Annotated in this window: 56 protein-coding genes, 1 other RNA gene and 3 pseudogenes (1 of these 60 cut by a window edge); 16 read left to right on the top strand and 44 right to left on the bottom strand. The window is 58.6% G+C overall.

Translation table 11 applies throughout. The features are described 5' to 3' along the window. From PLD_RS29205 to hmpA, 5 genes and pseudogenes are all read right to left on the bottom strand, one after another. A pseudogene (locus tag PLD_RS29205) lies at positions 1–328 on the bottom strand (cytochrome o ubiquinol oxidase subunit III); the annotation flags it as partial. Positions 329–331: 3 nt separating this feature from the next. Continuing rightward, a complete protein-coding gene (cyoB, locus tag PLD_RS29210) occupies positions 332–2350 on the bottom strand; it encodes a cytochrome o ubiquinol oxidase subunit I (RefSeq protein WP_159898240.1) in 2019 nt (672 codons plus the stop codon). A 3-nt stretch (positions 2351–2353) separates the two neighbouring features. Continuing rightward, positions 2354–3298, bottom strand: a complete 945-nt coding sequence (cyoA, locus tag PLD_RS29215) for a ubiquinol oxidase subunit II (RefSeq protein WP_159898435.1) — start codon at positions 3296–3298, stop codon at positions 2354–2356. 790 nt (positions 3299–4088) lie between these two features. After that, a complete protein-coding gene (locus PLD_RS29220) occupies positions 4089–4598 on the bottom strand; it encodes a disulfide bond formation protein B (protein WP_159898241.1) in 510 nt (169 codons plus the stop codon). Positions 4599–4894: 296 nt separating this feature from the next. Continuing rightward, the gene (hmpA, locus tag PLD_RS29225; RefSeq protein WP_159898242.1) at positions 4895–6076 is read right to left on the bottom strand and encodes an NO-inducible flavohemoprotein; all 1182 of its coding nucleotides are present in this window, start codon (positions 6074–6076) and stop codon (positions 4895–4897) included. Positions 6077–6231: 155 nt separating this feature from the next. On the opposite strand from hmpA, the gene norR reads away from it, so the two are divergent. The 5 genes from norR (at position 6232) to PLD_RS29250 (ending at position 10507) form a co-directional block, all read left to right on the top strand. Further along, positions 6232–7782, top strand: a complete 1551-nt coding sequence (gene norR, locus PLD_RS29230) for a nitric oxide reductase transcriptional regulator NorR (RefSeq protein WP_159898243.1) — start codon at positions 6232–6234, stop codon at positions 7780–7782. A gap of 121 nt (positions 7783–7903) precedes the next feature. Continuing rightward, complete coding sequence (locus PLD_RS29235) at positions 7904–8806, top strand: chemotaxis protein CheV (RefSeq protein ID WP_159898244.1); 903 nt, start codon at positions 7904–7906, stop codon at positions 8804–8806. A gap of 3 nt (positions 8807–8809) precedes the next feature. Continuing rightward, the gene (locus PLD_RS29240; protein WP_159898245.1) at positions 8810–9298 is read left to right on the top strand and encodes a GNAT family N-acetyltransferase; all 489 of its coding nucleotides are present in this window, start codon (positions 8810–8812) and stop codon (positions 9296–9298) included. A 41-nt stretch (positions 9299–9339) separates the two neighbouring features. After that, positions 9340–9666, top strand: coding sequence for a hypothetical protein (locus tag PLD_RS29245; protein WP_159898246.1), 327 nt, complete (start codon positions 9340–9342; stop codon positions 9664–9666). 91 nt (positions 9667–9757) lie between these two features. Further along, entirely contained in the window at positions 9758–10507 is a 750-nt protein-coding gene (locus PLD_RS29250) for a YkgJ family cysteine cluster protein (protein ID WP_159898247.1), read from the top strand. A 23-nt stretch (positions 10508–10530) separates the two neighbouring features. Here the strand turns inward: PLD_RS29250 and PLD_RS31335 are convergent. The 3 genes and pseudogenes from PLD_RS31335 to PLD_RS29260 all read right to left on the bottom strand — a co-directional run. Then, a pseudogene (locus PLD_RS31335) lies at positions 10531–11526 on the bottom strand (methyl-accepting chemotaxis protein); the annotation flags it as partial. 303 nt (positions 11527–11829) lie between these two features. Then, positions 11830–12111 (bottom strand): annotated as a pseudogene (locus PLD_RS31340) (PAS domain-containing protein); the annotation flags it as partial. 157 nt (positions 12112–12268) lie between these two features. Further along, positions 12269–12514 (bottom strand): hypothetical protein, encoded by a 246-nt coding sequence (locus PLD_RS29260; protein ID WP_159898249.1) that lies wholly within the window; start codon positions 12512–12514, stop codon positions 12269–12271. A 329-nt stretch (positions 12515–12843) separates the two neighbouring features. Here PLD_RS29260 and PLD_RS29265 point away from each other — a divergent pair, with 329 nt between their 5' ends. Beyond that, positions 12844–13068, top strand: coding sequence for a hypothetical protein (locus PLD_RS29265; protein ID WP_159898250.1), 225 nt, complete (start codon positions 12844–12846; stop codon positions 13066–13068). A gap of 162 nt (positions 13069–13230) precedes the next feature. Next, positions 13231–14580: an OprD family porin gene (locus PLD_RS29270; protein WP_159898251.1), complete on the top strand. Its 1350-nt coding sequence runs from the start codon at positions 13231–13233 to the stop codon at positions 14578–14580. Positions 14581–14684: 104 nt separating this feature from the next. Here the strand turns inward: PLD_RS29270 and lpxC are convergent, their stop codons facing one another. The 18 genes from lpxC to rsmI form a co-directional block, all read right to left on the bottom strand. Continuing rightward, positions 14685–15596 carry a UDP-3-O-acyl-N-acetylglucosamine deacetylase gene (lpxC, locus tag PLD_RS29275; RefSeq protein ID WP_011063304.1) on the bottom strand — a complete coding sequence of 304 codons (912 nt, stop codon included), beginning with the start codon at positions 15594–15596 and terminating at the stop codon, positions 14685–14687. Between the two features lie 112 nt (positions 15597–15708). After that, positions 15709–16902, bottom strand: a complete 1194-nt coding sequence (gene ftsZ, locus PLD_RS29280; RefSeq protein WP_159898252.1) for a cell division protein FtsZ — start codon at positions 16900–16902, stop codon at positions 15709–15711. A gap of 72 nt (positions 16903–16974) precedes the next feature. Beyond that, positions 16975–18234, bottom strand: a complete 1260-nt coding sequence (gene ftsA, locus PLD_RS29285) for a cell division protein FtsA (protein ID WP_011063306.1) — start codon at positions 18232–18234, stop codon at positions 16975–16977. A 14-nt stretch (positions 18235–18248) separates the two neighbouring features. Further along, positions 18249–19115, bottom strand: a complete 867-nt coding sequence (locus PLD_RS29290) for a cell division protein FtsQ/DivIB (protein WP_159898253.1) — start codon at positions 19113–19115, stop codon at positions 18249–18251. A gap of 4 nt (positions 19116–19119) precedes the next feature. Further along, complete coding sequence (locus tag PLD_RS29295) at positions 19120–20076, bottom strand: D-alanine--D-alanine ligase (protein WP_159898254.1); 957 nt, start codon at positions 20074–20076, stop codon at positions 19120–19122. After that, positions 20073–21506 (bottom strand): UDP-N-acetylmuramate--L-alanine ligase, encoded by a 1434-nt coding sequence (murC, locus tag PLD_RS29300; protein WP_178116256.1) that lies wholly within the window; start codon positions 21504–21506, stop codon positions 20073–20075. Before murC ends, PLD_RS29295 begins: the two co-directional genes overlap by 4 nt. 13 nt (positions 21507–21519) lie before the next feature. Further along, complete coding sequence (gene murG, locus PLD_RS29305; protein ID WP_159898256.1) at positions 21520–22590, bottom strand: undecaprenyldiphospho-muramoylpentapeptide beta-N-acetylglucosaminyltransferase; 1071 nt, start codon at positions 22588–22590, stop codon at positions 21520–21522. Continuing rightward, entirely contained in the window at positions 22580–23797 is a 1218-nt protein-coding gene (ftsW, locus tag PLD_RS29310; RefSeq protein WP_159898257.1) for a putative lipid II flippase FtsW, read from the bottom strand. Before ftsW ends, murG begins: the two co-directional genes overlap by 11 nt. Continuing rightward, the gene (murD, locus tag PLD_RS29315) at positions 23794–25140 is read right to left on the bottom strand and encodes a UDP-N-acetylmuramoyl-L-alanine--D-glutamate ligase (RefSeq protein ID WP_159898258.1); all 1347 of its coding nucleotides are present in this window, start codon (positions 25138–25140) and stop codon (positions 23794–23796) included. Before murD ends, ftsW begins: the two co-directional genes overlap by 4 nt. Positions 25141–25145: 5 nt before the next feature. Then, positions 25146–26228, bottom strand: a complete 1083-nt coding sequence (mraY, locus tag PLD_RS29320; RefSeq protein ID WP_016966661.1) for a phospho-N-acetylmuramoyl-pentapeptide-transferase — start codon at positions 26226–26228, stop codon at positions 25146–25148. Next, positions 26228–27610 (bottom strand): UDP-N-acetylmuramoyl-tripeptide--D-alanyl-D-alanine ligase, encoded by a 1383-nt coding sequence (murF, locus tag PLD_RS29325; RefSeq protein ID WP_159898259.1) that lies wholly within the window; start codon positions 27608–27610, stop codon positions 26228–26230. Before murF ends, mraY begins: the two co-directional genes overlap by 1 nt. Beyond that, on the bottom strand, positions 27603–29066 hold the full coding sequence (locus tag PLD_RS29330) for a UDP-N-acetylmuramoyl-L-alanyl-D-glutamate--2,6-diaminopimelate ligase (RefSeq protein WP_159898260.1): 1464 nt from the start codon (positions 29064–29066) through the stop codon (positions 27603–27605). Before PLD_RS29330 ends, murF begins: the two co-directional genes overlap by 8 nt. Then, on the bottom strand, positions 29066–30805 hold the full coding sequence (locus tag PLD_RS29335; RefSeq protein WP_159898261.1) for a penicillin-binding protein 2: 1740 nt from the start codon (positions 30803–30805) through the stop codon (positions 29066–29068). Before PLD_RS29335 ends, PLD_RS29330 begins: the two co-directional genes overlap by 1 nt. After that, a complete protein-coding gene (ftsL, locus tag PLD_RS29340) occupies positions 30802–31095 on the bottom strand; it encodes a cell division protein FtsL (protein WP_159898262.1) in 294 nt (97 codons plus the stop codon). Before ftsL ends, PLD_RS29335 begins: the two co-directional genes overlap by 4 nt. Then, complete coding sequence (rsmH, locus tag PLD_RS29345; RefSeq protein ID WP_371929106.1) at positions 31092–32039, bottom strand: 16S rRNA (cytosine(1402)-N(4))-methyltransferase RsmH; 948 nt, start codon at positions 32037–32039, stop codon at positions 31092–31094. Before rsmH ends, ftsL begins: the two co-directional genes overlap by 4 nt. Then, the gene (mraZ, locus tag PLD_RS29350) at positions 32036–32491 is read right to left on the bottom strand and encodes a division/cell wall cluster transcriptional repressor MraZ (protein WP_011063319.1); all 456 of its coding nucleotides are present in this window, start codon (positions 32489–32491) and stop codon (positions 32036–32038) included. The genes rsmH and mraZ overlap by 4 nt, the downstream gene beginning before the upstream one ends. Before the next feature lie 307 nt (positions 32492–32798). Further along, positions 32799–33152: RNase P RNA component class A (gene rnpB / locus PLD_RS29355), an RNA gene on the bottom strand. A 72-nt stretch (positions 33153–33224) separates the two neighbouring features. Further along, positions 33225–34079: a 16S rRNA (cytidine(1402)-2'-O)-methyltransferase gene (gene rsmI, locus PLD_RS29360; RefSeq protein WP_178116258.1), complete on the bottom strand. Its 855-nt coding sequence runs from the start codon at positions 34077–34079 to the stop codon at positions 33225–33227. A gap of 237 nt (positions 34080–34316) precedes the next feature. Here rsmI and PLD_RS29365 point away from each other — a divergent pair, with 237 nt between their 5' ends. The 4 genes from PLD_RS29365 to PLD_RS29380 all read left to right on the top strand — a co-directional run bounded on the left by PLD_RS29365 (position 34317) and on the right by PLD_RS29380 (position 37772). After that, a complete protein-coding gene (locus PLD_RS29365; protein WP_159898264.1) occupies positions 34317–36128 on the top strand; it encodes a penicillin-binding protein activator in 1812 nt (603 codons plus the stop codon). Next, complete coding sequence (locus PLD_RS29370; protein ID WP_159898265.1) at positions 36128–36499, top strand: YraN family protein; 372 nt, start codon at positions 36128–36130, stop codon at positions 36497–36499. The genes PLD_RS29365 and PLD_RS29370 overlap by 1 nt, the downstream gene beginning before the upstream one ends. A 104-nt stretch (positions 36500–36603) precedes the next feature. Continuing rightward, positions 36604–37197: a phosphoheptose isomerase gene (locus PLD_RS29375; protein WP_017738708.1), complete on the top strand. Its 594-nt coding sequence runs from the start codon at positions 36604–36606 to the stop codon at positions 37195–37197. After that, positions 37194–37772, top strand: coding sequence for a BON domain-containing protein (locus PLD_RS29380; protein WP_159898266.1), 579 nt, complete (start codon positions 37194–37196; stop codon positions 37770–37772). Before PLD_RS29375 ends, PLD_RS29380 begins: the two co-directional genes overlap by 4 nt. Before the next feature lie 153 nt (positions 37773–37925). Here PLD_RS29380 and PLD_RS29385 read toward each other — a convergent pair whose 3' ends face one another. From PLD_RS29385 to rplM, 10 genes are all read right to left on the bottom strand, one after another. Beyond that, the gene (locus tag PLD_RS29385; RefSeq protein ID WP_159889786.1) at positions 37926–39452 is read right to left on the bottom strand and encodes an IS66 family transposase; all 1527 of its coding nucleotides are present in this window, start codon (positions 39450–39452) and stop codon (positions 37926–37928) included. Positions 39453–39514: 62 nt separating this feature from the next. Then, entirely contained in the window at positions 39515–39850 is a 336-nt protein-coding gene (tnpB, locus tag PLD_RS30895) for an IS66 family insertion sequence element accessory protein TnpB (protein ID WP_159889784.1), read from the bottom strand. Further along, positions 39847–40164, bottom strand: coding sequence for a transposase (locus PLD_RS29395; protein WP_159889782.1), 318 nt, complete (start codon positions 40162–40164; stop codon positions 39847–39849). Before PLD_RS29395 ends, tnpB begins: the two co-directional genes overlap by 4 nt. Positions 40165–40457: 293 nt before the next feature. Next, complete coding sequence (locus tag PLD_RS29400; protein WP_159898267.1) at positions 40458–40871, bottom strand: ClpXP protease specificity-enhancing factor; 414 nt, start codon at positions 40869–40871, stop codon at positions 40458–40460. Positions 40872–40887: 16 nt separating this feature from the next. Continuing rightward, positions 40888–41505 carry a glutathione S-transferase N-terminal domain-containing protein gene (locus PLD_RS29405; protein ID WP_159898268.1) on the bottom strand — a complete coding sequence of 206 codons (618 nt, stop codon included), beginning with the start codon at positions 41503–41505 and terminating at the stop codon, positions 40888–40890. Between the two features lie 152 nt (positions 41506–41657). Further along, positions 41658–42440, bottom strand: coding sequence for a cytochrome c1 (locus tag PLD_RS29410; RefSeq protein ID WP_159898269.1), 783 nt, complete (start codon positions 42438–42440; stop codon positions 41658–41660). Continuing rightward, on the bottom strand, positions 42440–43651 hold the full coding sequence (locus PLD_RS29415) for a cytochrome bc complex cytochrome b subunit (protein WP_159898270.1): 1212 nt from the start codon (positions 43649–43651) through the stop codon (positions 42440–42442). Before PLD_RS29415 ends, PLD_RS29410 begins: the two co-directional genes overlap by 1 nt. Then, on the bottom strand, positions 43651–44244 hold the full coding sequence (gene petA / locus PLD_RS29420; protein WP_047306018.1) for a ubiquinol-cytochrome c reductase iron-sulfur subunit: 594 nt from the start codon (positions 44242–44244) through the stop codon (positions 43651–43653). Before petA ends, PLD_RS29415 begins: the two co-directional genes overlap by 1 nt. 253 nt (positions 44245–44497) lie before the next feature. Further along, positions 44498–44890: a 30S ribosomal protein S9 gene (gene rpsI, locus PLD_RS29425; RefSeq protein ID WP_003205364.1), complete on the bottom strand. Its 393-nt coding sequence runs from the start codon at positions 44888–44890 to the stop codon at positions 44498–44500. A gap of 14 nt (positions 44891–44904) precedes the next feature. Continuing rightward, the gene (rplM, locus tag PLD_RS29430; RefSeq protein ID WP_007928449.1) at positions 44905–45333 is read right to left on the bottom strand and encodes a 50S ribosomal protein L13; all 429 of its coding nucleotides are present in this window, start codon (positions 45331–45333) and stop codon (positions 44905–44907) included. 247 nt (positions 45334–45580) lie between these two features. On the opposite strand from rplM, the gene PLD_RS29435 reads away from it, so the two are divergent. Continuing rightward, on the top strand, positions 45581–46621 hold the full coding sequence (locus tag PLD_RS29435) for an NADP(H)-dependent aldo-keto reductase (protein ID WP_159898271.1): 1041 nt from the start codon (positions 45581–45583) through the stop codon (positions 46619–46621). A 72-nt stretch (positions 46622–46693) separates the two neighbouring features. Here the strand turns inward: PLD_RS29435 and PLD_RS29440 are convergent, their stop codons facing one another. After that, positions 46694–47830: an acyl-CoA dehydrogenase family protein gene (locus PLD_RS29440; RefSeq protein ID WP_159898272.1), complete on the bottom strand. Its 1137-nt coding sequence runs from the start codon at positions 47828–47830 to the stop codon at positions 46694–46696. 243 nt (positions 47831–48073) lie between these two features. On the opposite strand from PLD_RS29440, the gene PLD_RS29445 reads away from it, so the two are divergent. Beyond that, a complete protein-coding gene (locus PLD_RS29445) occupies positions 48074–48973 on the top strand; it encodes a GlxA family transcriptional regulator (RefSeq protein ID WP_178116259.1) in 900 nt (299 codons plus the stop codon). A gap of 43 nt (positions 48974–49016) precedes the next feature. Here PLD_RS29445 and zapE read toward each other — a convergent pair whose 3' ends face one another. From zapE to PLD_RS29460, 3 genes are all read right to left on the bottom strand, one after another. After that, positions 49017–50111, bottom strand: a complete 1095-nt coding sequence (zapE, locus tag PLD_RS29450) for a cell division protein ZapE (RefSeq protein ID WP_159898274.1) — start codon at positions 50109–50111, stop codon at positions 49017–49019. Positions 50112–50199: 88 nt separating this feature from the next. After that, positions 50200–51555 carry a tryptophan--tRNA ligase gene (locus PLD_RS29455; protein WP_159898275.1) on the bottom strand — a complete coding sequence of 452 codons (1356 nt, stop codon included), beginning with the start codon at positions 51553–51555 and terminating at the stop codon, positions 50200–50202. Between the two features lie 24 nt (positions 51556–51579). Further along, positions 51580–52209, bottom strand: a complete 630-nt coding sequence (locus PLD_RS29460) for an alpha/beta hydrolase (protein WP_159898276.1) — start codon at positions 52207–52209, stop codon at positions 51580–51582. Positions 52210–52353: 144 nt separating this feature from the next. On the opposite strand from PLD_RS29460, the gene PLD_RS29465 reads away from it, so the two are divergent. Beyond that, a complete protein-coding gene (locus PLD_RS29465) occupies positions 52354–52788 on the top strand; it encodes a YhcB family protein (protein ID WP_159898277.1) in 435 nt (144 codons plus the stop codon). Between the two features lie 71 nt (positions 52789–52859). On the opposite strand, the gene PLD_RS29470 is transcribed toward PLD_RS29465, so the two are convergent. The 4 genes from PLD_RS29470 to PLD_RS29485 all read right to left on the bottom strand — a co-directional run bounded on the left by PLD_RS29470 (position 52860) and on the right by PLD_RS29485 (position 55306). Next, positions 52860–53582 carry an OmpA family protein gene (locus PLD_RS29470; protein ID WP_159898278.1) on the bottom strand — a complete coding sequence of 241 codons (723 nt, stop codon included), beginning with the start codon at positions 53580–53582 and terminating at the stop codon, positions 52860–52862. A gap of 111 nt (positions 53583–53693) precedes the next feature. Further along, entirely contained in the window at positions 53694–54338 is a 645-nt protein-coding gene (locus PLD_RS29475; RefSeq protein ID WP_159898437.1) for an MBL fold metallo-hydrolase, read from the bottom strand. Positions 54339–54395: 57 nt separating this feature from the next. After that, the gene (locus PLD_RS29480; protein ID WP_159898279.1) at positions 54396–54896 is read right to left on the bottom strand and encodes a methylated-DNA--[protein]-cysteine S-methyltransferase; all 501 of its coding nucleotides are present in this window, start codon (positions 54894–54896) and stop codon (positions 54396–54398) included. A gap of 155 nt (positions 54897–55051) precedes the next feature. Continuing rightward, positions 55052–55306, bottom strand: coding sequence for a hypothetical protein (locus PLD_RS29485; RefSeq protein ID WP_159898280.1), 255 nt, complete (start codon positions 55304–55306; stop codon positions 55052–55054). A 300-nt stretch (positions 55307–55606) separates the two neighbouring features. On the opposite strand from PLD_RS29485, the gene PLD_RS29490 reads away from it, so the two are divergent. Next, complete coding sequence (locus tag PLD_RS29490) at positions 55607–56281, top strand: response regulator transcription factor (protein ID WP_159898281.1); 675 nt, start codon at positions 55607–55609, stop codon at positions 56279–56281. Continuing rightward, positions 56274–57472 carry the 5' portion of a HAMP domain-containing sensor histidine kinase gene (locus PLD_RS29495; protein WP_159898282.1) on the top strand. Its footprint extends 139 nt past the window's final position, so the window shows 1199 of its 1338 coding nt (coding positions 1–1199); its start codon is at positions 56274–56276; its stop codon lies off the right edge, out of view. Before PLD_RS29490 ends, PLD_RS29495 begins: the two co-directional genes overlap by 8 nt.

Genomic DNA, 57472 nt, shown 5'->3' on the forward strand with positions numbered 1-57472 from the left:
AGGTCATGCCCAGCCAGCCCAGTACCTGCTTCTTGTTGCCTCGGAAGAACGCCAGCATGGCGAAGCCGTAGGTGATCGAACTGAACAGCAGCAGAGCGGTTTCGCCCAGTACGTAAGGCAGTTCGAAGATGTCGTGGCCCGACGGGCCACCCGCTACGTTGTTAACCAGTACCGCGTATACCGCGAAGATCGACGCAAACAGAATGCAGTCGGTCATCAGGTAGAGCCAGAAACCGAATACGGTCATCTCGCCCGAGTCGTGGTGATGGTCATCGTGCCCATGGTCATCGACATGGGCGTGTCCAGCATTGGTCACTAAGTTCGACATGGATTAAGCCTGTTCCAACGAGGTTTCAACACGGGTAGCCGGGATCTTGTTCTCCGATACCAGACGCTTGTGCTGCTCGGCTTCGATGCGTTCGATCGTCTCGACCGGCACCATGTAGCCTTGATCATCACGGGCAGCGTGGATCGCGAAATAGATCACAGTGCCGGCCAGGCTTGCGATGGCCAGCCACCAGATGTGCCAGATCATGGCGAAACCGAACACGGTCAGCAGGGCCCCCATGACCACACCGGTAGCGGTGTTGTTGGGCATGTGGATCGGCTGGTAGCGGCTTGGCTGCGCGTAGGCAGTGCCATTTTCCTTGGCTTCGGTGAACGGATCGATGCCTTCGGCTTTGGGCAGCACCGCGAAGTTGTAGAACGGCGGTGGCGACGAGGTCGACCATTCCAGGGTGTGGGCGTTCCATGGGTCGCCGGACACACACATGTTCTGCTTGCGGTCACGCACGCTGACGTACAGCTGGATCAACTGGCAGGCGATACCCACGGCGATCATCAGTGCACCCACCATGGCCACGTACAGGTATGGCACCCACTCAGGGTTGGTGGTGGCGTTCAGACGACGGGTCATGCCCATGAAGCCCAGTGCATAGAGCGGCATGAACGCGACGAAGAAGCCCGAGATCCAGAACCAGAAGGCAGCCTTGCCCCAACCTTCATGCAGCTTGAAGCCGAAGGCTTTCGGGAAGTAGAAGCTGAAGCCGGCGATGTAGCCGAATACCGCGCCGCCGATGATCACGTTGTGGAAGTGGGCGATCACGAACAGGCTGTTGTGCAGGACGAAGTCCGCACCCGGAATGGCCAGCAGTACGCCGGTCATGCCGCCGATGGCGAAGGTCACCATGAAGCCCAGGGTCCACAGAACCTGGCTGGTGATACGCAGGCGGCCGTGGTAGATGGTGAACAGCCAGTTGAACAGCTTCACCCCCGTGGGGATCGAGATCAGCATCGTCGCCAGGCCGAAGAAGGCGTTGACGCTGGCACCCGACCCCATGGTGAAGAAGTGGTGCAGCCAGACCATGAAGCCCAGGATCGAAATCGCGCCGGACGCGTAGATCATCGAGTGGTGGCCGAACAGGCGCTTGCCGGAGAAGGTCGAGATGACTTCGGAGAAGATACCGAACGCTGGCAGGATCAGGATGTACACCTCGGGGTGACCCCAGGCCCAGAACAGGTTCACGTACATCATTGGATTGCCACCAAGTTCATTGGTGAAAATGTGGAAATCCATGTAACGGTCAAGCGTCAGCAGTGCCAGGGTGGCGGTGAGGATCGGGAACGAAGCCACGATCAGCACGTTGGCCCAGGTGCAGGTCCAGGTGAAGATCGGCATGTCCATCATCTTCATGCCCGGGGTACGCATTTTCAGCACGGTGGCCAGGAAGTTGACCCCCGTCAGCGTTGTCCCCAGCCCTGATAGCTGTAGCGCCCAGATGTAGTAGTCGACACCCACGCCCGGACTGTATTGCAGGCCCGACAGCGGCGGATAGGCAACCCAGCCGGTCTTGGCGAATTCGCCAACGCCCAGGGACAGGTTGATCAGCACCACGCCCGATACCAGCAGCCAGAAGCTCAGGGAGTTGAGGAACGGATAGGCCACGTCACGCGCACCGATCTGCAGCGGCACGACCAGGTTCATCAGGCCAGTGAAGAACGGCATCGCCATGAAGATGATCATGATCACACCGTGAGCGGTGAAGATCTGGTCATAGTGTTCAGGTGGCAGGTAGCCAGGCGAACCCTCGGTGGCCATGGCCAGCTGGGTACGCATCATGATGGCGTCGGCAAAACCACGCAGCAGCATGACCATGGCGACGATGATGTACATCACCCCGATTTTCTTGTGGTCGACGGACGTCAGCCACTCGGTCCACAGGTAGGTCCACTTCTTGAAGTAGGTGATTGCCGCGAACAGCGCCAGACCACCGAGCGCGATCATGGCAATGGTCACCATGACAATCGGCTCGTGGAACGGAATCGCTTCCAGACTTAATTTACCAAACATCGTTTACTCCTCTGCCCCGGCAGCTGAATGCGAACTCACGTCCATCCCTTCGGTTGCGGCCACTTCCTTCTCTTTCTTCTCGTGCTTGAGCGGCTGGCCCGGATTCATGCCCTCATACTTGTCGATGATGGTCTGAAACAGGTTCGGCGCGTACGCGGAGTAGAGCTCGACAGGATTGTTCTGGCTTGGCTTGGAAAGGGCTTCGTATTCAGCGGTGTCCAGCTGTTTAGGTGCCTTTTTGACTTCGTTTACCCAGGCGTCGAAATCTTCCTGACTGGTGGCGATCGCTTTGAATTTCATGCCGGTAAAGCCCGCGCCGCTGTAGTTGGCGGAGATACCTTCAAGTTCGGTGTTCTGGTTGGCGATCAGGTGCAGCTTGGTGGTCATGCCCGCCATTGCGTAGATCTGGCCGCCCAGGCCCGGGATGAAGAACGAGTTCATCACGGTGTCGGAGGTCACGCGGAAGTTCACCGGAGTATGTGCCGGGAACACGATCTTGTTGACGGTGGCGATCCCTTGCTCGGGATAGATGAACAGCCACTTCCAATCCATGGCGACCACTTCGATGGTCACCGGCTTGACGTCGGAGTCAATCGGACGGTACGGGTCCAGGGCGTGAGTCGACTTGTAGGTGACATAACCCAGGGCAATGATGATGAGCACTGGAACCAGCCACACCGCGATTTCGATCTTGGTGGAGTGGGACCACTTCGGCGCGTAGGTCGCTTCCTTGTTCGAGGCGCGATACTTCCAGGCGAAGGCGAAGGTCATGATGATGACCGGCACAACCACCAGCAGCATCAGGAGGGTTGCCGTGATGATCAGGTTTCGTTCGTCCAGACCGACCTGACCCTTGGGATCGAGCAAGGTCCATTTGCAGCCTCCCAGCATCAACATGCCGAGCAGCGGCAATAAGCCTAGTAATCTGGGGTACCTGTTTTTACTCATCTCACGACCTCTAAAGCAGCTTGCGCAATGCAGTTGGGTTTTGATCGCCAACACTTCACCCTGCCAAGGGTTGGCATTTTTCTTCAATTGAATAAGGGCCTGCCCGTTGGGTTAAACGCTCAACGACACATCCCGGGCTAGCAGTGGTTCTTATTCGATCTCGTGGTCAAAGGCCTTGTTACAGACCAATTCCATTTGGTGCGGAAGTTAGGAAGGCGCCGACACCCGCAGTCGCATGGGGCACTCAATCCGCCCCTCGACCGTCCTCGTGTGCTCAGGGATGAGCAGCGTCGGAAATTCAGTGCGGGCGATTGTAGATATGTCGCGTTTTATAAACCATGTCTTATCCCGAAATAATTTTTATCGTCGGGCGCAACAATCACACACGATTAGCGTCACAGACAGAAATGATATAGATTTTCATTTGCAATAAAAACTCCAAAAAAAGACTCTCGACAGTTGCTCTCTCCCCCTCAAAAAACCGTTGAAGGCTGCACCTCATAAGGCTTCATCCCTTGTAAAACGCGGTCTGCAACGCAAGGCATCGATAGCAAGCTATGGTTTTTTCGAACAGTGCGGCATACACAAACTGACAGACTTTTTTTGAACCCGTTGACCGCAAAGCCGTCTGTCCACACCCTGACTCAGCTCTTCTGCGACCACGCAACTGTGACAACATGTCGCACATTTGCCGCACCCGCGCTTGCCACAAATCACGGACATTTCCAGCCCTGAATGACAGACACAAAAAGGCCCCGACTCCGTGAGGAGCCGAGGCCTTGCAGGCGAATCAGTTGACCGTCTTGCGGTTACGGACAATGCCCAAGGGCACCAGGATCACCGTCAGCACAAACGCCAGCAATGCCCATTGCGCCAGGGACAAGCCCAGGATCGGCGGATACGGCGTGGAGCAAAAACCGTCGACTTGAAAGCCCAGGGGAAAGATCGTCGCCAACGGCAGGCTATCGACAAACGGCTGCAGCACATCAATGCCGCAGCTCACCGCCGGGTAGAACTGGGTGTATACATGGTGCCCGGCCACCCCGGCCCCGGCGATGGCACTGATGACCACCAGGGTTTCCATGACGGTGATACTGCGTCGTGAACTCATGGCCGCGCCGATGAAGGCAAACAGCGCGATCAACAGCAAGGCATAGCGCTGCAGGATACACAGCGGACAGGGCGCTTCGCCCAACACCACTTGCCTGTACAGAGCGCCGCCGATCAGCGCCAGGCAGATCACCCCAAGCAGCACCAGGAAACGTCGTTCACGCCCTAATCGCAGTCTGTCGTCACTCATCCCTATTCCTTTTCTGTTGTCTGTTCCACCGCCCTGCCGTGCCTGGCACGACAACAGGCGGTGAAGTTGCGAAGTTGATTGATTGCCATGGGAGTGCGCGCAAGTCTACACGCTGATCATGACCTTTGAATGCCTTGCGTGGCAGGAGCCCAGCAAGCGCCCCGTCCCTATCCAGCCCCCCAGGTGCAGGCTTGAATGCACACGGATGGGCTGAAGGCGGAAGCATTGCATTCGTATCGCAGGGAATTAACGACAGACAGGTTAAGCCGGGATTAACGCAGGTGCCTTGACTGGCGCTATTCCAGAGCCGCGGCGGGACCGAAGAACTCGTAGCGACTCTGCTGCTCAGGGACGCCCAACGCCTTCAGGTGGCGCTTGATCGCCGTCATGAATCCCTTGGGCCCGAGAAAGTAAGCGTCCAGATCGCGCTGCTGCGGCAGCCATTGCCCCAGCTGTTCACACGTCAACAGACCCAACTTGTCAGCCGCCGGGCTGACACCATCATCCTCGGCGTAGCAGTAGAAGCGCTGGAGCTGTGGATAACGCCGGGCCAACTCATCGACCCAATGACGGAACGCATGCACCTGGCCATTACGCGCGCAATGGATGAAATGCACCGGGCGCTCGCATGCCAACGCCGCCTCCAACATAGGCAAGGTCGGGGTGATGCCCACGCCACCACTGATCAGCACCAGCGGCTTGTCGCTGGCGGCCAGGGTGAACTCGCCCGCTGGCGGAAACAGCAGAATACTCGCCCCCACCGGACACTGGTCATGCAGGTAGTTGGACGCCACGCCACCGCTTTCGCGCTTGACGCTGATGCGGTACTGGCCCTGATTGGAAAGTGCCGACAAGGAATAATTACGGCGGATCTCCTCGCCCTCTATAAACAGTTGCAAACCTATGTATTGCCCCGGCTTGGCAGCGAGGATCGGCCCCTGGTCTTGCGGCGCAAAATAGAACGAGGTGATTTCCGCACTCTCCTGCACTTTCTGCACCAGTTTGAATGCCCGAGCCCCACGCCAGCCGCCTGGCGCCTGAGCCTTCTCGTCATAGATAGCGGCCTCGGCGCCAATGAGCAGATCCGCCAACTGGTTATACGCCGCGCCCCAAGCGCTAAGCACTTCGGCAGTGGCGATCTCGCTGCCCAGCACCTCCGAGATCGCTCGCAACAGGCAGCCTCCGACAATCGGGTAATGCTCCGGCAGAATCTGCAGGGCCACGTGTTTATTGATGATCCGGGTCACCAGATCCCCCAGTTGATCCAACTGGTCGATATGTCGGGCGTACATCAGCACGCCATTGGCCAAGGCTCTGGGCTGATCGCCACTGGCCTGATGCGCCTGGTTGAACAGCGGGCGCACGCCGGGGTACTCACTGAGCATCATCCGGTAGAAGTGGGTGATCAGGGCCTCGCCGCCGCTTTCCAGCAGGGGCACAGTGGCTTTGATGATGGCGCGATCTTGGACGCTAAGCATAAGAACAACTCCTGGATATTTGATGACTTGCAGGTTGTCCTTGTCTAATCAGCTTTCATGCCAACTATAAAAGTCTTATAAATCATAAAGTTAAAAAGCTTGTAGTCATAAAGACATCCAGGCGCTTATAGTCACTTCGACCACATGGAGTCATTATGACCGCAAAATCTCTGCTGACGACCCTGCTGCCCCTGGTGAGTGATTTGTCCCGGGAACTGCCCGAGGGTGAGCGTTATCGCCGCCTGCTGGAAGCGCTGCGCGCCCTGCTCCCCTGCGACGCCGCCGCCCTGTTGCGCCTGGAAGGCGAATGGCTGGTGCCCCTGGCGGTCAATGGCCTGAGTACCGATACCCTGGGTCGGCGCTTCAAGGTCAGTGAACACCCGCGCTTTGCCGCCCTGCTCAGCAGCCCTGGGCCAACCCGCTTTGCCAGCGACAGTCAGTTGCCCGACCCCTATGACGGCTTGGTAGAAGGTCTCGACGATCACCTGGAAGTCCACGATTGCATGGGCTGCCCGCTATTCGTCGATGAACGCACCTGGGGTTTATTGACCCTGGACGCCCTGGACCCCCAGCGTTTCGAACCTATCGAACTGGACGCCCTGCAAGCGTTTGCCAGCCTCGCCGCGGCCACCGTCAGCGCCGCCGAACGCATCGAGCGCCTGGCCCAACGCGCCGAGAATGAGCACCAACGAGCGGAGGTCTACCGCCAAGCCAGCGGACAGCAGCGCGAGATGATCGGCCAGAGCAAAGCCCACAAACGCCTGCAAGAAGAAATAACCCTGGTGGGCGGCAGCGACTTGACGGTCCTGATCACCGGCGAAACCGGTGTCGGCAAGGAACTGGTGGCCCAGGCCATTCACGCCGCTTCGCCCCGGGCCGAACACCCCATCATCAGCCTCAACTGCGCAGCCCTGCCGGACACGCTGGTGGAGAGCGAGCTGTTCGGCCATGTGCGCGGGGCCTTTACTGGCGCGACCCAGGATCGTCACGGCAAATTCGAGCTGGCCAATGGCGGCACGCTGTTTCTCGATGAAGTCGGCGAGTTGTCGCTGACCGTGCAGGCCAAGCTGTTGCGGGTACTGCAAAGCGGCCAACTGCAGCGCCTGGGTTCGGACAAAGAACACCAAGTGGACGTGCGCCTGATCGCCGCCACCAACCGCGACCTGGCCGAAGAGGTTCGCCACGGTCGCTACCGCGCCGACTTCTATCACCGACTGAGTGTCTATCCCCTGCCGGTGCCGCCCCTGCGGGATCGTGGCCGCGACGTGCTGCTGCTCAGCGGCTACTTCCTGGAGCAGAACCGCTCGCGCATGGGCCTGGGCAGCCTGCGCCTGAGCACCGATGCGCAACAGGCGTTGCTGGCTTACCAATGGCCAGGCAACGTCCGCGAGTTGGAACATCTGATTGGCCGCAGCGCCCTCAAGGCCCTGGGCAACTGCCGTGAACGACCGAAAATTCTCAGCCTGGACGCGGCGGACCTGGACCTGCCACACCTCAGCGAGCCCCCCGTCGTCGAGCGCGCCGCTCAACGCGCCCTCACCGCGCCTCTCAACAGCGACCTGCGTCAAGCCACGGCGCATTATCAACGCCAGTTGATCAACGACTGCCTTGAACGCCATCAGCAAAATTGGGCCAGCGCCGCCCGTGAGCTAGGCTTGGATCGAGCCAACCTTAGTCGTCTGGCTAAACGCTTGGGCCTTAGGTAGCGGCCAGAGGCCGAGACAAAGCGAGGGCGCGGCTAAAGCCCGCCCTGAACACGTCGATAACCCTTTATCAATGGTTACGCGTGGGTTGAGCCACGAGCCAATTTTTCCAGAGAAGGTTTCTATGTCCTCCAACAAAGCCCGCGCAGACTCGCTTTCGCTTCTGCTGTTTACCTTGCGCAGCGGCAAGCTGATGGCCATCAACCTGCTTAAAGTCAGTGAAATCATCCCCTGCCCGCCACTGACCAAACTGCCTGAATCTCATCCCCACGTGAAAGGCATCGCCACCCTGCGGGGCAACTCGCTGTCGGTGATCGACCTCAGCCGGGCCATCGGCGAACGCCCCCTGGCAGACCCCGACGGCGGCTGCCTGATCGTCACGGACGTCAGCCGCTCCAAACAGGGCTTGCATGTACAGGCCGTGAGCAAGATCGTGCATTGCCTGACCACCGATATCCGCCCGCCGCCCTTTGGCTCCGGTGGCGTCAAGTCCTACATCACTGGAGTCACTCAGGTGGAAGGAACCCTGGTGCAAGTGCTGGACATCGAAAAAGTGATCCACGGTATCGCCCCGGCCCAGATCGAGACGGCGCCTACGGAACTGAGCATGGAAGACGCCGACGCCCTGGGCAACGCGCGCATCCTGGTGGTGGATGACAGCCAAGTGGCGTTACAGCAATCGGTGCACACCCTGCGCAACCTGGGACTGCAATGCCACACCGCCCGCAGCGCCAAGGAGGCCATCGACTGCCTGTTGGAACTGCAAGGTACGGCCAACGAGATCAATCTGATCGTCTCGGACATCGAAATGTCCGAGATGGACGGCTACGCGCTGACCCGGACCCTGCGGGAAACCCCGGACTTCGCTCACCTCTACGTGCTGCTGCACACCTCCCTGGACAGCGCCATGAACAGCGAAAAAGCCCGCCTGGCCGGCGCTAACGCGGTGCTCACCAAATTCTCCTCACCGGAGCTGACCCGCTGCCTGATCGATGCCGCCAAGGCCATCGCGACCCAAGGCGCCTGAGGCGTGGCGGCGCTCCATTGCCTGCTGATGCGCCGCGACCTGAGCGCAGCGCAAACGCCCCCCCAATGGCCAGAAGGCGTCAGCGTGCAGCACTACACCCCGGAACTGGCCGAAGCCGTGCATCACCTGATGCACCTAGGCTATCAGGACGGCGGCGGTAACGTGCCAACGCTGGACAGCTGGCGCCAGGCTTTCGAAACCAATGCCGAATACGATCCCTCGTTGTGCTGGGTCGTCAGCGATGGCGAAGGCCTGATCGGCGTTGCTCAATGCTGGACCAGTGCCTACATCAAGGATCTGGTGGTGCTCCCTCGCGCCCGCGGTCAGGGTGTGGGCCGTGCCCTGCTGCAACAGATCTTCGTCATGTTCGCTGAGCGCCGGGAAGGTTTTGTCGATCTACGGGTGCTGGAAGACAATCAGCGGGCCCGCCGGCTGTATGAAAGCGTCGGCATGCATATCGTGCGTCACGAGCAGGTGCCTCAAGGCGCCTGACTTCACACCCGCCCCTCATCGACGCGACAAGGTTCCGCCCCATGAACGCCAAAACCCTGAGTTTGCTCTGCCTGAGCACCTTCGCCAGCCAAGCCTCGGCCTCCAGCGAGGAGGCCTGGGCCGCCCTCGACCAAGCCGCTCTGCACAGCTGCCTCCAGGCCAGCGGCTTGCTGAACCCCAAACCTGTTGGCAATGTCGCGCAATTTCCCGATCAGGTCGGCTACATGGCGCTGTTGCTGCGGGGCCAATACCCACAGAAACACATGCAGGGCCAGTCCGGCATCGAGCTGTGCCTGTATCAACCACAAACCCGCAACGCCACCGTCAGCGGGTGGGACTCGATCGACCCATCCCTCAAGCGCCAGTGAGTGGCGTGTAACTTGCTTCGACAACGTTCCGACGGCGTTGACACCGTATTTCCGACGCTATCCCAGTCGCCCCAGAATGGTTTCTAGCCCCATGGACACTTCGTTTTCCTGTGTAGGTTGCGGCAAATGCTGCAACGATCATCACGTGCCCCTGACCCTGGCCGAAGCCCGTGCCTGGGCGGCCGATGGCGGCCAAGTAATCGTTCTGGTAGAAGCCTTCCTAGGTAATGGCCTGGGCTTGCCGGCACAACAGCGTGAGCACGCGCAGCGCCGTTCCTGCCGAGTGCTGAGCGGCGATACCGACGCGTATGTGGCAATCACGTTCGCCGCTTACAACGTCGGTCCCTGCCGGAATCTTGACGAAAACCAGCTGTGCCGCATCTATGCACGGCGACCGCTGGTATGTCGCATCTACCCCATGGAGATCAATCCGCACATTCCCCTCAACCCGCTGGCCAAGGAGTGCCCGCCAGAGTCCTGGGAACAGGGACCGGCACTGATTCTGGGAGGCCAATTGGTGGATCAGGAACTGGCCGCGTTGATCCAACGCTCGCGCCAGGCCGACCGCGACGACATCCAGCTCAAGGAGGCCATCTGCGAGCGCCTGGGCATTCGCACCACCGCGCTCAAGGGTGACGGTTTTACTGCGTATCTGCCTGAGATGAGCGCGCTGGCCAACGCCATTGACGAGGTCCTGGCCACACCGCCCGCCACCTCGCGGCAACCGTGGCGTTTTCATCTGTCAGCAGACGACATCGCCGACAAGGTCCTGGCCGCCGGCGCCCACGTGGCCAGCGATACACCACTGGACTACGCCTTTATTTCCTTGCGGGTCGCCTGATCAAGGATCGCCCGGCGAACACGTTAGCCGCGCTGGTTCCAGAACTCCTGCGCCAGTTGGCGTAAGTCTCCCGCCAGCCCGGCTACATCAGCGGAATTGACATGGCTGAGCTGGCCGGCACTGGCCGTCGCCTCGCAGGCATTGCGAATGCCCATGATGTTGCGGTTGATGTCCTCACTGACCGCACTCTGCTCCTCCACCGCCGCGGCAATTTGCAGGCTCATCTCCGTGATCTGGTTGACCCGCTGACTGATGCCGTCCAGGGCCTCCGCCGCCCGCTTGGCCTGATCGACGCTGCTTTCGACGTGCTGGCTGCTGTGCTGCATGGCCTCCACCGCATTGCGCGCACCATTTTGCAGGGTGCTGATCATGCGCTGGATCTCGTTGGTGGAATCCTGAGTACGCTGGGCCAGCCCACGCACCTCATCCGCCACCACGGCAAAGCCACGGCCCTGCTCACCGGCCCGGGCCGCTTCGATCGCTGCGTTCAAGGCCAGCAGATTGGTTTGCTCGGCGATGCTGCGGATCACCTCCAACACCCCGGTAATATCCGTGCTATGGCCCTCCAACTGATGAATGACTTCAGTGGCCCGCTCCAATTCGCTGGCCAGACGCATCACCGCACTGCGGCTCTCGCCCACCAATTGATGGCCTTCACGGGTTTCACTTTCCGCCTGATCGGCCGCTACCGAGGCTTGTTGGGCATGACTGGCCACCTCGGCCACGCTGGCCGCCATCTGATGAATGGCCGCCGCCACCTGATCGGTTTCTGCCTGCTGTTCCAGGGTGCTGTGATGGCTGCTGTGCAAGTGCTCCACCAGCTCTGCCGCGTGCCCGGCCAGACGCTGGGAGGCATCACCGATACGCCCCACCACCGCGCCCACCTGAGCCTCAAGCATCTGCAAGGCAAATTCGATACGCCCGAACTCATCCGCACGGCCGGTGTAGATCCCCTGACTCAAGGGGTTATCACCAACCTGCCGAGCACGCTCGGTCAGCCGGCTCAGCGGCCGCAACTGCAGACTGACGCCAATCATGCTCAAGCCCAAGCCCAAGGCGGCCAACGCCCCCTGAAACATCCAGGTCTGCGGCAACAACCACGCCGAAACGCCAAAGGTGCCGATAAAGCCGCAACTGATGGTGGCGCACAAGCGCAGACGCAGGCTCAAGACCGGCCAACGCCACGTGGAGGCCCGTGGATGATTGAGTTGCGCATAGGCGCGTTGCGCCGCCTCGACTTGCTCCGGGGTCGGCTTGGTGCGCACCGACTGATACTCCACGGTCTGACCATCACGCGTCACCGGGGTAACGTAGGCGCTGACCCAATAATGATCACCGTTCTTGCAACGGTTTTTCACCAGCCCCATCCACGAACGACCGCGCTTGAGGGTACGCCACATGTGGCCAAAGGCCGCCGCCGGCATGTCCGGGTGACGCAGCAAGTTATGCGCAGAACCCAGCAGTTCCTCGCGGCTATAGCCACTGATGTCGATGAAGTCAGGATTGGCGTAAGTGATCGCGCTGGTCAGATCAGTGGTCGAAAGGATGTTCGCATCAGGGGCAAAATCCACGTTTCGCCCAGTAACCGGGAGGTTGATCTTCATGGAAAGCGCGCTCGTATTTGTTAGAAGGCGTCGGCAGGGCTGCTGACTCTAAGCGCACTGATGTTACAAACACTGATCCAGCTCAGCTTTAAAGCAATTAGCCATCATTGCGATTAAAAAGCACAAATCAGGTCATTGTCGTCGATTGTCGCCGATCTTAGCGTTTTCCCATGGAGCGACGGGTTCCAGGAGGCGCTGCGCCGGGGGTCTTGGCGTGGCCGTTGCTGGCGCCGTTCTTGTACCAGGGCTGCTGGGCGTTTTTCGCCGGAGCGAACTCGGCCGGCTTGAAAGGAAACTTGAACGCCGGGATCGCGGCCTTGCCCTCGGTTGCAATGGCGCTCGATTCAGCCGCCGGATCGACGCGCAGAGCATCATCGGCGGCAGGGGGTGCAGGGGAAGTCATGGAAACTCCAGAAGGGAAAGGGGTGAGTGCCGGAGAACTGGTCGCCGGGGCCGCAGTATACCTGCCCACCACAAATCTTTAACCAGGGGCGCCGTCAGCCACCGGTACTTTTCCAGCAACGCCGGAAACGTGCCGAATGGCGACTCTTGGCAAGGTCTGCTGGCCCAGCAACCGAGCCCATCATTCCCCTCACCCGAGAGTGGCCGATGAAAGCCCACTGTTGTTTTTTCTGTAACAGTCCTTATCCTCTTCGGCTCTTTTTCCATGCGTGCCGTGGTTATATTTTTGTCGCACCAAATTGAACTTGCTTTGCAAGAAGGTCTTCAGAAATGTCCAACAGTATGGGTATTGCCAGCGCGTTTGTTTTGTCTTCCCTGTTCGTGGCGCCAATTGCCATGGCCGAAGAGTCTCAGGCTTTCGTGGCGCGAAATGACGCCCGTGCCGCCGCCTTTGAACAAGCGCAGATTGCTCAGGCCACCCAGCGGCAGAACAGTCAGGAAGCGCCAAAAATGACGGCCAAACGCAGCCAAAGCGGCGCTCAGAAAGACAGTTGATCCGCGATCACCGACTCGTTTCCCTCGACAACTTCTCTGCTTTAACCCTGGAGTAAGTTGTCTTAAAGCCGCTGAATTCAGCGGCTTTTTTTTGCCGTGGAAAACCTTCGGCAAACACCTCACGCACAGAATTAAAAACCACCGAATCCACAATAAAAAACCATGTTCATTCACCAAAGGAGCTACACGTTGTTCAAGCCCCCGCTAAGCATCAGCCCACTGTTCATTGCAATCACTGCAACGATACCGACATTAAGCCAAGCCACAGAATCCCCTCAGGCCGAGGGTTTCGTCGCCGGTTCCAGCCTTAGACTCAACGCGCGCAACTACTACATGAACCGCAATCGTCAGCAGCAAGCCGACGACAACATTGAGTGGGGCCAGGGCTTCCTGGGGATCTTCGAATCGGGCTACACCGAGGGCACTGTCGGCTTCGGCCTTGATCTCAACGCCATGCTCGGCCTCAAGCTCGACGGCGGTGGCGGCACCGACAATTCAAGCATCCTGCCGGTCAGCGATGGCAACGGCAACGCGCCAGGCTCGTTCTCCACGGCTGGCGCCACCCTGAAGATGCGTGCCTTCAATACCGAGCTCAAAGCCGGCGACTTGTTCCTCAACAATCCGGTCATCGCCGGTGGTCAGACCCGCATGCTGCCGCAGACTTTTCGTGGTGTAAGCCTGACTAATCACAGCTTCGACGGCTGGTTGATCGAAGGTGGCCAGGCTAGCTTCACCAAGCCCTACAACCAGAGCGGACATAAGCGCATCGGCACCTCCTACGGCAACCTGCGCGATGGCGACGAAAGCCTGCACCTGAACTGGGCAGGAGTGGCTTGGAGCGGCGCCCCCAACCTGACCAGCAGCCTTTACGCCTCCGAGCTCAAGGATATCTGGAACCAGTACTACTACGACCTGGACTACACCTACAGGATCAACGACAAGATCATCCTCAACCCGGGCCTGCACTTCTATCACACCCAGGACACAGGCCAGGCCCTGCTGGGCAATATCGACAACAACACCTACAGCCTGCACTTGACCGTGGGCATAGGCAGCCACAGCGTCACCGCCGCCTACCAGCGGGTCAATGGCAATACACCGTTCGACTACATCGCCCAGGGTGATAGCGTCTACCTCGACAACTCCCAGCAGTATTCGGACTTCAACGGCCCCAATGAGCGCTCCTGGAAGCTCAAGTACGCCTACGACTTTGCCGGTGTCGGCCTGCCGGGCCTGAGCTCTTCGCTGTCCTACTCTCGCGGTGAACTGGATCTGAGCAAAGTAGACCCGCAAAGCCGCGGCTATGCCAGTTGGCACAGCGCCGACGGCCAAAACGCCAAGCACTGGGAGCGCGATCTGGACCTCCAGTACGTGGTGCAAGGCGGCACAGCCAAAGACCTGACGCTACGCCTGCAATGGGCCACCAACCGGGGCGGCAACGGTTATGGCGCGCTGGATAACGACACCGATGAATACCGGGTAATCCTCGACTACCCGATCAACGTCTTTTAAGCCACAAACGCCAAAGGCCAGCCTGTTTACTGGCCTTTTTTTGACTATAAAAAAAGGCCATCCGGGGGGATGGCCTTTAAAAACAAAAGGAAAGAGAGAATTACTTACACGGCCGCGACCGGACGCATGTAAGAGATCGGTGCAGTGCTGGCATCTTCGAAGGTCACGACTTCCCAGGCATCTTTCTGCTCAATCAACTTGCGCAGTAGCTGGTTATTCAGTGCATGCCCCGACTTGAAGCCTTTGAACTCACCTATCAGGCTGTTGCCCAGCAGGTAGAGGTCACCAATTGCATCCAGGATCTTGTGCTTGACGAATTCGTCTTCGTAGCGAAGACCGTCCTCGTTCAGTACGCCATCCGAATCGACCACAATGGCGTTTTCCACGCTACCGCCGAGTGCGAGGTTGTGCTTGCGCAGGTACTCGATATCACTCATGAAACCAAAGGTACGGGCGCGACTGACTTCTTTTACAAACGAAGTACTGGAGAAGTCCACGCTTGCACTCTGGGTGCGGTCACGGAAAACCGGGTGATCGAAATCGATCTCGAAGCTCACTTTAAAACCATCGAAAGGCACGAAAGTGGCGCGTTTGTCGCCGTCTTCCACGGTCACTTCACGAAGGATGCGGATGAACTTTTTAGCTGCGTCCTGTTCTTCGAGGCCAGCAGATTGAATCAGGAATACGAAGGGTCCGGCGCTACCATCCATGATCGGGACTTCGGACGCGGAGAGCTCGACGTAGGCGTTATCGATGCCCAGGCCAGCCATGGCCGAGAGCAAATGCTCCACCGTGTCCACTTTGACGTCACCGTTGACGAGCGTGGTCGACATCGTGGTTTCGCCAACATTTTCCGCGCGAGCAGGAATCTGCACCACAGGGTCCAGGTCGGCACGACAAAACACAATGCCGGTGTCGACAGGCGCAGGCTTGAGAGTCAGATAAACCTTCTCTCCGGAATGCAGGCCTACACCTGTGGCACGGATAATATTCTTCAGGGTGCGTTGTTTAATCATGGCTTGGGCCGCTTCAGCGCAAATTGCGAACTGGTATCAACAAAGGCTGGCGATAATAGCAGACCAGGCCTTTGCTGAACACCAATCACCCGAATACCCCTGATACATTCCATCAATCGGCCTGACGACGCAGGAATGCCGGGATGTCCAGGTAATCCAGATCATCTTGCGGATTGAGTTTCGCCGCGGTTGCCGCGTTCGACTGCGCTTGATTGCGCATCACGGTCGGACGATCCAGGTCACGGTAGTTCACCGACGGCAGCTCCTGACGGGCAGCGGCTGGCGCCTGCGACGGTGCGGACATGGACGTCTGAACGGTGTTGTCGATCACCTTGACCGGCTTCTCGATTTTCGCGCCCAGGCCAGTGGCCACTACGGTGACATGCAACTCATCACGCATGTCTGGATCGATAACGGTACCAACCTTGACCATGGCGTGTTCGGAAGCGAAAGCTTCGATGATGCTACCCACGTCGGAGTACTCACCCAGGGACAGGTCAGGACCGGCGGTGATGTTCACCAGGATGCCGCGTGCACCTTCCAGGTTCACGTCTTCCAGCAGCGGGTTGCGGATCGCCGCTTCAGTGGCTTCACGTGCACGGTTCGGACCGCTGGCGCAGCCAGTGCCCATCATCGCCATGCCCATTTCGCTCATCACGGTCCGTACGTCGGCAAAGTCGACGTTGATCATGCCCGGACGCTTGATGATGTCGGAAATACCGCGAACGGCACCGGCCAACACATCATCCGCCTTGGCGAAAGCCGACAGCAGGCTGGCGTCCTTACCCAGGATGGTCAGCAACTTCTCGTTGGGAATGGTGATCAACGAGTCGACGCTTTCGCTCAGCGCACGGATGCCCTCATCGGCAATCTGCATGCGCTTGCGGCCTTCGAACGGAAACGGGCGGGTCACCACCGCAACGGTGAGGATGCCCATCTCCTTGGCCACTTCAGCGATGATCGGCGCGGCACCAGTACCGGTACCGCCGCCCATCCCAGTGGTGATGAACACCATGTTGGTGCCCGCCAGTACTTCGGCGATACGCTCGCGGTCTTCCAGGGCGGCTTGACGGCCGACTTCAGGATTGGCACCCGCACCCAGGCCCTTGGTCACACCGGTACCCAGTTGCAGGATTGTTTTCGCACCAATGCTTTTCAGTGCTTGAGCATCGGTGTTGGCGCAGATGAACTCAACGCCTTCAATGTTGCTCTTGACCATGTGATTGACCGCGTTGCCGCCGCCACCGCCAACACCGATAACCTTGATTACCGGACTCTGCGGGATGTTGTCTACGAGTTCGAACATTTTCCCTCTCCTTTCATTTCTCTAGTTTTTCGCCTACTGCCTACTGCTTTGAAACGGTGTTGCGGTGAACCTTTAAAAGTTGCCTTGCACCCAGCTCTTGATGCGATCGAGCAATGCCGCCTTGGGCTCATCGCTGCTATAGCTATCGCGACTGCCAATGCCAGAGAACGAGATGCCGTCGGATTGTTTCTGCAATCCGTACAGCAGCAAGCCGACACCGGTGGAATAGATTGGATTGCGCACCACGTCGGACAGCCCCTTGACACTGTGGGGCACACCCAGACGGACCGGCATGTGGAAAATTTCCTCGGCCAACTCCACCGCGCCTTCCATCTTCGACGTGCCGCCGGTGAGCACGATGCCAGCAGGAATCAGGTCCTCGTAGCCGCTGCGACGCAGCTCGGCCTGGATCAGGGTGAACAGTTCGTCGTAACGCGGTTCGACCACTTCGGCCAAGGCCTGGCGCGACAGCTCGCGCGGCGGACGATCGCCGACACTCGGCACCTTGATGGTCTCGCCGGCACCGGCCAGCTTGGCCAGGGCACAGGCGTAACGGATCTTGATTTCCTCGGCGTACTGAGTCGGGGTGCGCAAAGCCATGGCAATGTCGTTGGTCACCTGGTCGCCGGCAATCGGGATCACCGCGGTGTGACGAATCGCACCTTCGGTGAAGATCGCCATGTCGGTGGTGCCGCCACCGATGTCCACCAGGCACACGCCCAGCTCTTTCTCGTCGTCGGTGAGTACCGAATAGGCCGAGGCCAGTTGTTCAAGGATGATGTCGTCGATTTCCAGGCCGCAGCGACGCACGCACTTCTCGATGTTCTGCGCCGCATTCACTGCACAGGTGACCACATGGACCTTGGCTTCCAGGCGTACGCCGGACATGCCCAGAGGCTCACGTACACCCTCCTGGTTATCAATCACGTAATCCTGCGGCAGGGTGTGCAGAACCCGCTGGTCAGCCGGAATCGCCACTGCTTGGGCCGCATCCAGCACCCGCTCCAGGTCCGCCGAGCTGACTTCACGGTCGCGGATCGCCACGATGCCATGGGAGTTCAGGCTACGGATGTGGTTGCCCGCCACACCGACGAAGGCCGAGTGGATGCGGCAGCCCGCCATCAGTTGCGCCTCTTCCACCGCGCGCTGGATCGACTGCACGGTGGATTCAATGTTCACCACCACACCCTTCTTCAGGCCACGGGATGGATGGGTACCGATGCCGACGATTTCCAGCGAGCCATCGGCCGCGACTTCGCCCACCAGCGCCACCACTTTGGAGGTGCCGATGTCCAGGCCGACGATCATTTTGCCGCTTTGCACATTTGCCATGGTCCTGCCTCTTCTTAATTCTTCGCGACGGCGGGTTGTGCCGTCGTGGGTGCCGCCGGATCGCGCCAGCCCACGGCCAGGCCGTTGGCGTAGCGCAGATCGATGCGCGCGATATTCGTGATCTGTTCTTTCAGCGTTTTTTCATAAATGGCAATGAAGCGGCGCATCTTCTCCACCAGATGATCGCGACCTAGCAGCAATTCGATACCCGGGCCGGCACTGCCGGCACCGGTGGTCAGGAACCAACTGCCGCGCTCGCGCAGCTCCAGACGGGCGATCGAAAAGCCCAGCGGCCGTAGCATCTGGCTCAACACCTGATACTGCTGCATCACTTGCTGCTGAGCCCGCTGCGGCCCGAACAACTGTGGCAAGTGTTCATAGTTCGCCAGCTCACGCGGAGTGAAGGCCTGGCCCTGATTGTTCAACAGTGCCTCGTCGCCCCAACGGGCCACCGGCAGTTGCTCTTCCAGGCGTATCACCACTTGGTCCGGCCACACACGACGCACTTCGGCGTGGGCGATCCAGGGCATTTTTTCCAGTTCGGTGCGCATGCTGGCCAGGTCGACGGTGAAGAAACTTGCCGCGACGTAGGGCGCAATCCGCTGCTGCACGGCCTGCTGGCTGATGTAGCTCAAGTCCCCCTGCACCGCGATCTTGGTGATCGGCCGGTCAGCGTAAGGCAGCAAACGTTGAGCACCTTCATAGGTGCCAAACCCCAAGGCCACCAGCAGCACTGGCCAGAGCAAGCTTTTCAGAAAGCCGAAATTGGCTTTCGGCAGGCGCGCCGACATCGGCTCTTTGGCCACCATTCGACTGGCCCCCCGCGGCACCGGCTTACGGCCGGGGGCAGGTTGCTGATGACGAAGCGACGCGCCTTGCATGGACTTAACCCCTCGCCTCAAAACTGGCTGCCAGGATGGCCAATACCAACTGCTGGAAATCCAGACCCGCCGCACGGGCGGCCATCGGCACCAGGCTGTGATCGGTCATGCCTGGAGCGGTGTTCACTTCCAGGAACCAGAATTGCCCCTGCGCATCCTGCATCACATCGGCACGTGCCCAACCGGCAATACCTAGCGCCTCACAGGCTTTCGCCGTGAGCTCCATGAGCTCCTGTTCCTTGGCGCTTTCGAGCCCGCATGGAATCCGATACTGGGTATCGCAAGCCAGGTACTTGGCGTCGTAGTCGTAAAACGTGTGGGGGGTACCCAGAGCGATCGGTGGCAATACCTGGCCACGCAGCATCGCGATGGTGAACTCCGGACCTTGAATCCATTGTTCAACCAAAACTTGCGAATCGTAGGTACTGGCCGCCCTCCATGCATCGATCAACTCAGACGCGGAAGTCACCTTGGCCATACCGATACTGGAGCCTTCATGAGCCGGTTTGACGATCAAAGGCAGGCCCAGTTCCGCCACCGCGGAAATACAGTCGGCCTCGCAGCTCAGTACTGCGTGGCGTGGCGTCGGAATGCCTAGGCTGTGCCAGACTTGCTTGGTGCGCAGTTTGTCCATGGCCAGGGCCGAAGCGAGGATGCCGCTACCGGTGTAGGGAATTCCCAGGCATTCCAGCAGACCTTGCATGCTGCCGTCTTCACCGCCGCGGCCGTGAAGAATGACGAAGGCGCGGTCGATCTTCTCGCTCAAGAGGCGCTGCAGCAGATCGTCGCCGACATCGATGCCGAAGGCATTCACACCGCCGCTCTGCAAGGCTTCAAGCACGGCCTTGCCGGACTTCAGCGAGACTTCTCGCTCAGCGCTCTTGCCGCCGTAGAGCACGGCAACGCGGCCGAAATCGCTCGGCTTTACGCTGGAGAACAGGTTGGCGTAGGCAGCCGTCATTTCGCCCCCTTGCCAGCGGCCACAGCACCGGCGAACAGCGGGCTGTTGAGCAGTTTTGGCGCCAGGCCGCCGATATCACCGGCGCCTTGGCACAACAGGATGTCGCCGGCGCGCAGCAGTGGCTTGACCAAGGGCGCCAGGTCGACACCGCGCTCGATGTAGATCGGGTCCAACTGGCCCCGTTGCCGGATGCTGTGGCACAACTGGCGGCTGTCAGCGCCGGGAATCGGCTCTTCGCCGGCCGGGTAGACCTCCATCAACAGCAGCACGTTGGCATCGGCCAGCACCTGCACGAAGTCGTCGTACAGATCGCGGGTACGGCTGAAACGGTGCGGTTGGTAGACCATCACCAGACGGCGTTCCGGCCAGCCGCCACGGACCGCCTTGATCACCGCCGCGACTTCGGTCGGGTGATGCCCATAGTCGTCCACCAACATCACGTTGCCGCCTTCCACCGGCAGTTCGCCGTAGACCTGGAAGCGCCGTCCCACACCCTGGAAGCCGGACAAGCCTTGAACGATGGCTTCATCACTGATGCCTTCGTCGGTGGCGATGCAGATGGTCGCCAGGGAGTTCAACACGTTGTGGTTGCCCGGCATGTTCACCGATACGTCCAGCGGCTCACGGTCGCGACGCAGCACGGTGAAGAAGGTCTGCATGCCTTGCTGGCGAACATTGATCGCACGCACGTCGGCTTCTTCGCTGAAGCCATAAGTCACGGTAGGACGTTTCACCTGCGGCAGAATTTCACGCACTACAGGGTCGTCCAGGCACATGACTGCCAGTCCGTAGAACGGCAGGTTGTGCAGGAAATCGACGAAGGTTTTCTTCAGCTTGTTGAAGTCTCCGTCGTAGGTCGCCATATGGTCGGCGTCAATGTTGGTGACGACCGCCACCAGCGGCTGTAAATGCAAGAAGCTGGCATCGCTTTCATCGGCTTCAGCGATCAGGTAACGACTGGTGCCCAATTGTGCATTGGTCCCAGCGGCATTGAGCCGGCCACCGATCACAAAGGTCGGGTCCAGACCGCCCGCGGCGAACACCGAGGCCAGCAGGCTGGTGGTGGTGGTCTTGCCGTGAGTACCGGCCACGGCGACGCCATGGCGGTAACGCATCAGCTCCGCCAGCATTTCCGCACGCGGCACCACCGGAATACGCCGTTCCAGTGCGGTAGCGACCTCCGGGTTCGAGGTATTCACCGCGCTGGATACCACCAATACATCGGCATGGGCAGCGTTCTCGGCACGGTGGCCAATGTAGATCTGCGCGCCAAAGGACTCCAGACGCTCGGTGACCGGCGAGGCCTTGAGGTCGGAGCCAGACACTTGGTAGCCCAGGTTCAACAGCACCTCGGCGATACCGCACATGCCGACGCCACCAATGCCGACGAAGTGGATACGACGGATACGGCGCATTTCCGGTTGCGGCATGGCTTTTTGATTCTCAACCACGGGCCACCTCCAGACAGATATTCACCACATCAACGGTGGCATCGGGTTTGGCCAGTCGGCGCGCGGCCTGGGCCATGGTGTCGAGTCGTTCTGGTTGCATCAAAACCTCTGTCAGGCGAGCGGCAAGGTCCGCTGCACCAGTCGTTCTTTGCGGCATCAGGAAGGCTGCACCTTCACGAGCCAAATATTCGGCATTGCGGGTCTGGTGATCGTCGATGGCATGGGGCAACGGCACCAGCATCGAGGGCAGGCCGGCAGCAGCCAGTTCACTGACGGTCAACGCACCTGCGCGACAGACCACCAGGTCGGCCCAGCCATAGGCTTGGGCCATGTCTTTGATAAAGGGCTGCACCTGCGCCGCAACGCCAACCGCGGCGTAGCGCTCTGCAGTGACCTCATCGTGGTTCCTGCCAGCCTGGTGGAAGACCTCCGGACGTAGCTCGGGGGCGACCTGTGCCAGGGCTTGCGGCAGCAAAGTGTTCAATGGTTCTGCACCCAGGCTTCCGCCCAGAATCAGCAAGCGCGCCTTGCGGCCCGCCAGGGCCTCGCGCGGTGCTTCAAGGAACAGTTCAGCGCGTACCGGGTTACCGGTGGTGCGACGGCTACCGGATGCGCCGAAGGTATCCGGGAACGCTTCACAGACGCGGGCGGACAACGGCACCAGCAGTCGATTGGCGGTACCGGCCACGGCGTTCTGCTCATGAACGATGACGGGGACTGCGGACAATTTGGCTGCGACGCCTCCTGGACCGGTCACATAACCGCCAAAGCCCAATACACAAACCGGCTTGAGCTGACGAATAATCCGCCGCGCCTGCAGCACCGCCTTGATCAGCACGAACGGCGCCTTAAGCAGGGACAACTTGCCCTTGCCCCGTAGCCCGGTGACGTTGATCAAGTGCAAAGGCAATCCCGCCGCTGGTACCAGCTCGTTTTCAATGCCGCGAGGGGTGCCCAGCCAATGCACGGTGTAGCCGCGGACCTGAAACTCGCGGGCACAGGCCAATGCCGGAAACACGTGGCCACCGGTGCCGCCAGCCATGATCAGCACGTTAGCGCCCATGGTTCGGCTCCTCGGCAAAGTCACTTTCACTGAACTCCATCTCTTCACTGCCCAAGTGGGTTCGACTCTCCCACTCAATGCGCAGCAACAAACCGAGACAGGCGCAGCAGATCACCAAGGAGCTGCCGCCATAGCTGAGGAAGGGCAAAGTCAGCCCCTTGGTCGGCAACAGGCCGACGTTTACTCCGATATTGATCAAGAACTGACCAATCCATAGAAACGACAGACCGTAAGCGACATAGGCGGCAAAAAACTGTTTGGCTTTCTCGGCCCACAGACCGATGTACATGCCGCGAATACAAACAAAGGCGAACAACGCGACAGTGCACAGGGAACCCACCGCCCCCAACTCTTCGGCCAGTACCGAAAACACGAAGTCTGTATGGGCTTCCGGCAGGTAAAACTGCTTCTGCACGCTATTGCCCAGGCCGACCCCCAGCCATTCACCGCGACCGAAAGCAATCAGCGCCTGGGACAGTTGGTAACCCGCACCGAACTGGTCCGCCCAGGGGTCGGCAAAGTTAGTCAGGCGCGCCATCCGATAGGGCTGCATCTGAATCAGCAATACCACCGCTGCAACCGCCAGCAGAACCATCAAGGAAAAACGCGCCAACCCGACGCCGCCAAGGAACAGCATCGCCGCCGCAGCGCCCATCATCACTACGGTGGCGCCGAAGTCCGGCTCCATCAGCAGCAGGCCCGCCATCGGCAACAGAACGATGAACGGCTTGAAAAAGCCCATCCAGCTTTCGCGCACTTCTTTCTGACGACGCACCAGATAACCGGCAAGGTAGATCACCACAAACACCTTGGCGATCTCGGAAGGCTGCACATTGAAGAAACTGAAGCCGATCCAGCGCATTGAGCCGTTCACTTCGCGACCGATCCCCGGGATGATCACCATCACCAGCAAACCGAACGCACCAATCAGCATCAGCCACCCCAGGCGTTGCCAGGTGGCGATTGGAATCATCATGGTGACGATGCAGGCCCCAAGCCCCAGAACGATATAGATCAGGTGGCGAATCATGTAGTACAGCGCGCTGCCCGACTGCAAGGCCGCCACTTCGGTGGAGGCTGACGCAATCATGACCAGCCCGAGCCCCAGCAGCGTCAGGCAACCGGCGAGCATCGGAAAGTCGAGATCGACGCCACGCCCAGTGATGATCGGTGAGGGGTAGGGCTTGATGATGTTTCTCAAACTCATGCCAATTCCTCCACAACGCGGACGAACTGGTGACCACGGTCTTCGTAATTGTTGAACATGTCGAAACTGGCGCAGGCAGGCGACAGCAGTACTACGTCACCGGCCTGGGCGCTGGCGCGGCATTGCTCCACAGCGTCGGCCAGTGAGCCCACACGAATCAGCGGCACGGCCTCACCGATGGCTTCACCGATCTTGTCCGCATCGCGTCCGATCAGAATCACAGCCCGGCAATTGGCGGCCACGGGATCGCGCAAGTCTTTGAACTCTGCACCTTTGCCGTCGCCGCCGGCGATCAGCACAATCTTGCCGGCGATGTCAGCCCCCAGACCTTCGATGGCAGCCAACGCAGCACCAACATTGGTGGCCTTGGAATCGTTGTAGTAGCCCACGCCATCGACTTCGCGAACCCACTGGCAGCGGTGCTCAAGACCTGCGAACCTGCGCAGAGCCGAAAGCATGGCATCGAATGGCAAGCCAACCGCATACCCCAGCGCCAACGCCGCAAGGGCATTGGCCTGGTTATGGGAGCCGCGAATCTTCAGTTCGCGAACCGGCATCAGGTTCTGGAATTCGAACGCCAGGTATTTCTCGCCATTGTCTTCGCGCAGACCAAACCCTTTGAAATCCGGTTGACCCAGCCCGAACGTCCAGCACGGCAGGCCCTCGCCCATCAGCGGACGGGTCAGGGCATCCTGACGGTTGACCACCACCTGCCGCGCACCGCGGAAGATCCGGTGCTTGGCCAAGTGATAGGCGGGCAAGCCGCTGTAGCGGTCCATGTGGTCTTCACTGATGTTCAGCACGGTGGCGACTTCAGCACCCAACTGATCCGTGGTTTCCAGCTGGAAGCTGGACAGCTCCATCACGTACAGTTCGATGTCGTCGTCAAGCAAGTCCAACGCCGGCGTGCCGAGATTACCGCCGACCGCCACACGCTTGCCCGCCGCGGCGGCCATTTCACCCACCAGGGTGGTCACAGTACTTTTCGCGTTGGAGCCACTGATGGCGACGATTGGCGCCTTCGCGTTGCGCGCGAACAACTCGATGTCACCGGACAATTTCACACCACGGGCAGCGGCAGCCTGCAGGGCCGGGGTCGCCAGGGCCAGACCGGGGCTCACGTAGAGCTCGTCGGCGCGGCACAGGAAGTCGACATCCAGCTCGCCACAACGCACTTCCACCTGAGGATAGTCACGACGCAGCGTGGCCAGTTCAGGTGGATTGTCCCGCGTATCAGCCACCGCAAAAGCGACGCCCCGGCTCGCCAGAAAACGAACCAGGGACATGCCGCTCTTGCCGAGCCCGACAACGATGCGGAAGTGGTCAGAAGCGATCAGAGACACTCGTTCTACCTCAGCTTCAGGGTGGCAAGGCCGATCAACACGAGAATCACGGTGATGATCCAGAAACGGACGATCACCCGTGGCTCGGGCCAGCCCTTGAGTTCAAAGTGGTGGTGGATCGGCGCCATGCGAAACACCCGGCGACCGGTCAATTTGAAGGAGGCCACCTGAATCACCACTGACAGGGTTTCCATGACGAACACGCCCCCCATGATGAACAGGACAATTTCCTGACGGACGATCACCGCAATGGTGCCCAGGGCTGCGCCCAGCGCCAATGCGCCGACATCGCCCATAAAGACTTGTGCGGGATAAGTGTTGAACCAGAGAAAGCCCAAGCCGGCACCGATCAACGCGCCGCAGAAGACAATCAGTTCCCCCGCTCCCGGCACATAGGGAATCAGCAGGTATTCGGCGAACTTCACGTTACCCGACAGGTAGCAGAAGATCCCAAGCGCACCGCCCACCATCACGGTCGGCATGATCGCCAGGCCATCGAGGCCATCGGTCAGGTTGACCGCGTTGCTCGAACCGACGATGACGAAGTAGGTCAAGACCACGAAGCCCACACCCAAAGGAATGCTCACATCCTTGAGCATCGGGATCAGCAGGGTGGTTTCCACCGGGCTCTGGGCGGTCATGTAAAGGAAGATCGCGGCGCCAAGCCCGAACACCGATTGCCAGAAATACTTCCAGCGACTAGGCAGGCCACGGGAATTCTTCTCGATCACCTTGCGGTAGTCATCCACCCAGCCGATGGCACCAAAGGCCAGGGTCACCACCAGCACCACCCAAACATAGTGGTTGCGCAGGTCGGCCCAAAGCAGGGTGCTGATACCAATCGCTGATAGGATCAGTGCTCCACCCATGGTCGGCGTACCCGACTTGGACAAATGGGATTGCGGGCCGTCGTTACGCACGGCCTGGCCAATCTGCCGATTTTGCAAAGTACGGATCATCCACGGACCCAGGCACAGTGCCAAAGACAGCGCAGTCAGTACCCCAAGAATCCCGCGCAGGGTCAGGTACTGAAAGACCGCGAAGCCTTTGTAGAACTGTTGCAGGTACTCCGCTAGCAGCAGCAGCATTAATGTTTATCTCCGTTTTTTTCTTGAAGATGCAAACCACACAAAGCCACGACGATGTTTTCCATCACCGCGCTGCGCGATCCCTTGATCAAAATGGTGGTGTTTGGGTCTTGCTCAACGTCCAGAGCAGCAATCAGATCAGCCTGGCTGGCGAAGTGGCGCGCATGCTCGCCGAAGGCGGCGACGGCATGAGCCATCATCGGACCTACGGCATAGAGAGCCGAAACCTTGCCCGCAGCATATGCACCTACGTCGCGGTGCCCCTGCTCCGCCCACTCGCCTAGCTCGCCAATGTCTCCGAGCACCAGGACGGTGCGGCCGGAAAAGCCGGCGAGTATATCAACGGCGGCGCACATTGAGGTGGGGTTTGCGTTGTAAGTGTCGTCGATCACCCGCATGCCATTCCTCGCCAACTGCGCAACGGTACGCCCCTTGACCGGCTGCACTGCATTCAAGCCGGTAGCGATACCGAACAGCGACACCCCCATGGCATGAGCGGCAGCTGCTGCGGCCAGGGCATTGGCGACGTTATGCTCACCCAACAGGTTCAGTTGCACTGCCTCGACGCCCTTCGGGCTGTGCACGTTGAAAGACGGGCAGCCGCGGACATCACGACTCATCTCAGAGGCATAGAAATCAGCAGCGCTGTTGCTCAGAGCGAAAGTCAACACTTGACGACCCGCAGCGCGGACCTTCCAGGTCTGGAAGGCCTTGTCGTCCAAGTTGAGGACTGCAATACCGGCACTGTCGAGCCCTTCGAGGATTTCCCCCTTGGCTTCGACGATTTTCTCCGGGCCTCCGAACTCACCGACGTGAGCGGTGCCGGCATTATTGATAATTGCCACGTGAGGCCGGGTCATGGCCACGGTGTAGGCAATCTCGCCGATGCGCGACGCCCCAAGCTCAATCACGGCGGCCGTGTGTTCAGGCGCCAGCTCCAACAGTGTCAGCGGCGCCCCCAAGTCATTATTCAGGTTTCCGCGGGTGGCCAGCACGGGACCACGGGTACGCAGAATGCTGGCAAGCATCTCCTTGACCGTGGTTTTACCGCTGGACCCGGTGACTGCTGCCACCGGCCGAGTGAAGGCCCCGCGATTGAGTGCACCCAATTGCCCCAGGGCCAAACGGGTGTCCTTGACCAGCAATTGCGGCAATGTGCTGTCGGGCACTTCACGCTCAACCAACGCCGCCACAGCACCTTTGGCCGCCACTTCATTCAAATAGTCGTGACCATCAAATCGCGGCCCGGTCAGGGCAATGAACAGTTGTCCAGCCTGGATCGCCCGACTGTCGATACTGACCCCCGTAAAACGAGCATCGCCCGCGATCAGGCGGGCGTCCAATGGGGCGGAAATCTCACTGAGCTTCAGGGCCTTAAACATGAGCCACCTCCCAGGCGCCCAAGGCAGCTTGAGCCTCTGTCAGATCAGAGAAGTCATGGCGCTGACCATTGATTTCCTGATAGTCCTCATGCCCCTTGCCCGCCAGTACCACCACGTCATCAGCCGATGCACAAGCGATCAAGCGAGCGATGGCGAGACCGCGGCCGGCAACGAAGTCGACCTTGTCTGCAGCGTGAAAGCCGGCGCGAATATCATCAAAAATCTGTGCCGGGTCTTCGCCTCGCGGATTGTCATCAGTCACCAGCACCCCATCGGCCAGGCGCTCGACCACTTCAGCCATCAACGGACGCTTACCGCGATCACGGTCGCCGCCGCAGCCAAACAGGCACAGCAGACGTCCCTTGGCGTGGGGCCGCAGAGCTAGCAGAACCTTTTCCAGCGCATCCGGCGTGTGGGCGTAATCGACCACCACAAGAGGCTGATTACCGCCACCCAAACGCTGCATGCGTCCGGCTGGGCCTTCAAGCTTTGGCAGAACCGCGAGAATTTCATCCAGCGCGTACTCCAACCCGAGCAAAGCCCCCACGGCGGCCAGTACGTTGCTCAGGTTGAAAGGTCCAAGCAGGCGGCTGCGCAGATGATGCTCGCCCTGCGGCGTTACCAAGGTCGCGCGTACGCCATCGTCATCAAACCGCGCGTCACGGCAATACAAATAAGCAGCAGAGTCTTCCAGGCTATAGGTGATCAGCCGCGACTCTTGTTGGTCGGCCGCCAACTGCCTACCGAAGTCGTCATCGAGATTGATCACCCGGCAACGGAGGTCGGTCCAGTTGAAAAGTTTGGCCTTGGCCGCGCCATAGGCGTCCATGGTTCCGTGATAGTCCAGGTGATCACGGGACAGATTGGTCAGTACTGCCACATCAAACGCCAAAGCCGCGACACGCCCCTGATCCAGGCCATGGGATGAAACTTCCATAGCCACAGCCTTGGCGCCGGCGCTCTTCAGGTCAGCCAGGGTGGCCTGCACGGCAATAGGATTGGGCGTGGTGTGCAAGCCACTTTCCAGCGCGCCGTAAAACCCCGTACCCAGGGTACCCACCAGACCGCAACGCTGGCCGAGCAGATCAAGGGCTTGGGCCACCAGTTGGGTCACGCTGGTCTTACCATTGGTCCCGGTCACGCCCACCAGATTCAACTGACGACTGGGGTCACCGTAGAAGCGCCCCGCGATATCCGAGAGCTGCGCTGCCAGCCCCTTGACCGGGATCAACGGCACATCGGTCAGCGGCAACACTGTCGCCCCGTCGACTTCATAGGCAACCGCCGCAGCCCCCCGTTGCAACGCATCGGCAATGTGCGCACGACCGTCGAACTTGGCACCGGGCACCGCCAGAAAAAGGTCTCCGGCGCGGACATGGCGACTGTCCAAGGTCAATTCCCGAATCAGCAGGTCACGTCCGGCGTGGGCAAAAATCTTGTTCAGGCTAAGAGACATCAGCCGCGCCCTCCATTGGCTTGTACTGGGGTGCTGGGTGCCGCATTGGCCTGTTGCGTGGTCGGCAAGTTATCAGGGGTAACGTTCATCAGCCGCAGGGTGCCGGACATCACTTTGCTGAATACCGGAGCTGAAACCAGGCCGCCGAAATAACCGGCTTTACTGGGTTCGTCGATCACCACAACGATGGCGTAACGTGGATCACTCATCGGGCCGAAACCGGCAAACAGTGAACGATAGGAATTCTCGGCGTAGCCCTTGACGCCCGTCGAGGTTTTACGCGCCGTACCACTCTTGCCCGCCACGTGATAAGCCGGCACCTTGGCCCGGAACACACCACGCGGCGCTTCGATCACTTGTTGGAGCATGCCCTGCATGGTCTTGGCGACACTTTCCGGGATCACTTGAGTGGTCTGTGGCGGTTTGTCGGATTTGATCAGCGTCAACGGAGCAATACGCCCGTTATTGGCCAATGCGGAGAATGCATGCACCAACTGGATAGCCGTGACGGAAAGACCGTACCCGTAAGACAGCGTCGCGGTTTCAGCCTTGCGCCACTCACGGTGGTTGGGCAAGTTACCGACCCGCTCCCCGGGGAAGCCAAGGCCAGTGTCTTGACCCAAACCGATTTTTTGCGCCAACCGGAAAATGGTCTCGCCCCCAATATCGAAGGCGATCTTACTCATGCCGACGTTACTGGAATTGATCAGAATTCCGGTCAAGTCGAGCACCGGACCTTCGCTCCTGGAAACATCGCGAATCGTGTATTTACCCAACTGCAAGGTGCCAGGATAGACCTCGACGGTATCGCCGGGCTTCCAGCGCCCCGTTTCCAGCGCGGCACTCATCGAGATCGCCTTCATGGTCGAGCCAGGCTCGAACACATCGATCATCGCGCGGTTACGCATCATCGCCGGCCGCAGGTTACGGCGGTTGTTCGGGTTATAAGTCGGCTGATTGACCATAGCCAGAATCTCACCGGTCTTCACATCCATGATCACCAGGCTGCCCGCTTTCGCGCCGTTTTCGACAATGGCGTTGCGCAACTCACGATTGGCCAGATACTGCAGGCGCAAATCGATGGATAACGCCAAAGGCTTGCCAGCCTTGGCGTTCTTGGTGACCTGGACATCCTTGATCAATCTTCCGCGCCGGTCCTTGATGACCTGGCGCTTGCCAGGAACACCGGCAAGCCATTCATCGTAAGCCAGCTCGATCCCTTCGCGGCCGCGATCATCGATGTCGGTAAAGCCCACCATATGTGCGGTCACTTCCCCAGCGGGGTAGAAACGCCGGAACTCTTCGATGCCATAGACACCCGGAACCTTGAGATCGAGCACGGCTTGGCCCTGTTCTGGCGTCAGACCTCGAACCAGGTAAATGAATTCTTTGTTGGCTTGGGCCTCAAGACGCTTGGCCAAGGCTTTCGGGTCTTGCCCCAACGCTACCGCCAGCGCTGGCCAACGATCCTTGGATTGCTGCATTTCCTTGGCATTGGCCCACAAAGTGGTGACGGGCGTACTCACCGCAAGGGGCTCGCCATTACGGTCGGTGATCAGCCCACGGTGCGCCGGAATGGGAATATGTCGAACACTGCGCGCATCGCCCTGGCCTTTGAGGAAGTCACGATCGACCACCTGCAGATCGATGATGCGCCAAGCAATTGCCGACACCATGATACCCAGCAAACACAGGACCAGACGAAACCGCCAAGGATAGAGCGCGCCTTCAAGTTTCATGGCGCCACCATTTGAACGTCAGCTGCGCCAGGGATGTGCATCTTCAACTGTTCGGTGGCCAGGACTTCGATCCGGCTGTGGGCGGTCCAGGTGCTTTGCTCAAGAATCAAACGCCCCCACTCGGCCTGGGCCTTGTCACGCACACTCAACTCGCCATATAGCGTATTGAGTAGCTGGCGGTTCCAGTGGGCGCTATAAGACACCGCAATCGCGGAGACTAGAACACCTATAAACAGCAGAAGCATGAAAAAGCTTCCGCCTGGGAGTGGCTTGGCGAAAAGCTTGCTCACCGAAGCTTCTCCGCAACCCGCATGACGGCACTACGAGCACGAGGATTGGCTTTGAGTTCGGCCTCGGAGGCGAACTGCGCTTTGCCATGGATCTTGATTTTCGGCACAAAGGCCTCAAAACGTACTGGCAAGTTGCGTGGCAGGTTGTCAGATTCACCCTTAACCAAACGTCGCATAAACAGTTTGACGATCCGATCTTCCAACGAGTGGAAGCTGATCACCACCAGACGCCCCCCCACCTCCAGGGACTCCAAGGCAGCCTCGAGACCCGCCTCAAGATCGCCCAGTTCGTTGTTCACATGAATACGCAACCCCTGAAAAGCCCGGGTGGCCGGATTCTTGCCCTTTTCCCAGGCTGGGTTCGCAACTTTCAAGACCTCTGCCAGATCGGCGGTACGCTCGAAAGGCTGGATTTCGCGGCGCTCAACCACCGCCCGAGCCATGCGTCCCGAGAAGCGCTCTTCCCCGTACTCTTTGAACACGCGAGCGATCTCTTCCACTGGCGCGGTCGCAATGAACTGCGCGGCACTGATGCCACGAGTCGGGTCCATACGCATGTCGAGCGGACCATCATTGAGAAAGCTGAAGCCTCGCTCAGGATCATCCAACTGAGGCGAGGAAACACCCAGATCCAACAAAACACCACTGACCTTACCCGCCAATCCGCGTTCAGCCACCTCAGACCCCAGCTCGGCAAAACTGCGCTGCACAACGACAAAGCGGCCGTCTTCGGCCGCTAGCGCTTGCCCTGTGGCAATCGCTTGGGGGTCCTTATCAAACCCCAAAAGTCGGCCGCCCGGCCCAAGCTTGCTAAGAATCAGCCGGCTATGCCCGCCACGACCAAAGGTGCCATCTAGATAGCAACCATCAGGGCGCACAGCGAGAGCCTCGACGGCTTCGTCAAGCAGTACGGTGATGTGGTTAAAGCCGCTATCGATAGTCACAGGATCAAATCACGCAGTTCATCAGGCATCGCGCCCGGTTGTTGAATAGCCGCCAGGTCTGCTGCGGAAACAGCATTCCAGGCATCCTCGTCCCACAATTGGAACTTGTTCAGTTGGCCCACCAGCATTGCGCGCTTATCCAACTTGGCATATTCGCGCAGGCGCGGCGGCACCAGAAAACGACCACTGCCGTCAAGCTCAAGGTCGACAGCATTACCAATCAGCAGACGCTGCAAACGACGGTTCTCTTCACGAAGCGAAGGCAGTGCGCGCAGTTTGGTTTCTATAAGCTCCCACTCATCAAGCGGGTAAACACACAAACAAGGATCAACGGCATCGATTGTGACGATTAACTGACCGGAACTTCGCGAAACAAGCTCGTCACGATACCGGCTCGGCATGGCGAGACGGCCTTTTGCATCGAGACTGATAGCGTTAGCTCCGCGAAACACGTCAGCGTTTCTCCAAATTTTAGCGTTCTGCGCTCAAAAAACCCACTTCATGCCACTTTCCGCCACTTGCGCACACTATAGGAATGCGCCCACACCACCGTCAAGGCGCGCAGCGACGGAAAAGCCTTATAGAACGGAGATTTAGGACACTTATAGGAGGGATAACAAGAATTCGGGAGGCATTTTCGAGCATCAACTTCTCACAGCTCAATCAGCTACTGCGCAAAGTTAAAGTGATTTATTAAGAGTAAGATTTTTTCGATATTACAAAAACGCTTCTGCTATTGAATCAAGCAGGGAGGGAAAGGTGGAGAGTCGATCTGTAAGCCGGGTTCTGTCGAGGACAGTCATTCCTCTACGATGGCCATCACTGGACATCTTTAGCAACCTACCCGGTTCCAGCGCGGGCCACGCCTTGGAACCCTATTTGGTCTTGCTCCGAGTGGGGTTTACCTAGCCACGAACTGTTACCAGACGTGCGGTGCGCTCTTACCGCACCTTTTCACCCTTACCGGCACCGAAGTGCTTAGGCGGTTATTTTCTGTGGCACTTTCCGTAGGCTCGCGCCTCCCAGGCATTACCTGGCACTCCGCCCTATGGAGCCCGGACTTTCCTCCCCCCTCTAATTTTCATAGAGGGCAGCGACTGTCCAATCGACTCTCCGCCGCGCAGATTAACGGCAGAGCCACCTAAGAACAAGCGCTAAAAGCCTTTGGCCACCCTGCCACGCCATTTATTGTTCTTTCTGTTTACCCAGAGCTACCTGATAGAGCACATTCTTGCGCTCGCCAGTGATTTCAGCCGCCAACGCCGCAGCCCGCTTAAGCGGCATTTCCTTGAGCAGCAAATCAAGAATCCGCATCGACTCACTGCTGATCACATCATCGCTTTCCGGCGCAGTCCAGCCCGCCACCAGCACGACACACTCACCTCTCTGCTGATTGCTATCGGACTCGACGAAATGACGCAATTGAGCAAGCGGCAAGCCCTTGAGCGTTTCAAAGGTTTTGGTCAATTCGCGGGCCAACAACGCCGGCCGCTCACCACCAAACACCGACTCCATGTCTTGCAGACATTCAAGAATACGGTGTGGCGCCTCATAGAAAATCAGCGTACGTGACTCTTCCTTCACCAACTCCAAGCGCGCCCGCCGCCCCACAGCCTTGGCCGGCAAAAAACCCTCGAAGATAAAACGATCCGATGGCAGACCCGCCGCCGACAACGCCGCAATTAATGCACACGCCCCCGGCACAGGAACCACATTGATACCCGCCGCCCGCGCCTGACGCACCAAGTGATAACCCGGATCAGAAATCAACGGCGTTCCAGCATCGGAAATCAAAGCGACATCATCGCCCGCCAACAAACGAGTAATAAAACGACTGCCCTCATCGCGCTCGTTATGCTCGTGACAAGCGGCCAAAGGCGTGGAGATACCAAAGTGCTGCATCAGACGCTGTGAGTGACGCGTGTCTTCAGCCGCAATCAAAGACACCTCGCGCAACAACCTCAGAGCCCTAGCACTGATGTCGTCCAGGTTGCCGATGGGCGTCGCCACCACATAAAGCGAGCCAGCAGCAGAATTCAAAGGACCTGGAGCAGTCAAAGCACACACCTCTTGATCGGCAAAAGCGCCATTGTAGCGCGTTGACGCCGCCTCAAAAGCTCCGGCGACAAGCCGACACCTGCGCCGTATTGCGACGCTTACGCCACGCAACAACATTTACACCCGCTAAATAGATGGTTTATCACCAGTAACATCGCGTCCCGGCCAGCGCTTGGGTACAATTCGCCGCTCATTTGATCGAGTATCGGGAACACTTACATGATCGCTTGCCTGCGGCTGCTTCTTGCCCTTAGCCTCGCTACCCTCTTGGTGGCTTGCGCCAGCTCGCCCTCTTCCAGCCTTGGCGAACTTCCACGGACACCGGATGCCAGCATCGAGCAACTGCTCGAACAGGCCGCCACCAGCAAATCCCCCGATAAGGCTGCCCTGTTGCGCTTAAGCGCCGCCGACCTGGCTTATAACCAAGGCGATCTCGGACGGGCCGGACAAATCCTCCAGCAAATACAGCTGGACCAGCTCAAACCCGCCCAACAGATTTTCGCCAGTACCCTGGCCGCAGAACTGGCCATGGCACGCAATCAGCCGAAAGCCGCACTGAGCGCCTTGAGCCACACCAGCCTGCAACACTTGAGTGAGCTACCTGCTGGACAGCAGATCCGCACCGGTAGCATTCATGCTCGCGCACTGGAAGCTGATGGCCAGACGCTGGCCGCCGCCAAGCAACGCATCGTCATCGCCCCCCTACTAAAAGATGACGTCGCAACAAAAAACCACGAAGCCATCTGGGCCTTGATTGCCGCGCTCCCCACCGACCAATTGCAACCTGTAGGCAATGATGACCTGGCGGGCTGGCTGAACCTGGCTCTGGCAATCAAAACCGCAGGCACACTGGAACAACAACAGGCAGCCATCGACAACTGGCGGGCGCAAAACCCAAAACACCCTGCCGCCATTCAACTGCCACAACCGCTGATCAAGCTCAAAGAACTGGCCAGCCAGCCCGTCTCCAAAATCGCCCTGCTGCTGCCCCAAGACGGCCCCTTAGCATCAGTTGCCAGAGCATTGCGCGAAGGCTTCATGGCTGCTCACTACCAAGCCCAGCAAGCCGGGCAAAAGCCGCCAAGCATTGAGCTTTACAACAGCTCACGCCTGACCTCCATAGACGACTTCTACCGCAAGGCTCAAGCGGATGGAGTACAACTGGTGGTCGGCCCACTGGAAAAACCCCTGGTCAAACAACTGGCCACGCGCGCGCAACTGCCCATCACTACCCTGGCACTGAACTACAGCGAAGGTGAGCAAGCCCCTGCGCAACTATTCCAGTTTGGCTTGGCAGCCGAAGACGAAGCGCGCGAGGTTTCTCGCCGCGCTCGCGCCGATGGCCTACATCGTGCTGCGGTACTGATTCCCAAAGGCGAATGGGGCGATCGTGTGCTCAAAGCGTTCCGTCAGGACTGGGAAGCCAATGGTGGCAGCGTGGTGGGCATCGAACGGATTGATCAACCTGTGGCTCTGGCGCAACAGATTGCCAATCTGTTCCGACTGCGCCAGAGCGAAGGGCGAGCCAAGAGCCTACAGAGCACCCTAGGCACGCAAGTCGCCGCGCAGCCATCGCGCAGTCAGAACATCGAATTCATTTTCCTGGCCGCCACTCCGCAACAAGCCCAACAGATCAAGCCAACCCTGAACTTCCAGTACGCTGGCGACGTTCCGGTGTACGCCACTTCAAACGTATTCAGCGCCAGTGGCGATCTGAACCAGTACAGGGACATGACCGGCGTAATGTTCTGCGAAACGCCGTGGCTGCTAGACGCCAACGACCCGCTACGCCGCCAGGTCACCGCACAGTGGCCACAAGCGGCAGGCAGCCTCGGACGCCTGTATGCAATGGGCGTTGACGCCTATCAACTCGCACCGCGCCTGGGCCAACTCAAAGCGCTGCCAGACACCCGCATCGAAGGCGAGTCCGGCAGCCTGGGCATGGCTGCCGGACAACGGATCGAACGCCAGTTGCCCTGGGCCAAGTTCGTCGGCGGACAGGTTACTCGCCTGCCCGATACGCCTCGCTAATGCTTCAAGGGTCACGCCAACAAAGCGGACGAGATGCCGAAAGCCAAGCGCTAAGGCATCTCCAACAGCAAGGACTGCGCCTGCTGGCGCAGAACTGGCTGTGCAAACGCGGCGAGCTTGATCTGGTCATGCTTGACGGCGATACAGTAGTATTCGTCGAAGTACGCTACAGGCAACACACGCAATGGGGTGGCGCCCTGGGCAGTATCGATGGGCGCAAGCGTCAGAAACTGATCCTGGCCGCACAGATTTTTCTGCAATGCGAATCACGCTGGTCCAACCACCCTTGCCGGTTCGACGTGGTCGCCATTGACGGCGCCCCGGGCACAGAAGCCCGCTTGAACTGGCTACGCAATGCCTTCGACAGCTGAAAGACGCTGTTGGGCAGCGCCCATTTTTACCCAACTATTTTGCTCTTTGCTTTGCGGGCTGCACATTCACGTGCCACTAAGCCGCGCCACTTAAGGTCACACAGATGGACATGCAATCCCGAATTCGCCAGCTTTTTCAGGCCAGTATCGACACCAAGCAACAGGCGATGGACGTACTTGCACCGCACATCGAGCAAGCCAGCCAAGTCATGGTCAACGCCCTGCTCAACGAGGGAAAAATGCTCTCATGTGGCAACGGCGGCTCCGCCGGCGATGCCCAACACTTCTCTTCTGAACTGCTCAACCGCTTCGAGCGCGAGCGCCCAAGCCTTCCAGCCATCGCACTGACCACCGACAGTTCGACCATCACCTCGATAGCCAACGACTACAGCTACAACGAAATCTTCTCCAAACAGATCCGCGCCCTGGGCCAACCGGGCGACGTCCTGCTGGCCATCTCTACCAGCGGCAATTCAGCGAACATTATTCAAGCCATCCAGGCCGCACATGATCGAGAAATGGTTGTCGTAGCATTGACCGGCCGAGACGGCGGAGGCATGGCATCTCTGCTGTTGCCTGAAGATGTAGAGATTCGCGTACCGGCCAACGTCACGGCGCGCATTCAGGAAGTCCACCTGCTGGCGATCCATTGCCTCTGCGACTTGATCGACAGCCAACTGTTCGGGAGTGAAGAATGACCCTTAATCGCCTTGGCCTTCTGGCCTTGACCTTGTGCCTCAGCATCAGTGGTTGTAGCTCGGTGATTACCGCCACCCGCGACAAACCCATTGACGACGACCGCGGCACTCGCACCTTTGGCAGCAAGATCGACGACTCATTGATCGAAACCAAAGTCGCCGTCAACGTTGCCAAAGCCAATCCAGACCTGGAAAACAGCTCGCACATTGTCGTCACCAGCTTCAACGGCATCGTACTGCTGGCAGGCCAGACACCACGCGCCGACCTCAAGAGCGTCGCCGAACAGGCCGCAGGTGAAGTACAGCGAGTCAAAAAGGTACACAACGAACTGCAGGTACTGCCTCCTTCCGGCTTTCTCGCACGGCAGAACGATGGCTGGCTGACCACCAAGATCAAAACCCAAATGCTTACCGACGCCAGCATTCCCGCCTCACGAATCAAAGTGGTGACCGAGAACGGCATCGTTTACCTGCTGGGCCTGCTGACCAGGCAAGAGGCTGCTCAAGCCACCAACTTGGTGCAAGGCGTTTCCGGCGTACAGAAAATCGTCAAACTGTTCGAGTACATCGACTGACACCCTGGATCTGCAAGTGGCGCCCCGCGCAGACCACGTGAAAACGCAACCAGCCAAGCATCAAAAGCCAATGCCCCGCCTTGTCGGGGCATTGGCTTTTCTATGAGTGACAGAAACCCAAGGTAAGCGTCTGCCCAACTCACGTTGCGTAAGTCAGACAGATACCCACTGATGCGGCAGCAGTTGGTCGATCTCACTCGCCCGTTGCGTCGGCAACCGCGTCAGCACATCTTTGAGATAGGCATACGGATCGTGCCCATTCATGCGCGCCGACTGGATCAAGCTCATGATCGCCGCCGCCCGTTTGCCGCTGCGAAGCGATCCGGCAAACAACCAATTCGAACGGCCAAGCGCCCACGGTCTGATCTGGTTTTCGACTGGATTGTTGTCTATGGGGACAGCGCCATCATCCAGGTAGCGCGTCAGCGCGATCCAGCGTTTAAGGCTGTAATCCAAGGCTTTGGCCGTCGCTGACCCGTTGGGCACAAGATCGCGCTGGGTCAACATCCAGTCGTGCAGTGTTTTTGCCAGCGGCGCTGCTTTTTCTTGCCGTATTCGGCGGCGATCCTCATCGCTCATGTCCCGCGCTTGGCGTTCAACTTCGTACAGGCCACCAATTGAGTGCAGCGCCTGTTCGGCCAGCTGACTTTTATTCGCCACGTGCAGATCGAAAAACTTGCGGCGGGCGTGGGCCATGCAGCCGATTTCGATCATGCCTTTCTCGAAGCCAGCTTTGTAGCCAGCAAAGTCGTCGCACACCAGCTTGCCGTTCCATGAGCCGAGGAAGTTACGTGCATGCTCACCTGCCCGGCTCGGGCTGAAGTCATAGACCACGGCCTTGAGCACCGAAAACGGCGTGGTGCAGTAAGCCCATACATAAGAACGGTGAGTTTTCTTCTGTCCGGGCGCAAGCATCTGCACCGGCGTCTCGTCGGCATGGACGACTCGTTGGGCCAAAACGGCTTCTCGCAAGGCATCAACCAGCGCCTGAAGCTGCACACCGGTCTGTCCAACCCATTGAGCCAGTGTGGAGCGCGGGATCGCTAAACCGGCACGTCCGAAGATTTTCTCCTGCCGATACAACGGCAAGTGGTCAGCGAACTTCGCAACCATCACATGGGCCAGCAGACCTGCGGTTGGGATGCCTTTGTCGATCACTTGGGCCGGTACTGGTGCCTGGATCAGTGTTTCGCACTGACGGCAGGCCCATTTCCCACGCACATGCTGTTCGACGGTGAACACGCCTGGCGTGTAATCCAGTTTCTCGCTGACGTCCTCGCCGATGCGCTGAAGTTGGCAACCGCAAGTGCACTGAGTGTTTTCTGGTTCGTGATGAATGACGGTACGTGGAAACTGCGACGGCAGCGGCGCGCGCTTTGGCTTTTGGCGCGCTACTTCTGGAGCAGGAGTCGGAAGCAGTGCCGTCAGCTCGGCGTCGATAGCCTCAAGATCGGTGTTAAGAAGATCGTCGAGCAAGCTGCCTTGCTCAGGACTGATCTGCTCGCTGCGCTTGGCAAACCGGTGCCGCTTGAGGATCGCGATCTCGTGGGTCAACTGTTCGATGATGGTTTGATCGCGGTGGTTCTTTCTGCCCATGGTGTCGACCTTCGACATCAACTGCGCAGCGAGTGCACGCAGTTGGTCGGGGGTCATGTGGTCGAGGTTTGGCATAGAAGTCATGCCGTGGATTTTACCAAAGCCGACCGCGTGCGACAGCGTGTTCTGGGTTTAATTACAGCTTTTTAAAGGATCGTGATTGCACCGCCAGCGCCAACGCGCTGCCAAGGCAAACCAAGTACCAAGGCCTGAAGTTGCTCACTATCCAGTTCCAACTCGCTGCCTTGTCGTATGCCTGGCCAGTGGAATTTTCCTTGGTTCAACCGCCGTGCCGCCAGCCAAACGCCGATTCCGTCATGCACGAGAACTTTCATACGATTGGCCCGGCGATTGGCAAACAGATAAGCGCAGTGCGGCTTCGCCGCACCGAATACTGCGATCACTCTGGCCAGCGCAGTTTCGGTGCCGGCACGCATATCCATGGGTTCGGTGGCGAGCCAGATGGCGTCAATGCGGATCACTTGGCAAGCTCTCGGATAAATCGAGCGCACCCATCAGGATCGGACACTGGCCACTTCACGGCGATGGCTTGTTCGCCAACGGGTATCTCGATGATCGCCAATGCCTCTGACGGCCGCTTAGGAGGAGCCTTCAACGGGACAAACGCAGGCAACGCGGGCACTGAGCTGTGCCGGTAAAGCGGCAGCCATTTACGAATGACGTTGGCGTTGATGCCGTGAGCGATGGCGACGCTTGAAACGGTGGCGCCGGGCTGAAGGCATTCCTGAACGACCTGGGCTTTGAACGGTTTGGGATAAGAGCTTCGTTGGCGCATGAAAATCCTGGCGATTAAGGGCGATGGTGTCCGCTTAAAAATACGCGGACACCATCGCCCTTAATGCTGGAGTTTTGAAGGTGACTTGGCCAGACGCTTACAACCCAAGAAAGCCCTCTTCTGACTATTTGCCATGAGCTCGCCCAGAGGAGCTGGAAACGACACACTCCAGGCGGGCTCTTATCTGGAATGCAACACACAAAAAATGCCCACATCTTGCGATATGGGCATTTTTTTATGCCGACGAGCACATTGTTAAGCTTTCAAGCAACCTGCATCCACATTGCCCTTTCTTACTTAACCACTTTCAAGCTGGGTCGACCGCTAGGGCGCGGCGGCTCACTATCTGGTGGCGGCACGTCATCATCCGGATCGACATCGTCATCCTCTTCCAGAGGCGACTCCAAATCAAAGACCATGCCTTGACCATTTTCCCGCGCGTAGATCCCCAAGATCGCAGCAATAGGCACATGCAGACTATGAGGCACGCCACCAAAGCGACCTTCGAAGGTTACCGCATCATTGTCCATATGCAGATGACGCACGGCGCTGGGAGAAATATTCAGGACAATCTGCCCGTCACTGGCAAATCCCTGAGGCACCTGCACCGCAGGATAGTCGGAGTTGACCAGCAAATGCGGGGTGCAATCGTTGTCCACAATCCACTCATAGAGCGCGCGGACCAAATAAGGTCGACTGGAGTTCATAGCGGCTCCTTAAGCCTCAGCGCATATCACGTTCGACACCAGACAGACTCGCCTGGAAAGCCTCACGCGCAAATTGGCGCTCCATATAATCAAGCAGCGGCTTGGCCTGCCGCGGCAACTCAATACCCAGGATCGGCAATCTCCAGAGTATGGGAAGTAGGCAGCAATCCACCAGACTTTGTTCCTCACTGAGGAAAAACGGCTTGTCGGCGAACAGCGGAGAAACTCCGGTCAGGCTCTCACGAAGTTCTTTACGCGCTTGAACCCGTGCAGCTTCCTTGGTTCGAGAGTCAAGAATAAGGTCGACCTGCCCACACCAATCACGCTGAATACGGTGTATCAGCAAACGGCTGTTGGCCCGCGCCACTGGATAGACTGGCAGCAACGGTGGATGCGGATAACGCTCATCCAGGTACTCCATCACCACAGTCGACTCCCACAATGCCAGGTCACGATCGACCAGCGTAGGCAGACTCCCATAAGGGTTCACCTCGATCAGTTTCGGCGGCTGACGCCCCGCCTCCACATTAATGATCTCGGCGCTGACACCCTTCTCCGCAAGCACAATGCGCACCCGGTGGGAATAGTGGTCGGCGGGGTCGGAGTAACAGGCCAACCGATTGGTCACGCCCATGGCGATCCTCCTCGCTTGTTGAAATTATCGGAAGCAGAAAAAACGAGCGCGCCCTAAAGGCGCCTCTGGTAACCCCCGAATGATACAAGGTTGTTACAGCTTCAGAGACGCCCACGGGCGCGCACGTTCAACAACTGATGTTTAAACCGTTATCAATGAATATCTTTCCAGTATTCACGCTTGAGCAGATAGGCGAACACAAAGAAAAAGGCCAGATACAGTAGCACGTATGTACCAATGCGCTGATGCTGAAGCTTGACCGGGTTGGCCGAGTAAGCCAGGAAGGTCACCAGATTCTTGACCTTCTCGTCGAACTGCTCCTCATTGAGAGCGCCGCTATTCTCCTTGATGGTCAACTGGTCACACGCTTCATGAGTCAGCGGCGTACCGGTCAGCGGATCGTATTGTTTCTTACCGTCCTCAACGATCTGAACCTGCTTGCAACCCACCACCTGACGACCTTGAAGACCAACCAGAACGTTAGGCATACCCACGTTAGGGAAGACCTTGTTGTTCACACCCCAAGGACGCGATGGATCTTCATAGAAGGACTTGAGATAGCTGTAGAGCCAGTCATTACCACGAACACGTGCCACCAAGGTCAGGTCTGGCGGCGCAGCACCAAACCAGCTCTTGGCATCAGCGGGCTGCATGCCAATGTTCATATGGTCGCCAATCTTTGCTCCGGTAAAAACCAGTTTGCTCAGCATCAGGTCGTGAGGGATACCCAAGTCATCAGCAACCCGCTCATAACGCTGGAACTTTGCACTGTGGCAGCCCATGCAATAGTTGGCGAAGGTCCGAGCGCCGTCCTGCAATGCAGCCTTGTCAGACAGATCGATATCGACCTTCTCCAGCTCTGGGCCAGCAGCACCACTCGCAAAAGACATTACGGGCATAGCAGCAAGAATCAGTACAGCAAATAGCTTTTTCATCAGCCAGTCACCCTTTCCGGAACCGGTTTGGTCTTCTCGAGCCTGGTGTAGAACGGCATCAGAATGAAGTAGGCGAAGTACAGGAAGGTACATATCTGCGACAGCAATGTACGACCAGGAGTCGGAGCCAATACACCCAGCACACCCAGGATCACGAACGAGATGCAGAACAGCAGCAACCAGATCTTGCTCAACATCCCTTTATATCGCATGGACTTGACCGGACTACGGTCCAGCCAAGGCAGCACGAACAGCACCGCGATCGCAGCCCCCATCGCGATCACACCCAACAGCTTGTCCGGCACCGCACGCAGAATCGCGTAGAACGGAGTGAAGTACCAAACCGGGGCAATGTGCTCAGGCGTCTTGAATGGGTTGGCCGGTTCGAAGTTCGGCTTCTCGAGGAAATAACCGCCCATTTCCGGGAAGAAGAACACGATCGAGCAGAAGATGAACAAGAACACTACAACACCGACAATGTCTTTCACGGTGTAGTAAGGATGGAAAGCGATGCCGTCCAACGGAACACCGTTCTCGTCCTTGTGCTTCTTGATATCGACGCCATCAGGGTTGTTCGAACCCACCTCGTGCAATGCCAGGATGTGCAGCACCACCAAACCGAGAATAACGATCGGCAGCGCAACCACGTGCAAGGCGAAGAAGCGGTTCAGGGTAATCCCGGAAATCAGGTAATCGCCACGGATCCACTGGGTCAGATCATCCCCAATCACCGGGATCGCACCGAACAGCGAGATGATCACCTGGGCCCCCCAGTAGGACATCTGCCCCCAAGGCAGCAGGTAGCCCATGAAGGCCTCAGCCATCAGTGCCAGGTAGATCAGCATGCCAAACAACCACACTAGCTCACGGGGTTTCTGGTAGGAGCCGTAGAGCAGGCCACGGAACATATGCAGATAAACCACGATGAAGAACGCGGAAGCTCCGGTGGAGTGCAGCAGACGCAGGATTGCGCCGTACTCAACATCCCGCATGATGTACTCAACGGAAGCAAAGGCCTCTTCCGCCGAGGGGGTGTAGCTCATGGTCAGCCAGACACCGGTAACGATCTGGTTGACCAGAACCAACAGCGCCAGGGAGCCAAAGAAATAGAAGAAGTTGAAGTTCTTCGGAGCGTAATACTTGCTGAGATGGTCTTCCCACATCTTGGTCGCGGGGAAACGCGCATCGACCCAATCCATGAACTTGCTCATCACGCTTTCTCCGTGTCGACGCCAATGACAATGATGTCATCCGACTCATAGGAATGCGGGGGGACTGGCAGGTTCAGGGGCGCGGGCTGCGCCTTGTAGACGCGACCAGCCAGATCGTAGTGGGAGCCGTGGCAAGGGCAGAAATAGCCACCTACCCAGTCCTTGCCCAGATCCGCAGGCGCCACTTCAGGACGGAAGGTCGGAGAACAGCCCAAGTGGGTGCAAATACCGATCAGCAGCAGAATCTCTGGCTTGATCGAACGCACTTCCGGGTCGACGTAGGTTGGTTGTACTGAGTTCTTGGAGTCAGGGTCAGACAGCTGGCCCTCGATCTTTTTAAGATTCCCCAGGATTTCCTCTGTACGGCGGACGATGAACACCGGCTGACCTCGCCATTCAGCAATCATCTGCTGACCTGGATCGATCTTGCTGATATTCACTTTCACCGGTGCACCTGCGGCTTTCGCCTTGGCACTGGGAAACCATGACCCCACGAACGGGACCGCAGCCCCCACCGCTCCAGCAGCGCCCACCACGGATGTGGCTGCTACTAGGAAGCGACGCCGGCCTGCATTCACGCCGTCATTGCTCATTCAGTCCTCTCCCATCAGCTTTGTGGCCTGTTAAATCAGGCATCTACTAAGTAAAAATCTGAACTTATAAAAATTTTGCCGAATGGTAATGAAAAGCCCCTATTCTGACAAGGTAATTACCAAGCCAAGCCAGCGCCAAGCCTTGTAGTATAGGGCCTCCACGGATGTGGCAAGTTGTCACACCGCAATTTTCAGACAATAAAAAACGCCCAGCTCCGCAAGGAGACTGGGCGCTTTTGAACGCGACAGCGAATTAACGCTTGGAGTATTGCGGACGCTTACGCGCTTTACGCAGACCCACTTTCTTACGCTCTACTTCACGTGCGTCACGGGTTACGAAACCAGCTTTACGCAGAGCGCCACGCAGAGTTTCGTCGTAATCCATCAGAGCGCGAGTGATACCGTGGCGGATTGCGCCAGCTTGACCACTTACGCCGCCGCCGATAACGGTAACGTAGATATCGAACTTCTCAACAGTCTCGGTCAGCTCCAGCGGTTGACGAACTACCATGCGGGCAGTTTCGCGACCAAAGAAGTTATCCAGGGAGCGGTTGTTGATCGAGATGTTGCCAGTGCCCGGACGCAGGAAAACGCGTGCGGTTGCAGTCTTGCGACGGCCAGTGCCGTAATTTTGAGTCGCCGACATAATGAACTATTCCGTTAAATCTTCAGTTCTTGGGGCTGCTGAGCAGTATGAGGGTGAGCAGCGCCCGCATAGACTTTCAGCTTACGGTACATGTCGCGACCCAGCGGGTTTTTAGGCAGCATGCCTTTTACCGCGGTCTCGATCACGCGCTCAGGGGCTTTGGCGATCAGCTTCTCGAAGTTGATCGACTTGATGCCGCCCGGGAAACCGGAGTGGGAGTAGTACATTTTGTCAGTGGTTTTAGCGCCAGTAACACGTACCTGCTCGGCATTGATCACGACGATGTAGTCGCCGGTGTCAACGTGAGGAGTGTACTCAGGCTTGTGCTTGCCACGCAGACGGCTCGCGATTTCGGTGGCCAGACGACCCAGGGTCTGACCTGCAGCGTCGACGACGAACCAGTCGCGCTTTACTGTTTCCGGTTTAGCAGTAAAAGTTTTCATTCTTTATAGCCTCAGGGGCCGCCCAGCAAAATAGACGGCGGATCTTACTGAATAGTGCTTACTTTGACAAGGTCAAAGGCAGCCGGACACAGACGCTATCGGGGGCTCGGGTCAGCGCGTCTGGTATACGGCAAGATTCTTCGGCAGGCGGCGCATCACTTCCACTGCAGAAAGAGCTGCCGAATTATGCAGATTGCGAAAAAAAATTCAACCTGCTTTTATGATTGTTTTGCCAAGGGAGCACCCGATGGACTATCGCCAACTGGGCCGAACCGATCTGAATGTGAGTGCCATTTGCCTGGGAACCATGACCTGGGGCGAGCAGAACACTCAGGCTGAGGCCTTCGCTCAGATCGAACGAGCCAAGAATGCCGGGATCAATTTCATCGACACCGCCGAGATGTACCCGGTCCCCCCCAAGGCTGAAACCTACGCCAGCACCGAGCGCTATATCGGTAACTGGTTCAAGCAACGCGGCGACCGCGCCGACTGGATCCTCGCCAGTAAGATCGCCGGACCGGGCAACACCATCGACTACATCCGCGATAAACAGCTCAAGCACAACCGCAAACACATCGTTGAAGCCGTGGATGCCAGCCTCAAGCGCCTACAGACCGACTGGATCGACCTTTACCAACTGCATTGGCCTGAGCGCAGCACCAACTTCTTCGGTCAACTGGGCTATACACACAAGGCCGATGAAGACTTCACCCCACTGGAAGAAACCCTCGAAGCACTGGATGAACAGGTCAAGGCCGGCAAAATCCGCCACATCGGCCTGTCCAACGAAACCCCTTGGGGCACCATGAAATTCCTCGCCCTGGCCGAAAGCCGCGGCTGGCCGCGAGCCGTTTCGATCCAAAACCCCTACAACCTGCTCAACCGCAGCTTTGAGGTGGGCCTTGCGGAAATCGCGATTCGAGAACAATGCGGCCTATTGGCCTATTCCCCGCTGGCGTTCGGCTTTTTGTCCGGCAAGTACGAGGCAGGTGCCCGCCCGGCCAAAGCACGCCTGAGCCTTTATAGTCGCTTCAATCGCTACTTCAATCCGCAGTCCGAAGCAGCCTGCATCCGCTACGTAGCCCTGGCTCGCGAACAGGGCCTGGACCCTGCGCAAATGGCCTTGGCCTTTGTCAATCAACAGCCATTCGTGACCAGCAATATCATCGGTGCGACCACCCTGGAGCAATTGGACAGCAACATTGCCAGCGCCGACTTGAAGCTTTCAGAAGAGGTCTTGGCGGCAATCGACGCGATCCACAAGGACCACCCCAGCCCCGCGCCATAAAAACCCGAAAAGGGCTTGCCAGCGAGCGCAGCACCGCATGAGTCGCTCACGCTCCCTGGCACGCCGCCGGGCCTATAACGACCGGGCGATGATTTCCTTCATGATTTCATTGGTCCCGGCATAGATACGCTGCACCCTGGCATCCGCCCAGGCCCGAGCCACCGGGTATTCCCACATAAAGCCGTAGCCACCATGTAGCTGCACACATTCATCCAGCACCTTGCATTGCAAATCGGTGCCCCAGTACTTGGCCATTGCCGCTGTCGGCACGTCGAGCTTGCCTTGCAGGTGCAGCTCCAAGCAGCGGTCGACAAACACTCGGCCAATCTGAATTTCCGTGGCCATCTCCGCCAGCTTGAATCGGCTGTTCTGAAAGTCGGCAATCGCCTTGCCGAAGGCTTTGCGTTCGCGGGTGTAGTCCAAAGTCCATTGCAGCGCCGCCTCAGCACTGGCCAGACCGCCGATCGCAACCGTCAGCCGCTCCTGAGGGAGCTCCTGCATCAGATAGGCGAACCCCATCCCGGCTTGCCCCAGCAGGTTTTCCTTGGGCACACGCACATCCTGGAAAAACAACTCCGAGGTGTCCTGAGCCTTCATGCCGACCTTTTCCAGGCGCTTGCCCTTGGAAAACCCAGGGGTATTGGCTTCAACAAGGAACAGACTGGTGCCCTTGGCGCCCGCCTTGGGATCGGTTTTGGCCACGACAATCACCAGCTCGGCCAGAAAACCATTGGTGATAAAGGTTTTGGAACCGTTGATCACGTATTCGTCGCCATCGAGTACCGCCGTGGTCTTCACTCCCTGCAGGTCGGAACCCGCGCCAGGCTCCGTCATGGCAATCGCGGTGACCGTCTCCCCTGATACCAGCCTGGGCAGATACTTGCGCTTCAGCGCCTCACTGCCGTAATGCAGGATGTAGGGCGCGACAATATCTGAATGCAAGGAAAAGCCGATACCGGTCAAGCCAAGCCGGCCGATCTCCTCAATGACCACCGTGCTGTAGAGAAAATCCGCCCCCAGGCCGCCGTACTCTTCTGGAATATGTGAGCACAGCATCCCCGCCTCGCCCGCCTTGCTCCACAGTTGACGGTCGATATAGCCCTGTTTTTCCCAATCACCATGGAAGGGCACCGCCTCTTTCTCAAGAAAGCTACGCACGCTGTCACGGAAGAGTTCGTGCTCGGAACTGAACAAAGTTCTGGGAATCATGCTGCCACCTGTGGTTGTTATTGATTGGGATTGGCTGCCAGAGCCTAAGCCCAGGTATCTGCACAGGACACTGGACACATCCGACAAAAAATAAGACGATCCAGCCGTCTGGTGACCACTTTCCCCTATAAGAACAATTGAATTATGTCTAACCAAACCTCCACGCCCTTGCGGCGCGTCAGCATCCTGGCCATCGACCGGGTTTTCGCCTCCACCCTCATGCAAGCCAAGGACTTCTTCCACCTGGCCAGCCTGCGCTACGGCAAACAACTGGGCCAAGGCTTGACCCCTGCATTCGAAACCCGCTTGGTCAGCCCCAACGGTCAGCCGGTGAGCAGTTTCAGCAACGTGACCATCCCGGTGGACGGTCCGCTGGAAGACGCGGATGTGATCGTCCTCCCGGCGTTTTGGGATGACTTCGATACCTTGTGCCAACGCTACCCACAGATACTGCCCTGGCTGCGCGCGCAACACGCTCGCGGGGCAGTGCTCTGCGGCGAAGCCACCGGCGTTTTCTGGCTGGCTGAGGCCGGATTGCTCGACGGTAAGGAAGCCACCACTTACTGGCGTTTCTTCAGTGCCTTCAGTGAGCGCTTCCCTAACGTCCAACTCAACCAGGACAAACACCTGACCGACGCCGACAACCTCTATTGCGCCGGCGGTACTACTTCAGCCTGCGATCTTTATATCTACCTGATCGAACGCTTCTGCAGCGCCAACGTGGCTCAAGCGGTGGCTCGGGACATCCTCTACGAAGTGCAACGCAACTACGCCCCCGGGCGCATCGGCTTTGGCGGTCAGAAACTGCACCAGGATGTGCTCATCCTGCAGATCCAGCACTGGCTTGAGGAGCACTTCGCCGACAAGTTCCGTTTCGAGGATGTGGCTCGCGAGCATGGCATGAGCATTCGCAACTTCATGCGTCGCTTCCAAACCGCCACTGGCGACAAGCCTCTGCACTACCTGCAGCGCCTGCGCATCGAAACCGCCAAGGGCCTGCTCTCGGGAACACGCAAGAGCATCAAGACCATCAGCTACGAAGTCGGCTACGACGACGCCAGTTTCTTCGCCCGGCTGTTTCGCCAGCATACCGAACTCTCACCCAACCAGTACCGCCAGCAATTCCAGCAACAGGCCGCATAAAAAAAAGGGCCTGCAGTGCAGGCCTTTTTCATTGGTTCAATGATTACGGTTTGTGCGCTCGCGAGAGGAATTCGTGGGACTGCATTTCCAGCAACCGGCTTAGGGTTCGTTGGAACTCGAACGTCAGACGACCACCGGTGTAGAGGTCCTTGAGTTCAACCTCGGCGGAGATGATCAGCTTGACGTTACGGTCGTAGAACTCATCGACCATGTTGATAAAACGCCGTGCGATGTCGTCGGTGGTGACACTCATCTGCTCCACGCCGCTGAGCAGCACGGCATGGAAAATCTTGCCCAACTCGATGTAGTCGTTCTGACTACGAGGCCCGTCGCACAGCTCACGGAAATCGAACCAGGCCACATCATCACAAGTACGCAGTGCGCGGATCTCACGGTTTTCGATGATCAATACATCGTTTTCCACCGATTGAGTGCACTCCGGTGTCAACGCCCGGAAACTTTTACGCAGACTCTCGTGGGCCGCTTCGTCCAGTGGGTAGTGGAACAGCTCCGCCTGCTCCAGGTGACGCAACCGATAGTCGACGCCACTGTCGACGTTGACGATTTCGGTGTTCTGCTTGATCAGGGCAATGGCCGGCAAGAAGCGCGCACGCTGCAGGCCATCCTTATACAAACCGTCTGGAACGATGTTCGAGGTGGCCACCAGGGTCACGCCATTCTTGAACAACTCCTCCATCAAGGTGCCGAGAATCATCGCGTCGGTGATATCAGACACAAAGAACTCATCGAAGCAGATCACCCGCGCTTCTTGTGAGAATCGCTTGGCGATGATGGTCAGCGGATTCTTCTCGCCACCCAGGGTCTTCATTTCTTCGTGTACACGCTTCATAAAACGATGAAAATGCGTACGAACCTTTTCCTTGAACGGCAAGGCTTCAAAGAAGGTGTCCACTAGGTAGGTCTTGCCGCGCCCGACTCCGCCCCAGAAGTACAGCCCCTTGACCGGTGCCTGATCCTTCTTGCCGAAGATTTTGCCGAACAGCCCCGGCTTGTTTTGTTCGGCGGCGATCAGATCCTCATACAGGCGCTGCAAATGACGCACAGCGGTTTCCTGCGCAGCGTCGTGAAAGAAGTCCGGGCGTTTCAGGTCTGCTTGGTATCGTTCTAGGGGCGTCATAATTCGTTAGCAAGGCAACAAAAACGGGCCGTCACTTTAGCGACGGCCCTGGGGAATGGCAATCAGCCCTTGGTCGGGAAGATTCCGATTAGTCCTGCGCTGGAGTCAGCGCAGTCCGCAGTGCATCGATGGCCATGTCACAGGCCGCGGCATCAGCGAAAGCCGGGCTGTCGGCTACACAGGTACCCTCCAGCCAGATACTGAAGCCGGTAGCTTCACGACGCAGGTCCAGTTCCTGACCAGATTGCAGTTGCTTGGTCACCGCACCGGCCGCCTTGCCATCTGCAAAGTTGCGCGACAACAGCAACTGCTCACCCTCGGCGGACAACAGACGGAAGCGGAAGCTGCCATCGTCTTCGCGAAAGCTGATGAAGCGTGCAGCTTTGGCGGCTTTCTTTTTGGTGGTCGCGGCCACCTGCACCGGAGTAGCAAAAGAACGCAAACCTACCGCTTCACGCAGTTGGCTGAGGAAAGGCGTCGCCACCGCCCGAGCCTTGATCGCACCGACACGCAGGATGTCTTCCAGATCCGACGGGCGCGCGATCAATTGGTGGTAACGCTCGCGGGCTTCGCCCAGCTCGCCATCCAGCAATTGGAACAGGCGGTTCTTGGCTTCGCCCCAACCCAGGCCCTGAAGCAATTCACCACGGAACTCAGCGGCCTGCGCCGGGGTAGAAAATGCCTGGAACAGCGTAAACAGGTGGGCGTTGTCAGGGTCTTTGGCTTCACCAGGTGCCTTGGAGTCGGTGACGATCCGCGAGATCGCGTCCTTCATGTCCTTAGCACTGCTGAACAGCGGGATGGTGTTGTCATAGCTCTTGGACATCTTGCGACCGTCCAGGCCAGGCAGGGTGGCGACACTTTCCTCGATCAGCGCCTCGGGCATGGTGAAGAACTCCTTGCCCTGGCCGAAGAGGTGGTTGAAACGCTGGCCGATATCCCGGGCCATTTCCACGTGCTGGATCTGATCACGCCCCACCGGCACCTTGTGCGCGTTGAACATCAAGATGTCCGCAGCCATCAGCACCGGGTAGCTGTACAGGCCCATGGTGATACCGGCGTCCGGGTCTTCCCCGGCCTCAAGGTTCTTGTCCACCGAGGCTTTATAAGCATGGGCGCGGTTGAGTAGCCCCTTGGCGGCGACACAGGTCAGCAGCCAGGTCAGCTCCGGGATCTCCGGAATGTCCGACTGGCGATAGAAGGTTACGCGCTCCACATCCAGGCCACCGGCCAGCCAAGTCGCGGCAATCTCCTGGCGCGAGCGCTGGATACGCAGCGGGTCATCACACTTGATCAGCGCGTGATAGTCAGCCAGAAAGTAGAAGGAATCGGCATTGTTGTCGCGGCTGGCCAAGATCGCCGGGCGAATCGCACCAGCGTAGTTGCCCAGGTGCGGCGTGCCGGTGGTGGTGATGCCAGTGAGAATACGCGTACGAGTAGTCATGGGTAATCGCTTGTCAGACTGCTATCAATTCGAAAGTCGCGGCAGTACCAGATCCTTCAGATCGGTGAGCTTGCCATGAAAAAAGTGCCCGCATTCTGCCACTTTCAGCAGCTCATGGGGGCGAACAAGCGCGTCAGACCAGTCATAGACCGCTTGGGGATCGATGACTTCATCGGTTTCCGGCTGAATCAGAGTCAACGGGCAGGTTTCCGGCAACAGGTCGGTCTCCCGCAACCGGGTCACCGCCGCCGCTACCATGAACAGGTGCTTGAGCGGCACGCCCTGGACTTCCAGGCGCCCGCCAAGGCTGGCGGCGACGAAACCACCAAAAGAGAAACCCAGCAGAGTCAAAGGCAGCTCGGGGTGTTTGTCACGCAGCCACAGGGCGGCCGCCTGGGCATCGTCGACTTCGCCACTGCCCATATCGTGACAACCTTCACTGGCGCCGACACCCCGATAGTTGAAGCGCAAGGTGATCAAACCGGCATCCCGCGCGGTGCGCTGCAAGGTCGACACCACCTTATTGAGCATGGTGCCGCCCTGCACCGGGTTTGGATGACAGATCAGTGCCACGCCACGAGCGTCGGGCACCTCCAGATACAAGGCTTCCAGTTGGCCCACCGGGCCGGCAATCACTACAGGGGTTTCACGCATTAGCAAGGAAGGAACTCCGTGACCTCGAAGGGGGTCGACTCGTCTAGCAAATGGTCTGTGCCAATCTATTGCGAGTGAATCGCGGTATACAGCGCAGGTTCGAGCCGTTAACGTAAAGCAAAGCCGTTTATAGAGGAAGGACTCGTGGAACACTCGCTCTTAGTTTGGTTGTTGCCGACTCTTGCCCTGGTCGCGGGTGTCGCCATTGGATTCCTGGTTGCTCGCCTGCTGCCCAATGCCGCGCCTAACCGCACGCAGCGTCAGTTGGATGATATTCAGGAACGTTTCGACAATTATCAGAACGAAGTGGTCACCCACTTCAACAGCACTGCAAACCTGGTGAAAAAGCTCACCCAGAGCTATCAGGAAGTGCAGGATCACCTCGCCGAGGGCGCCAACCGCCTGGCCCTGGACGAACTGACCCGCCAGCGCCTGCTGGCCGCACTGCATTCGGAGTCGGCACAAGCACCGCGCGAGCGCCTGACTCCACCGCGAGATCAGGAGCCACCACGGGACTACGCACCGAAGACGCCGAACGCACCCGGCATGCTCGACGAGCAATACGGCCTGAAGAAGTAATTCGTTTCAGCCATAAAAAACGCCCGATGCACATCGGGCGTTTTTTTGTCCGTCAAATTGTGACGGGGCGATCAGTACTGCTGGTACTGCTGACCGGGTTGTTGATATTGCTGACCGGGAATCGCCTTGAGATTGACCTCCACCCGACGGTTCTGCGCGCGGCCGTTAACGTCGGCGTTGCTGGCGATCGGGTTATCCGGACCGGCACCACGCGCGGACAAGTTGGCTCCGCTCACACCCTGGGAAGTCAGGTAGGTTGCCACGCTCTGGGCACGACGCAGGGACAGGTCCATGTTGTGCTGACGGCTGCCGGTGCTGTCGGTGTAACCGACGATCTCGATCTGGTTCTGGTTGAACTCACGCAGGGAGTTGGCCAGGTTGTTCAACGGCTGGTAAAAGCTTGAGGCAATGTTCGCCGAGTCGGTGGCGAAGGTGATGTTGCCCGGCATGATCAGCTTGATCTGATCACCCTGACGCTGCACTTCAACTCCGGTGTTGGCCATGCTGGCGCGCAGCTTCTTCTCCTGCTGGTCGGCGTAGTAGCCGTAACCGGCGGCAGACGCCCCCACCACGGCCGCACCGATCAGTGCTCCCTTGCCACGGTTGTTGTGGTCGATGGCGGCACCGGCCAACGCACCGGCCAAGGCTCCCAGGCCACCGTATTTTGCAGTTTTGCTCATGCCCGACGAACCGCCGTCGGCCTGCCCCTGATTGTCATAGGGATTAGGCGAAGCGCAACCAGACAATAAGGCCACAGCAGTAGCGACAACAATCAAACGACGCGAGGTGAACATGGAAAGCTCCTACATTTTGCATTCTGTGGTGCAGCGGACGTTGGCAACAGACCTTTGCTGAAGTTGGAACACGCAGAACGGCAAAAATTCCGTGAACCACAGAGCAAATAGTCAGGCTCTCACGAATGGGTTCTGACGCATTTCATCACCCAGGCGGGTGTCTGGACCGTGACCGGCGATCACTGTGGCTTCTTCGTCGAGGGTATACAGACGCTGTTTGATCGAACGCACCAGTGTAGCCTGATCGCCGCCCCACAAGTCCGTACGCCCGACACCACCCTTGAACAGCGTGTCACCAGCAATCAGAAGCTTAGCCTCAGAAAACCAAAAGCTCATGGAACCTGGGGTGTGCCCGGGCGTGTGCAAGGCCACGCCACAACCGCAGGCCAGCTCTTCATCATCGTCCAGCCAGCGGTCTGGAGACGGGACCGGGGTGTAAGGCACGCCGAACATGCTGCACTGCATCTCCAGGTTGTCCCAAAGAAACTGATCGTCCTTATGCAGATGCAACGTGGCACCGGTCTTTTCCTTCATCTGCCCGGAGGCAAGGAAATGATCCAAGTGCGCATGGGTATGGATGATGCTCACCACTTTCAACCCCAGGGCATCGAGACGCGCCATGATCAGATCAGGGTTGCCACCTGGGTCGACAACGATGGCTTTCTTGGTCAACGGATCACCGATGATGGTGCAGTTGCACTGCAAAGGGCCGACGGGGAAGGTTTCGCGGATAAGACAGGGTTTAGCGGCGTCCACGGGAATGCTCCAGAAAGTCGATGGGCCATTTTCGCACAGCTCGCCGTCGCAGCTCATTCAAAACGCCAGAGGCAGCGTTTCTTCGCCTTCCAGCGCCAGCAGAAACTGCTTGGCCTCAAGCCCGCCCGCAAAACCGGTCAGGCTCCCCGTAGCGCCGATCACCCGGTGACAAGGGACAACAATCGAAATCGGGTTCCGGCCATTGGCCGCGCCCACCGCGCGCACGGACTTGGGGCTGCCGATTTGTCGAGCAATCTGGCCATAACTACGAGTTTCGCCAAAGGGGATGGTCAGCAGCGCCTGCCAGACCTTGCGCTGAAACTCGGTGCCAACACAGTCCAGCTCAAGATCGAAGCGTTCACGGCGGCCGACAAAGTACTCCTGAAGCTGGCACTCGGTCTCCAGCAGCAGCGGGTGATTGTCTGCTTGCTGCAGTGGGCCAAGGCGCACGCGGTTCTGCTGTTCATGCTCCCAGAGAATCGCGGCCAGCTTCGCCCCCCTGGCCACCAGGGTTAGATCCCCCACCGGGGATGGGGTTTTCTTGAATACGCAGGACATGCTATGCCTCCTAAAATCTACCCAGGAGGCCTGGCACACCCATTTACGACTGGTCGCTTTACCTCCCCACGCCGTCACTGTAAATCGAGATTCCAGCGCAAGAACTACATTTCTTGCGCTGGAATTCAATGGCGAAGCATCCGCCAGGCCAGAGACTACTTGTCTTCTTCGATCAGGTAGCAGTTGTCACTGCTGCTGCGCTGACCATGAGGGTCGATGATGAAAGCCCCTCGTCCCTTGCCGCATTCAAGCAAATGCACCGGTGACAGCTCGCGCTGCTTATCAATGCGTGCATTGAAGTGAACGATATAACCGCCCATGGAAATCGACACACACAGAATCAGCACCAGACACAACACCAACTGATCGGAGTAACGGGCGCTGGTGTCATCAGACGGTGTTGGTGACATAACCCGCCCCTGCACACTCAACGCTGTGGCCAATCCAAAACCAGTTAAAGGGGCCTCCCTGCCCAAGTCGCAGCAATGGCGTATAGGAAGGCAGGACGCAGGATATCAGGCCGAGGAGAATCAAGATCAGCAAGACTCCTTTGACCACTGAAGACAAACTCATGGCGGGTCACGCTCTGGATACAAGAGCCCCCCAGCTTAGAGAGCGATGGGTTAACACTAGGTAAACATCGTCAGCAAAGGGTCCGACTCCGCTATCCTTCGGTCCACCAAGCGACAAGGCCCCAAGGGGACATTCCCGTGCACATCCACCTACTGCTGGTCGAGGACAACCTCGATCTAGCCAATACCGTGATTGAATACTTGGAAATCAGCGGCATCGTCTGCGACCACGCCAGCAATGGCCAGACCGGACTGAATCTGGCACTCAGCCAGCACTATGACGTTATTCTCCTGGACATCATGCTGCCGCGCCTGAACGGCCAGCAGTTGTGCGAACAGCTGCGCCAGCAGGGCAGCCAGACCCCCGTGCTGATGCTGACGTCTCTAGACGCGCTGCCAGACAAACTCGCCAGCTTTACCGCCGGCGCCGACGACTACCTGGTCAAACCCTTCGAACTGGCCGAGCTGGTGGCCAGGATTCGCGCCCTGAGCATGCGGCGCAGCGGACAGGCCAGCCGCCTACAAGTGGCCGATCTGGTGATGGAGCTCAACACCCGTAAAGTCAGCCGCGCCGGACAGGAACTACACCTGTCGCCCATCTGCTGGACGCTGCTGGAGTGCCTGATGCGCGCCAGCCCCGAACCGGTCAGCCGTGAACGCCTGGAAGCGACCATCTGGGGTGACGAACCACCCGACAGCAACACCCTCAAGGTGCACATGCACCGACTGCGCAAGACCGTGGACAAGTCCTTCGATCAGCCGCTGATCCACACGCTTGCGGGCATTGGCATGCAGTTGCGCTCACATGCGTAAGGGACTGAGTCTGAAGTGGGTGATCAGCGGCAGCTTCCTGTTGCTGATCGCTGTGGTGCTGATGATCTATAGCCTGCTGCTACCGGAATACGGTGTGCGGGGCTTCCTCTACACCGCCAGCGCCATGATGGAAGAGGAAGCTCAATACTTCGCCAGGCACTACAAAAAGGACCCCACCACTCCGACGCCGAGTAACTACTTCTACACCAGCGTCATCGGCAAACAAGCACTGCCGGAAAAAATCCGTCAGGTGCTGGATACGCCCCCGAGCCTGTCCTTTGGCGCGGTGCAGGTCTTTGGCGATCTCAATTCCGACGACGAGGACGAAGGCCGAGCGGTCCTGACCCAGCCTCTGGCTGACGGCAAGATCCTGTACATGTTCGACGTCGACCACTACCACGAAGAAGGCGGTGAGGTCGAGACGCCTCTGTCCGACGCCTACCTCGAGCGTGAGCTGGGCGGCGTCAACTTCATCAGCCTGGCGGTATTCATTCCGGCGCTGATCATCATCGCCCTGTTGGTCTGGTGGCTGGTCCGCCCCCTGGGACGGCTGGCCCAATGGTCCACGACCCTGAAGGACCCAGCAGCGGTGTCCGGCCAGCGCCCACATTTCGGTTTCAAGGAGTTCAATATGCTGGCCGATGCTCTGGCCCAGAGTGTGCGGCAAGTGCAGGGAGCCAGCGCGCGCGAAGGCCGCCTGCTGCGCTATACCAGCCACGAACTGCGTACCCCGCTGGCAGTACTCAAGGCCAATATCGAATTGCTGACCCTGCAGTCCGGCGGGGTCCTGCCCCCGCCCCTGCAACGCATCGAGCGCTCGGTATTGAACATGCAACGCATCGCCGAAACCCTGCTATGGATGAGCCGCGAACTCCCCGAGCCCTTGCCCGAAGAAGCCATCGACATGAGCGGACTTGTCAACGAGCTGATCGAGGAACACCGCTACCTGATCGGTACACGGGATATCGAACTGCTGCTCAACATCAGCAACGAGCCCTGCCGCCTGCCCCTGACCGCCTGTCGGATCGTGGTTGGCAACTTCTTGCGCAACGCCCTGCAATACGCTGACGACGGCAGCGTCGACATCAACTTCGAGTACCCGCAGTTACGTATCGTCAACCGCATCCGCGAAGCCAAGCAACTCGAATCGTCCAGCGACTTCGGGTACGGCCTGGGCCTGGAGTTGATGCG

This window comes from Pseudomonas sp. LD120 (assembly GCF_009861525.1).
Classification (GTDB): domain Bacteria; phylum Pseudomonadota; class Gammaproteobacteria; order Pseudomonadales; family Pseudomonadaceae; genus Aquipseudomonas.

Excerpts from the sequence above, each read along its gene's own strand:
- cyoB (WP_159898240.1), bottom strand. The coding sequence starts at position 2,350 with ATGTTTGGTAAATTAAGTCTGGAAGCGATTCCGTTCCACGAGCCGATT.
- cyoA (WP_159898435.1), bottom strand. The coding sequence starts at position 3,298 with ATGAGTAAAAACAGGTACCCCAGATTACTAGGCTTATTGCCGCTGCTC.
- PLD_RS29220 (WP_159898241.1), bottom strand. The coding sequence starts at position 4,598 with ATGAGTGACGACAGACTGCGATTAGGGCGTGAACGACGTTTCCTGGTG.
- hmpA (WP_159898242.1), bottom strand. The coding sequence starts at position 6,076 with ATGCTTAGCGTCCAAGATCGCGCCATCATCAAAGCCACTGTGCCCCTG.
- norR (WP_159898243.1), top strand. The coding sequence starts at position 6,232 with ATGACCGCAAAATCTCTGCTGACGACCCTGCTGCCCCTGGTGAGTGAT.
- PLD_RS29235 (WP_159898244.1), top strand. The coding sequence starts at position 7,904 with ATGTCCTCCAACAAAGCCCGCGCAGACTCGCTTTCGCTTCTGCTGTTT.
- PLD_RS29245 (WP_159898246.1), top strand. The coding sequence starts at position 9,340 with ATGAACGCCAAAACCCTGAGTTTGCTCTGCCTGAGCACCTTCGCCAGC.
- PLD_RS29250 (WP_159898247.1), top strand. The coding sequence starts at position 9,758 with ATGGACACTTCGTTTTCCTGTGTAGGTTGCGGCAAATGCTGCAACGAT.
- PLD_RS29260 (WP_159898249.1), bottom strand. The coding sequence starts at position 12,514 with ATGACTTCCCCTGCACCCCCTGCCGCCGATGATGCTCTGCGCGTCGAT.
- PLD_RS29265 (WP_159898250.1), top strand. The coding sequence starts at position 12,844 with ATGTCCAACAGTATGGGTATTGCCAGCGCGTTTGTTTTGTCTTCCCTG.
- PLD_RS29270 (WP_159898251.1), top strand. The coding sequence starts at position 13,231 with ATGTTCATTCACCAAAGGAGCTACACGTTGTTCAAGCCCCCGCTAAGC.
- lpxC (WP_011063304.1), bottom strand. The coding sequence starts at position 15,596 with ATGATTAAACAACGCACCCTGAAGAATATTATCCGTGCCACAGGTGTA.
- ftsZ (WP_159898252.1), bottom strand. The coding sequence starts at position 16,902 with ATGTTCGAACTCGTAGACAACATCCCGCAGAGTCCGGTAATCAAGGTT.
- ftsA (WP_011063306.1), bottom strand. The coding sequence starts at position 18,234 with ATGGCAAATGTGCAAAGCGGCAAAATGATCGTCGGCCTGGACATCGGC.
- PLD_RS29290 (WP_159898253.1), bottom strand. The coding sequence starts at position 19,115 with ATGCAAGGCGCGTCGCTTCGTCATCAGCAACCTGCCCCCGGCCGTAAG.
- PLD_RS29295 (WP_159898254.1), bottom strand. The coding sequence starts at position 20,076 with ATGACGGCTGCCTACGCCAACCTGTTCTCCAGCGTAAAGCCGAGCGAT.
- murC (WP_178116256.1), bottom strand. The coding sequence starts at position 21,506 with ATGCCGCAACCGGAAATGCGCCGTATCCGTCGTATCCACTTCGTCGGC.
- murG (WP_159898256.1), bottom strand. The coding sequence starts at position 22,590 with ATGGGCGCTAACGTGCTGATCATGGCTGGCGGCACCGGTGGCCACGTG.
- ftsW (WP_159898257.1), bottom strand. The coding sequence starts at position 23,797 with ATGAGTTTGAGAAACATCATCAAGCCCTACCCCTCACCGATCATCACT.
- mraY (WP_016966661.1), bottom strand. The coding sequence starts at position 26,228 with ATGCTGCTGCTGCTAGCGGAGTACCTGCAACAGTTCTACAAAGGCTTC.
- murF (WP_159898259.1), bottom strand. The coding sequence starts at position 27,610 with ATGTTTAAGGCCCTGAAGCTCAGTGAGATTTCCGCCCCATTGGACGCC.
- PLD_RS29330 (WP_159898260.1), bottom strand. The coding sequence starts at position 29,066 with ATGTCTCTTAGCCTGAACAAGATTTTTGCCCACGCCGGACGTGACCTG.
- PLD_RS29335 (WP_159898261.1), bottom strand. The coding sequence starts at position 30,805 with ATGAAACTTGAAGGCGCGCTCTATCCTTGGCGGTTTCGTCTGGTCCTG.
- PLD_RS29365 (WP_159898264.1), top strand. The coding sequence starts at position 34,317 with ATGATCGCTTGCCTGCGGCTGCTTCTTGCCCTTAGCCTCGCTACCCTC.
- PLD_RS29370 (WP_159898265.1), top strand. The coding sequence starts at position 36,128 with ATGCTTCAAGGGTCACGCCAACAAAGCGGACGAGATGCCGAAAGCCAA.
- PLD_RS29375 (WP_017738708.1), top strand. The coding sequence starts at position 36,604 with ATGGACATGCAATCCCGAATTCGCCAGCTTTTTCAGGCCAGTATCGAC.
- PLD_RS29380 (WP_159898266.1), top strand. The coding sequence starts at position 37,194 with ATGACCCTTAATCGCCTTGGCCTTCTGGCCTTGACCTTGTGCCTCAGC.
- PLD_RS29385 (WP_159889786.1), bottom strand. The coding sequence starts at position 39,452 with ATGACTTCTATGCCAAACCTCGACCACATGACCCCCGACCAACTGCGT.
- PLD_RS29395 (WP_159889782.1), bottom strand. The coding sequence starts at position 40,164 with ATGCGCCAACGAAGCTCTTATCCCAAACCGTTCAAAGCCCAGGTCGTT.
- PLD_RS29400 (WP_159898267.1), bottom strand. The coding sequence starts at position 40,871 with ATGAACTCCAGTCGACCTTATTTGGTCCGCGCGCTCTATGAGTGGATT.
- PLD_RS29405 (WP_159898268.1), bottom strand. The coding sequence starts at position 41,505 with ATGGGCGTGACCAATCGGTTGGCCTGTTACTCCGACCCCGCCGACCAC.
- PLD_RS29410 (WP_159898269.1), bottom strand. The coding sequence starts at position 42,440 with ATGAAAAAGCTATTTGCTGTACTGATTCTTGCTGCTATGCCCGTAATG.
- PLD_RS29415 (WP_159898270.1), bottom strand. The coding sequence starts at position 43,651 with ATGAGCAAGTTCATGGATTGGGTCGATGCGCGTTTCCCCGCGACCAAG.
- petA (WP_047306018.1), bottom strand. The coding sequence starts at position 44,244 with ATGAGCAATGACGGCGTGAATGCAGGCCGGCGTCGCTTCCTAGTAGCA.
- rpsI (WP_003205364.1), bottom strand. The coding sequence starts at position 44,890 with ATGTCGGCGACTCAAAATTACGGCACTGGCCGTCGCAAGACTGCAACC.
- rplM (WP_007928449.1), bottom strand. The coding sequence starts at position 45,333 with ATGAAAACTTTTACTGCTAAACCGGAAACAGTAAAGCGCGACTGGTTC.
- PLD_RS29435 (WP_159898271.1), top strand. The coding sequence starts at position 45,581 with ATGGACTATCGCCAACTGGGCCGAACCGATCTGAATGTGAGTGCCATT.
- PLD_RS29440 (WP_159898272.1), bottom strand. The coding sequence starts at position 47,830 with ATGATTCCCAGAACTTTGTTCAGTTCCGAGCACGAACTCTTCCGTGAC.
- zapE (WP_159898274.1), bottom strand. The coding sequence starts at position 50,111 with ATGACGCCCCTAGAACGATACCAAGCAGACCTGAAACGCCCGGACTTC.
- PLD_RS29455 (WP_159898275.1), bottom strand. The coding sequence starts at position 51,555 with ATGACTACTCGTACGCGTATTCTCACTGGCATCACCACCACCGGCACG.
- PLD_RS29460 (WP_159898276.1), bottom strand. The coding sequence starts at position 52,209 with ATGCGTGAAACCCCTGTAGTGATTGCCGGCCCGGTGGGCCAACTGGAA.
- PLD_RS29470 (WP_159898278.1), bottom strand. The coding sequence starts at position 53,582 with ATGTTCACCTCGCGTCGTTTGATTGTTGTCGCTACTGCTGTGGCCTTA.
- PLD_RS29480 (WP_159898279.1), bottom strand. The coding sequence starts at position 54,896 with ATGTCCTGCGTATTCAAGAAAACCCCATCCCCGGTGGGGGATCTAACC.
- PLD_RS29485 (WP_159898280.1), bottom strand. The coding sequence starts at position 55,306 with ATGTCACCAACACCGTCTGATGACACCAGCGCCCGTTACTCCGATCAG.